The following is a 42,657-nucleotide window of genomic DNA, read 5'->3' as shown; positions in this document are numbered from 1 at the left end:
GCACTGTTGCAGATTGCCGCGGCGCCGCTTGCGGCCGCCTATTACAGGGAGCCGCAAGTCGCGACGCTGCTGCGCGTCCAGGCGATCATCTATCTGACCACGCCGTTCACCGCGCTCGCCTATGCCCGGCTCGGCCGCGCGCTCGAGTTCCGGCGCCAGGCGCAGGTCAATATCCTCTGCTCGCTGATCGGCGCGGGGGTCGCCTTGGGCGGGGCGCTCGCAGGATGGGGTGTCTGGGCGCTCGTCTGGGCGCCGATCGCGATGTTCACGACGCGCGCGCTCGGCTTCACCATCGTCTCGCGGTCATGGATGCTGCCGTCGTTCGATTTCCGCGGCGCCGGCACGATCGCGCGCTATGGCGGACTCGTCGCCATCGGCCAGTTCTTCGGCTTCATCCAGTCGCAGGCCGACATATTGGTCGCCGGGCGCCTCTTCGACGCGCATCTGGTCGGCGTTTACACGACTGCGCTGTTCCTGACGCAGATCTTCAACAACAAGATCATTCCGCCGCTCAACGAAGTCGCCTTCACCGCCTATTCGAGGCTGCGCGACGAGGCCGAAGGATTGGCCGGCCCCTTCGCCCGCGCGGTGCGCGCGATCATGGCGGCGGCGATGCCCTTCTTTCTGGGGCTCGCGGTCGTTGCCGAACCGCTTGTCCTCGTCCTGCTCGGCGACAAATGGGCCGGCGCCATTCCGCTGATTCGTCTGCTCGCGATCGCCATGCCTTTCTGGACCCTCTTCACGCTGCTGCAACCCGCGACCGACGCGATGGGCCGGCCCGAGATCGCGCTGCGCAACGCCGCGATCGGCGCGCTCATCATGCCGGTCGCGTTTCTCGTCGGGGGCCATTGGGGAATCGCCGGGATCGCCGCGGCATGGATCGCCGCCTATCCGGCCCTGTTCGCTTTCGCCGCGTGGCGGTCGCTTCCGGTGATCGGGATGCGCGCGGGTGCCCTGCTCCGCGCCATCCTGCCCTCGGTGCTCGTCGCGATGGCGATGGCGGCCGCCGTGATGGTCGCCGGCCGCCTGCTCGCCCAAGTTTCGATGGCGCCCCGGCTCGCCCTGCTCGTCGGAATCGGCGCGCTGACTTATGTCGGCGGGCTCATGCTCTTCGCGCGCGAGACGATCGGCGATCTGGTCGCGATGGCGCGCGGCAATCCCGCGGCCTGACCCGGCGCCGCTGCGTCAGCGCGGCAGCATCGCGACGGCGCGTCGCGTCGCATCGGCATAGGCGCCGCCGGTAAAGCGGTGCGTCCCGATGAAATGGATGAAGCGCGCATCTTCCGGCACGCCTTCGTTCCAGAAATTGATGTAGCGCTCGTAGGGCAACAACAGCGGGTCGGGCTGATTCGCGATGACGAAGTTCGACGTCACCTGCTCGCTGCCCCATTGCGCCCAGCGCTCGGCGCCGAGCAGCGCCGTCGCCTCGCGCGAAAAGGCTTCGGCGATTCGCCGCCCCTCACCGCTCGGCGCGAAGCCCGCGAACCCCGAGCAGCCACGTACATAGGCCGGCGACGCCAGCTCCGGCAGATCGAGCCGGTCCATCCCCGATTCGATCGCCCCCTGCACATGCGCCGCGGGATTGGTGAAGCGCTGCGATTCGATCGCCTGCGCGGCGATTGTCGCCAGCGGCAGGATCTGCGAGGCGGCCTCGCCCTTCAACGTAAAGCTGCGCCCGGCATCGATCGCCGCGGCGACTTCGGGAAGCGGGCCGACCGTCACCGTGTCCGAATCGACCTGGACGACATAGGCGTCCGCGCGCAGGTCGAGGATGGTCAGCAACCGCTCCCACGTCCCGCCGCGCGGACAATCGCCGGTATCGACCGCCGCGATCGCCCGAATCTCGGGATCGCCGAGATGATGAGCGAGCAGTTTGCGGTCAGCATCAGTGAGCGTGCCGTCGTCCAGAATCACGACACGGCCGCGCGGCACCTGGCGCCACAGCGACTTGATCGACACGAGATAGGGCAGCAGCACGCGCGTACCGATCATCGAGAAATAGATGACGCCGTCGTCGGCGGGCACGATGGGGCGTGCCTTGAGCACGCCGGCGGCCAGCCGCCGATGCGCCCATTGCTTGCGATACCACTGGATCCGGTCGACGACGCGCTTCATAGTCTTCGCGTTACCGCCAACCGATTAATTTTCAATAGGAGCCGAAGCAGCGGGTCAGCCGGCAATATAGTCGCGCATCGCCGCCGCCTCGGCCTCGATCTTGTCTATACGATATTTGACGAGGTCGCCGATCGAGACGAATCCGACCAGGCGGCTGCCATCGACTACCGGCAAATGGCGAATCCGCTTCTGCGTCATCTGCGACAGCGCGCCGATCACCGCCATGTCCGGACCGCAGGTCACCGGCGATCGCGTCATCACCTCGTCGAGCCGGCGGTCGAGCGCCTCGGGACCGTAGGAAGCGACGAGGCGCACGAAATCGCGTTCGGAAAATATGCCAACCAGCGAATCGCCGTCGAGTACCGGCACCGCACCGATCCGATGCTGGGCAAGCAGATCGACGACCGCGCGCACCATATCGTCGGTCCGTGCCGCGACCACTGCACCGCTCCGCCCCTGAAGAATCGCTCCGATCGTCATGCGCTGGCGCTCCTTTCCCGATTGTCCTGTCGTTGCCCACGCAGTCTATCATGATTCGCGGCGGGCGCGAAACGAACGGGGGGTCGCCATTACCGCTTGGCCTTGCCCGCGGCTTGGTTCATGGAAGCGCGCATGGTCAAACCTTCGCCGCTCGACAATCGCGATACCTCGAAAGTCGCCTGGGCGCGCTATCGCCGGCTGATGCGCGGGATGAGCATCGTCTCGCTGCTCGCCGTCGTCGGCGCGCTGAGCTGGCTGCGCTTCACCATGGGCGAGGCGCTGACAATCCACATGATGATCGCGACCGCCGCGGGCGTCGGCCTCTCGGTCATGCTCGGCGCGGCGCTGATGGGACTTGTCTTTCTGTCGAGCGGCAGCGGCCACGACGAATCGATCGACGATCCCTTCAAGGACGACCCGGACCTCAATCCATGACCGACAATCCTCGCGACCCCATATTGCGCGTCGTGCCGCAGCCGGCCGACATCAACAGCAACGGCCATATCTTTGGCGGCTGGGTGTTGGCGCAGATGGATATTGCGGGCGGGATCGTCGCCGCGCGAATCGCGCAGGGGCCGACCGCGACGGTGGCGATCGAGGCGATGGAATTCATCGCGCCGATCCTGCTGCGCGACATCATCTCGGTCTATGCCCATCTCGAACGGCGCGGCCGCACATCGATGGGCATCCGGATCGAGGTGATCGCGACCCGCGGCCGCGGCGAAGAACAGGTGAAGGTCACCGAGGGATTGTTCACTTTCGTCGCGCTCGACGAGAATCACCGGCCGCGCCCGCTGCCGCCGGCCTGATCGCACTCAGCCGCCCTTGCGGTTTTCGCGAAAGCTTTGTTCGATGCGGTCGTTCGCTGGAACGCGGACGCGCCAGACCCAGCTGTTGCCGCGCCGCTCCCAGCCTTCGGGGGCAGGGTCAATGGCAAAGGGAATGAGCAATTCCACCTCGGCGTCGGTCGGGCGCGCGTTGGTCAACGTCACCTGCCACAGCCGGTGGTCGGCATCCGAATCGGGAAGGACGACGGTGCGATACTGGACCGCGGGACTCGCCCCCAGATCATAATCGACGCGCTCGCCCTCGGCCTTGTCGCCGATTTTCGCCTCGCCGACCAGCAACGGCTCGCCCGCGACCGTTTCGAAGACCATCGCCGCCCCCGCGGGAAGCGCGAGGCCAAGCCCGTCCGCCTTGCGATTCTGGACCCGCAGCCGGGTCGTCAGCGGCTGCGGCCGCCCATTGCCATGATTATAAAGCGACCCCGCATAGAGCTGTTCGGCCGCGACACCGCCCTGCGCGAGCAGCGCCACCTGCTTCTGCCCCTTTGCCGCGACATCGACGCGAAAGGGGATGCGATAGAATTTGAGGTCGCCAAGATCCTCGGGAGGCGGCGGCGGGGGAGGCGGTGGCGGGGGAGGCGGGGCGGCCGGAGCGGGCGGGGCGCGCATCGCAGCTCCCCGACGCTGGGCGGTAACGACGACCTCCTGCGCTGCATCGGCGGCGTAATTTTCATACTCGTCGATCGGCGGCAGCTCCCAATAGGGATGCGTGCTCGTGATATCCATCGGCCAGCATTTGAGCACCAGCGGCCCCGCCGTGCTGCGCGGCAGCGGCGGGCTGTACATCTTGTTGAGCCGCCCGGCGATGACATTGAGCTGGGCATTGGGAAAGCTCGTCACGCCGCCATTGGCGACCGTGACCCAGCCCGTGAGGTCGAGCGTCTTGCCGTCGGCGCCGCGGTTCGCGACATAATTGGCGGCCCAGTCGAACCCTTCGGCCAGATAGAGAAGCTGAATGGTGACGGTGCGCGGAGCTGTGCTTTCGACAAGCACCGACAGCGTCGGGCGCGGCGACAGATCCTTGGGGACGCGCGGATAGAGCATGCGTTCGGGCAGTCCCGAACAGCCGAGCGCTTCGATCCCGTTCGCGGTTTCCAGGATGACCCCGCCATTGGGTCCGGCCTGGATCACCGCTTCCTGCTCGATCGCCTTGCCTGTCTTCAAATTGGTGCGGCGAAGCGTGACGCGGCGCTTCAGATAAGCGTCGACGAGCCCGGCGGGGGAAAGCAGGCGGGCATCGCGGTTCTTTTCGATTACCCCGTCGGGAAGCCCGCTCACCACAGCGGTTTCGGGGAGCAGTCCTTCGGCCACGCCTTCGAACCGCACGACCGACACCCCGGCGGGCAGCGTCACGCGGCGGCTTTCGGTGATGAAGGCAAAGCCGCGCGGCCAGCGCGGATCGATTGGCCCGCTACCGCGATTCGGCGCACGATAGACGGTGACCGCGACATCCTGCGCCGCCGCCGAAACGACGATCGGCCGCTCGGTCTGCGCAAGCGCCGGCGGCGGCGCGAGCAGCGCCGCGGCCCAGATCAACAGCGGCCAGCCGCGCGCCACGCCGCGGCTCAGTAGCGGGTGTCGAAAGTGACGGTGACGTCGGCCTTGCCGTTGGCAGGGACCGGCACCTGCCATTCGACGCGGTCGGCGGAGACGCGTTCGCTCTTCAGGCTTTCGTCGACGATCCGTACATCGCCCCACAGCCCGTCCTGCGCCAACTGCACCGTGATCGGACCCGGCCGGGCGTTGCTGAGCGTATATTTCATCTTCGTCACCCAGCGCGAATCGCCCTTGCGCGTGCGCGAGACGATGGTCGGCAGCACCTTGACATCGAACGCGTCGCCGGTGCGCAGCGACATCGCCGAACCCATCGGGGTATGGTCGATGCGATTTTCGCCGATGAATTGCGGATCGCCGCGCGCGTCGCGCATATAGACGCGGATCGTTCCCGCGGGCAGCTGGTCGCCGAGCCCGCCCTGGCGCGAGGTCGAAAAGCGCAGCACGCTCGCCGCGCTGACCGGATCGTTGCTACTGCCGAGCCAGCGATTGGTGAATTCATAGGTCGACTTCGCCGGCGCACTCTTCACGTCAAGGAAGCTGACCTGCTTCTGCTGCGCATTGGCGATCGTGGTGCGTGCGGGCAGCGGATAGAGATAATAGTCACCCAGCCGCTCGCGATCGTTCGATTCGGTGCCCGCGCTGTCCATCGTCCCGGCAAGCCGGGTGAAGCCGCCACCGCCGCCATTGGGATTGCCCGCCACCAAGAGGGTGCGCGCATTGGTGAAGGTCGTACCCGTAGTGTTGGTCAGCGTCACCCAGCCCTGAAGATCCATCGCGCCCTTCGCCGCATCGAACAGCGCGACATAATCGGCGGTCCAGCCCAAATTGGGCGTCAGATAGGAAAGTCGCGCCGGCACCGCGCCCGCCTCGGCAGCATCGACCGTCACCGACAGCGTCGGCCGCGCGCGCAAATTGGGCGGCAGCCGGTCGAACACGGTGCGCACGGGCAGGCCGTCGTCGCGCAATACCTCGATCCGGTCGCCGATCTGCAGAACGATGCCGCCGTTCGCCGCAAGCACCTTGGCCCGCTCGCTCTTCTCCGCGCCAGTCGCGGGATTGGTGCGGACCAGCGTCACCGACTGGCCGACCGCCTTGTCCATGAGCTTGTCGGGGGTGAGCAGGTCGAAATCGAAATTCTGTTCGACGATCGAGAGGCCGGTACCCGAGAGCGTCACCGTTTCGGGCCGGATGCGCGCCGAAACGTCGGGAAATTCGATCCGGTTGCGGCCGCGCGTGACCGAGAGCTGGCGCGCGTCCTGCACCAGCGACTGGCCATTATTATAGATGGTAACCGCAACATCGCCCTGCGCGGTGGCAGGGTCGCCGTCCTGCGCCAAGGCGGGATGTGCAAGTCCGGCAAGCATCACCGGACCCAAAGCCAAGACCAACCGGCGCATCGATATTCTCCCCCAGCCATCGCGAACGATGGCGGGAGGCTAGGTCATGTCGCTGGTGAAAACCAGTGCGAAATCGCGGGCTTATTCGGCCGCTTCGACCCCGGTGTCGCGCGCGGCGAGCGTGCGGCGGGTTCGGCGTGCCTTCGGCGCGGGCGCATCGGCGTCGGCGGTTTCAGCCTCGGCGGCGCGCTCGCTGCGCCCGATCGCGGGGGGGAGCGCGGCGCTGTCGATGCTGCTGCTGTCTTCGGCGGCAGCTTCGGGCCGGGCGCGGCGCGGGCCGCGGCGGCGCGGCGCCGGTGCAGCCTCTTCGCTCGCTTCAGCTTCCGTCGAGCTCTCGCCATCGCCACCGGCATCGTCATCGCTGCGCGCCGCATCGCGATTGTTGCGACGGTTGCCCCGGTCGTTGCCGCGATCAGTGTTGCGGTCATTATTGCGGTCGCGATCGCGGCGGTTGCCGCGATTGTCGTCGCCCTGGCGGTCGCGGCTCTCGCTCTGATCGCGGTCGCCGTCATTGTCGTCGCTATCGAGATCGGTGTCGTCGTGCGCGTCGAAATCCTCGACGCCGCGAATTTCGCGCTGGCGATCGTTGCGATCCGGCGCGCCGCCGTTCCGTTCTTCCTGGCGGGCGCGGAAATCGCTGTGCACGCGGAAATAATGGTCGGCAAACTGAAGATAATATTCGGTCTGGACACGGTCGCCCGAAAGCTGGGCGTCGCGCGCGAGATTCTTGTATTTCTCGATCATCTGCGCCGCGTTGCCGCGCGCCCGGCTGTCGATACGATTGGCCTGGTCGACACCGCCGCGGCCGCCACCCGACTGCGAACGGTTGTTGTTATTGTTGCGGCCGCGACGGCGACCGCTCTGCCGGTTGTTCATGTTCAACTGAGACATCCTGATAAGCTGATAAGCTACGCCAACCCCTTTTGGCCGACCGCGCCATTTGCGCGCCGCGCCCGCGCTTGCCGCGCGGTTTTTGCCCTTACCGCCTGCACCGGGCCAAAGCCCCGCACGAGCATCGCAAGTGGGAAGCAGACCGGCCGGACCAATGAAGGTTCCCGCTCGGGTCTGTAGGCCGCCCCTACAGGGCTTTGCGGCGGAAACCAAGCAAATTCTTGCGCTGCATCATTCGGGCCGGGTCAGCACCAGCGCCCGATCGCGGCCGCCGATGTCGCGGCGACAGGCGACGGCGAAACCCGCCGCCTCGGCCAGCTGCGACACCGATATGCGTTGCTGATGCCCGATTTCAAGGATCGCGGCTCCGCCGGGTGCCAGCAGGCGCGGCAGATCGGGAATGATCCGGCGATAGTCGTCCAACCCGTCGGCGCCCGCGAACAGCGCCTCTGCGGGTTCATGATCGGCAACGTCAGGCATCAGCGCCTCGTCGTCGGCGATATAGGGCGGGTTACATAAAATGAGGTCGAACGCGCCATCGAGCCCCGCCGCCCAGTCGCCCGCGCGGAACGTCGTCCGCGCCGCGAAGCCCAACGCTTCCGCATTGACGCGGGCATAGGCGAGCGCCTGTTCCGACGCATCGACTCCCAGCCCCGTCGCGCCCCGAAAAGCGTCGAGCGCCGCGAGCAGCAGCGTTCCCGGACCGGTGCCCAGATCGAGGATGGTGCGCGGCCAGTCCGCCTCGCGCCCGCGCGCAAGCGCGATGGCGGCCTCGATCAGCGTTTCGCTGTCGGGCCGCGGAATTAGTACGCCGGGGCCCAATTCGAGGCGGATCGTCCAGAAATCGCGATAGCCGACAATATAGGCGATCGGCTCGCTGCCCATGCGCCGCGCGACCAGCTGCACGAAACTCTCGGGCACCTCATAGCGCGAAGAATCGAGCAACAGGGCCTGGCGGTCGATCCCGAGCGCGTGCGCCATCAGCAATTCGGCATCGAGCCGGGGCGTGTCGCTCGTCGCGGACAGGAGATTTGTCGCGGTGCGCAGATTATTATCCGCCTCGCCGCGCCGGTCAGCCATCGGCAAGCCCCGCCAGCCGCTGCGCCTGATCCTCGGCGATCAGCGCGTCGATCAGTTCGTCCATCTGCCCTTCCAATATCTCGGGCAGGCGGTGGAGCGTCAGGTTGATGCGGTGATCGGTGACGCGGCCTTGCGGGAAATTATAGGTGCGGATGCGCTCCGACCGGTCGCCCGACCCGACCATCGACTTGCGCGCCGATGCCTCGGCGCTGTGGATCTTCTCGCGCTCCAGATCATAGAGCCGCGCGCGCAGGACCTGCATCGCCTTGGCGCGATTCTTGTGCTGGCTGCGCTGGTCCTGCTGAATCACGACCAGGCCGGAGGGGATATGCGTGATACGGATCGCCGAATCGGTCGTGTTGACGTGCTGGCCGCCGGCGCCCGACGCGCGGTAGATATCGATCTTGAGGTCATTGTCGTTGATCGCAACGTCGACCTCTTCAGCCTCGGGCAGCACAGCGACGGTCGCAGCGCTGGTGTGGATGCGCCCGCCGCTTTCGGTGACCGGCACGCGCTGGACGCGGTGGACGCCGCTTTCGAATTTCAGTTTCGCAAAGACGCCCTGACCGCTCACCGACGCGACAACTTCCTTGTAGCCGCCAACCTCGGCCTCGTTGGCCGAGATGATCTCGACCTTCCAGCCCTGGCTGTCGGCATAGCGGCTGTACATGCGCAAAAGGTCGCCCGCGAACAGCGCCGCCTCGTCGCCGCCGGTGCCGGCGCGGATTTCGAGCATCGCGGCGCGTTCGTCGGCGACATCCTTGGGCAGCAGCTTGATGGCAAGGTCATGCTCGGCGGCGGGCAGCGCTTCCTCGAGCGCGGCGATTTCCTCGGCGGCCATCGCCTTCATCTCGGGATCGGCGAGCATCTCGGCGAGCGACGCCAGCTCACCGCGCAGCCGCATCACTTCGGCCGCCGCCCTGGCGACCGGTTCGAGCTCGGCAAATTCCTTCGATGCCGCAACGAAATCGGCGGGCGCCATATCGCCCGTCGCCATGCGCGCCTGCAGCGCGGCATGCCGTTCGATGATGGCGTCGATCTGTTTTTCGGAAACGCTGGTCATCACAGTGCGCGGACGAGCGCCTCAACCGCGCGCGCCCGCTCTCCGTCGCCGCGCACGTTGACATGCGGCGAACCGTCGCGCGTTCCGATTGACACCAGCGCTTGCGCCGGAATTTTTGCAGCCTTGTCGAAACGCTTGCGCGGCGACCCGGTCGCCACAATTTCGGTGGCGAAGCCTCCGGTACGAAGCGCTGCAAGAGCCCGCATCGCAAGTGCGAGCTGGCCATCGTCCTCGACCGCAATCACCGCGTCGAGGCGTGTGTCGATCGCATCGTCGCCAAGCAACATCGCCAGCCGCTCAATCCCCGCCGCCCAGCCGACCGCCGCGGTCGGAGGGCCGCCGAGCGCTTCGATAAGGCCGTCGTAGCGCCCGCCGCCGAGCACGGTGCCCTGGGCGCCCAGCCGGTCGGTGACGAACTCAAAGGCAGTGTGGCGGTAATAGTCGAGCCCGCGCACCAGCCGCGCGTTGCGGTCCCACGCGACGCCCGCGGCGTCGAGACCGGACGTGACCGCGCCAAAGAAATCCTGGGCTTCGGCGGTCAGAAACGCGTCGATGTCGGGGGCGCTGTCGGCAACCGGGCGATCCTTGGGATCCTTGCTGTCCAATATCCGCAGCGGATTTTTGTCGAGCCGCGCCAGGCTGTCTTCGGACAGGTCGCCCTTGTGGGCCTCGAAATGCTCGACCAGCGCCGCGCGCCACGCATCGCGGCTTGGCGCATCGCCCAGCGTGTTGAGCGTCAGCGTCACGCCGTCGGCGACGCCCAGTTCCTTCAAAAGCTGGTCGGCGAAGACGAGCAGTTCGGCATCTGCGAGCGGATTGTCGCTGCCGATCACTTCGGCATCGAGCTGGTGAAACTGGCGGTAGCGGCCCTTCTGCGGGCGCTCGTACCGGAACAGCGGACCGTGCGTCGCGACCTTCAGCGGCGCAAACTGCTGCCAGCCGTTGGTGATATAGGCGCGCGCGATGCCGGCCGTGAATTCGGGGCGCAGCGTGATCGATTCGCCGCCGCGATCCTCGAACGAATACATTTCCTTCGACACGACGTCGGTCGTTTCGCCGAGCGAGCGGGCAAACACCGCGGTCGGCTCGATCACCGGCACCTCGACGCGCTTGAAACCATAGAGGCGGCGCACCCGGTCGAACGCGTCGACGACATGCGCGAACCGGTCGGCGAATTCGCCGAGCATGTCCTGGGTGCCGCGCACCGGCTGGGGGACGCTGATCTTCGCGTTTTTGTCCTTGCTCATGCGCCGCGCGTCTAATCTTTTTTCGGCGAAAGGCAAAGCGCGCTTGCGCAAGCCCGCGCTGGACGGCGGCGGCATTTGGCGGCAGAGTCGCTGCCCATGAAAAAAGCACCGTTCGTCGCCGCCGCGCTGATTGCGGCCCCCGCCCTGTTTGTATCCGCCACCGCCGCCCAGGAGGCCAACAGCCGACCGCAACCGGTGGTTCAGCCCCATGTGATCCCGCTGCCCGCCGACAAACCCTATCCCGGCATGATGCTGCTCAAGGTCGATGCGACCGACTTTGCCCGCGGCATCTATCGCGTGCGCCAGACCATTCCGGTGCCGCGCGCGGGCAAATTCACCCTGCTCTATCCGCAATGGCTTCCCGGCAAGCACGCACCGCGCGGCGCAATCGCCGAAATAGCGGGGTTCAAGGCAAGCGCCGGCGGCCAGCCGCTCGGCTGGACGCGGCAACCGACCGACGTCTACGCCTTCGACATCGACGTGCCCGCCGGCACCAAGAACATCGACATCGCCTTCGACTTCCTGTCGCCGACGCGCAGCAGCGAGGGCCGGGTCGTGGTGACGCCGGCGATGATGAACCTGCAATGGGAACAGGTCAGCATGTACCCCGCGGGCTATTTCACGCGCCAGATTCCGGTCCAGCTCGACCTGACGCTGCCCGAAGGCTGGACCGGCGCCGCAGCGCTCGACGGGCTCAAGATTTCCGGCAACCGCTACAGCTATGCGCCGACGAGCTATGAAACGCTGGTCGACAGCCCGATGTTTGCGGGGCGCTATTTCCGCAAATGGGATCTGGGTCAGAATGTCACGCTGAACGTCGTCGCCGATGAGGCGAAATATCTCGACGCGACGCCCGACCAGATCGCGCGGCACGCGGCGCTTGTGTCGGAAACGCTGGCGCTGTTCGGGACGAAGCATTTCGACCGCTACGAATTTCTGCTCGCCCTGACCGACGAGCTGGGCGGCATTGGCCTTGAGCATCATCGCAGCAGCGAGAACAGCCGCGGCACCGACTATTTCACCAAATGGGATGATGGCGATTCGGATCGCGGGCTGCTGCCGCACGAATTCGTGCATAGCTGGAACGGCAAATATCGCCGCCCCGACAAATTATGGACCCCCGACTATCGCACCCCGATGCAGGGCAATCTGCTGTGGGTCTATGAAGGCCAGACGAGCTTTTGGGATCTGGTTCTCGCCGGCCGGTCGGGGATGCAGTCGAAGGACACGATCCTCGGCGAATGGGCGAGCAACGCCGCCTTCTACAGCGTCCAGCCCGGGCGCGCATGGCGATCGGTCGAGGATACGACGCTCGATCCGGTGATCGCGGCGCGCAAGCCGCGCCCCTTCCCCAGCGCGACGCGCACCGAGGATTATTACAACGAAGGCTCGCTTGTCTGGCTCGAGGCCGACATGCTGATTCGAAACGCGACCAACAATGCCAAGAGCCTCGATGATTTCGCGCGCGGCTTCTTCGGCGGCCGCGACGGCGACTGGGGCGAGGTTACCTATAATTTTGCCGATGTCGTCGCGGCGCTCAACGCCGTCTATCCCTATGATTGGGACAAGTTCCTGCGCACGCGGCTTCAGGAACCGGGCCAACCGGCGCCCGTTGGCGGTATCGAAAAGGCGGGCTACCGCCTTGTCTGGCGCGATGCTCCCAACGCCTATGACCGGGCGCGGATGGCACGGGCGAAGAATTTCGACCTCACCCATTCGCTGGGCATGACGGTGGACAAGGACGGCGTCGCCGGCAGCATCCTGTGGGACGGCCCCGCCTTTCGCGCCGACATCATAAACGGCACCAAAATCCTCGCGGTCGATGGCATGGCCTATAACCGCGAGCGGCTCGAGGCGGCGATCCGTGCCGCCGCCGACGGCAAGACACCGGTTCGGCTGCTCGTCGAACGCGGCGGCCGCTACCGGACGGTCGAGATCGACTATCATGGCGGGCTGCGCTGGCCGCACCTTGAAAAGGTCGGCACGGGGCCCGACTGGTTCGACCGGCTGCTCGCGCCCAAACGCGCGCTCTGATCGCGCCGGCCTATCTTTGGTCGTAATGGCCTCGACTTTCGGCGCCCACGGGCGCTAAAGGCGCGCGCAAATCACCAGATAAGGATACTCTCCCATGCGCATCGACCTGATCCCCGCCGGCGACAGTCCGCCCGACAGCCTCAACGTGCTGATCGAGGTGCCGATCGGCGGCGAGCCGGTGAAATATGAATTCGACAAGGCGTCGGGCGCGCTGTTCGTCGATCGCTTCCTGCACACGCCGATGCGCTATCCCGCCAATTATGGCTTCATTCCGCATACGCTGGGCGAAGACGGCGATCCGCTCGATGCCTTGGTGGTTGCGCGGTCGCCGGTGGTTGCCGGTGCGGTCGTCAAATGCCGCCCGATCGGCGTCCTCAAAATGGAAGACGATGGCGGCGGCGACGAAAAGCTTCTGTGCGTGCCGGTCAATTCGACCTTCCCTTATTATGCGAACGTCGCAAGCTACTCCGACATGCCGCCAATCGTGCTGCAGCAGATCGAGCATTTCTTTGCGCACTACAAGGATCTCGAACCCGGCAAATGGGTGAAACTTGGCGGCTGGGGCGACGTCGACGAAGCCAAGGCGATCATTCTTCAGGGAATCGAACGCGCCAAGGCCAAGGGATTCTGACGCGGGCAGCGGTATCGCTCAGCCCGGCTTTCGAGACGCCCGCTTCGGCTTTGCCGCGGCGGGCGTTTTTTCGGGCAGCGAGCGGACATGGACGTCGCGCTGCGGAAAGGGAATCTCGATTCCCGCCGCCTTGAACTTGTCCCAGATGCGGAGAAAAACGTCGCCCTGGATATTGCCGAGCCCACCTTCGGGGTCCGAAATCCACAGCCGCAGTTCATGGTTGACCGCGCTGTCGCCGAAACCGGTGATCCAGCACACCGGGGCGGGCTTTTTGAGAACGCGCGGCGCTTCGTCGGCGGCCTCGAGCATCAATCGCTGCGCCAGCCGCAGATCGCTGTCATAGCTGACGCCGACCGCCATCTTGATTCGCACTTCGCGGCTCGAATAACTCCAATTCTCGACCCGCTCGGTCATCAGCAGTTCGTTCGGAATCAGATGTTCCTTGCCATCGCGCGTGATGACCGACACCGCGCGCACCCCGATCTTGTTCACCCGTCCCACCGCATCGGCGACGACGATGACATCACCCGGCTTGATCGACCGATCCATCAGCAGGATGATTCCGGCGATCAGATTGCCGAACGTCTTTTGCAGGCCGAAACCGACGGCGAGCCCGAGCGCACCCGAAAAGACCGCAAAGGCGGTCAGATCGATGCCGAGCAGGTCGATGCCGACGAAAAAGGCCGCAATCACGATCACAACGCTCGCGATCTTTTCGACCAGCAATTGCTGCGTGGGATCGAGGTCGGGACCGCCGCGCACGACGCGCCGCACGACCCGGTTGGCGATACGCACCAGCAGGAACAGCACCAGCGCCGTCAGGGCGATATTGATGAGCGACAGCAGCGAGACATGCATGCGCCCGGCGCTGAAGCCGATCGCATCGAGCCGGTCCTGCAGGGTCTCCAGTCCGCCGACGACGTGCGACAACAGCGCCACGAACAGCACCGCCGCCAGCATCAGCGCCGGAACGCGGCCCAGCCCGACGCCCAGCACCAGATTGCGCGCCGTCGCCGCGGCCGAGAAAGCGAGCACCAGCCCGAGCAGCAGCGCGGGATAGGGCGTCCAGGCCCAGGCGCTCCAGCCGATTCCGGCGATCAGAAGCGCGACCAGCCAGCCGAGAATCGCGGGTGCTCGTTCGGTCAGCGGCCCGCGCGAATGGCGTTCGCGGCCATGGAGCCAGTTGGCCAGCTGCGGCCCGAGCCGAACCTTCAGCGTCCAGCCGACGATCAAGGCCGCTCCGGCGATCATCGCGGCGACGCCGAGCTCCGCCAGCTGGGCCTCCGCCATGCGCGGCAAGCCCAGCCGGAGGAGCAGCGCGTCCATCAAGATGCGCCGCCGAGCGCCGCGAATCCGCGTTCGAGATCGGCGATCAGGTCGACCGGATCCTCGAGCCCGATCGACAGGCGGATGAGCGCATCGGGATCGGTCCAATCGGTCGCGGTGCGAATCGTCTGCGGATCGCTTGGTACCACCAGGCTTTCGAAGCCGCCCCAGCTGAAACCGATGCCGAACAGAGCGAGCGTGTCGATAAAGCGCGCGCGGGCAGCATCGCCCGCGCCTTTCAGCGTAAAGCCGAACAGGCCGCTCGCCCCCGAAAAATCGCGCGTCCAAAGCGCATGGCCCGGATCGTCCGCGAGCGCCGGATAGAGAACCCGCCCGACCTCGGGCCGCGCCGCAAGCCAACGCGCCACCGCAAGCGCATTGGCGCCGTGGCGCTCCAGCCGCACATCGAGCGTGCGCAGTCCGCGCAGCATCAGCGCGCAATCGTCGGGCGATACCGAATGGCCGAGCTGATAGGTCGCCTGCCGCAGCCGCGGCCAGAGGCTGCGCGTCGCGGTGAGCGATCCCATCATCGCGTCCGAGTGACCGCCGACATATTTGGTCAGGCTCATCATCGTCACGTCGACGCCATGGGCGATCGCCGGAAAGAGCAGCGGGGTCGCCCAGGTATTGTCGAGCATCGTCACGACGCCGCGTTCGCGGGCGATGCGCGTGATCGCTGGCACATCCTGGACCTCGAAGGTCAGGCTGCCCGGCGATTCGAGGAAGATCAGCCGCGTTTCGGGTTCGATCAGATCGGCGATGCGCGCGCCGACGCACGGATCATAATAGCTGGTCCGCACGCCGAACCGCGCGAGCATGCCGTCGCAAAAGCTTCGCGTCGGTTCATAGGCGCTGTCTACCATCAGCAGATGATCGCCCGGCGCGAGCAGCGCAAGCAGCCCCGCCGATATCGCTGCAACGCCCGAAGGATAGAGCAGCGTGCCCTCCGCGCCCGGCTCGAGTTCGGTCAGCGCGTCGGCAAGCGCCCATACCGTCGGCGTACCGCGGCGGCCGTAATAGAGCTTGTCGTGCGTCGCATGGCCGCGCGCCTTCAGATCGGCGATACTGTCATAAAGGATCGTCGAGGCACGCCAGACCGGCGGATTGACGATGCCCCCGCCAAGCCGAGGGTCACCCGTCCATTCGGGCCGCCGTCCGCCCTGCACGAGCTTCGTCGCGGGGCGGCGTCGATCATCCTTGTCCGCCGGGCCGGCCACCGCCCGGTCAGGCCGCGCCGGTCGCTTTCGGGGTGGCCGCGTCGGCGCCCCACTCGCTCCAGCTGCCGTCATAAACGGCGACATCATCCTTGCCGAGCAGATGCGCGCCAAAGGCAAGGACGGTCGCGGTCATGCCGCTGCCGCAGGTCGCGACGAGCGGCTTGTCGAGATCGATCCCGGCGGCATCGAAAGCCGCCTTCAGCGCATCGCCCTGCTTCCACGTGCCATCGTCGTTGAACAGCTGACTGTGCGGCAGGCTGCGCGAACCGGGAATATGTCCCGGTGCCATGCCCGGACGCGGATCGCGTTCCTCGCCCGTGAAGCGCGCCGCCGGGCGCGCATCGACAACCTGTTCGGTGCCGCCATCGACATTGGCGAGCATCTGATCCTTGGTGCGGACGGCCTTCGCGTCGCGCCAAACGGTGAAGTGGCGGTGGCGCAGCGTCTGCTTGCCCATTTCGAGCGGGCGCCCTTCGGCCTTCCACTTGGCGAGGCCGCCGTCGAGCAGCGCGACATCATGCGCGCCGAACAGTTTGAGCAGCCACCAGGCACGCGCCGCGCTCTTGAGCGGGCTGTCGTCATAGATCACGATCCGGCTGCCGTCGCCGAGGCCGAGCGACTGCATGCGGCTCGCGAATTTTTCGGGCGGCGGCGCCATATTTTCGACCGCGCTCGTCGCGTCGGCCAGTTCGGTCAGGTCCATGAACACCGCGCCGGGGATATGGCCGGCTTCATATTCGGCCCGCGCGTCGCGGTCGGTTCCCGCCATGAATTTCGTCGCATCGACAACCCGCAGGTCCGATGCCCCCAGTTCGCGTTCCAGCCATTCGGTAGAAACCAAGGCGTCCATGTCATGCTCCTGTTACGACCGGGCGGTGGACCTTCTATCCATTCCCTCCGCCGGCCATCCTGCTGTGGCTCTTAATCTTTCCGGGGAACATCAGCCTATGCCCCCACCTGCGCTTTTTCAAGCGCAGTGGCGCTCTGCCCCAGTCAATGCTGCGCCGCAACACAAAAGCAGAGGTAAAGCGGAGCATGGCGCCCGCGCGACGCGGGGAATCACTGCATCCGGCGCACGGCGGTCGTGCGTGCACCAGGGCGGTCGATGACCAGCATCGGGCGATCGAAGGGCAGCGGTGCCAGCTTGTCGCTGCCGCTCGTCCCCTGTTCGCGGCCGAGCACGAAACTGCCGGCATTCTGGCCAAAGGCTTCGCCAGGGCCATCCCAATGATAGGTGACGTCGAGCGCTATGACCGGGATCAGCATCGGGCGGCCGGCGATCACCAGCGGCTCGACGATCGCCCGCGGCAACATCACCTCGGTCGTCAGCGCCTCGCCCGCGCCCGCCGCCAATGTCATGTCGTCGCGCAGCACGCTGCCCCCCGCGCCGTCGAAAAAGCGCGCGAGCACCGCTTCGGGCATCGCCGACGCCTGATGCAGCGCAATACGGACGAGGAGGCCAGTGGCGTCGAGCAGCCCCTCGTTCAGCAGGTTGAGCGTGAAGGACACGACCAGATGTTCGGACGTCAGGCGAATGTCGCGCACCTCGAACGCCATCGACACCTGCGCGCGTCGTTCTGCGGCGGGGCGCGTGACGAGCGGGGAGGGAACGGGCGGCGAAGCCACCGGAAGCGGCGTCGGCCGGAATTGCGGCTGGGGCCCACGATCCGGTTGCGGCGCGGGTTGCGGCGCCGGAGGAGCAGGCTGCGGCGCTGGCTGCGGCGCGGCGCGCGGTGCAGGAACGGCGGCACGCGGTGCGGGCGGCGGCGAGGGCTGATCATAATCAGCCGGGGCGTCGGCGGCGGGCGCTGGACGGCGGCGCCAATACCATAGCCCCGCCCCGGCAGCGGCGAGTCCCGCGAGCAGCCACGCCCAGATCGGTACCGCGCCCTTGTCGGTCGGCGCCGCCGCACCGGCTGCCTCGTCCGACGGCTGCACCGGCGCATCGAGGGTGCCCGCTGCGCTCGTCGGATCGCTGGTGAAGCCCGGCAGCGTGGCGGCATCGTCGGTCGGCGAGGTCGCGGCGGGCGCACCCTGCGATGCGGTCGGTGCCGGAGTCGGCGCGGGCGCAGGCGCCGCGGAAGGCGCGCGCGTCGATGCGGCGGCGGGCGTATCGCGGCGCGTCGGCGTGGGCGCGGGGGTCGGCGCCGGCGTGGTCGCGGTCGGACGCTGGGCCGTCGGCGCGGGCGCAGGGCGCGTGGGGACGACCACGGTCGGCGCAGGCGTCGGTGCCGGAGTCCCGCGGCGCTCGCCCGGCGCAAGCGGCGGAATCCCATTGTCCGCGGGACCCTGCATCCCCGTGGTACGGCCATCGTTGGTCGACGGCAGGCGGAAGGTCGACGGACTGGTGGCAGATGGCGCCGGGGTCGGGGCGGGCGTTTCGTCCTGCTGTGCCAGCGCGGGCGTTCCCGCTGCCCCCGCAATCAGCACCGCCGCCAGCGCGGCGGTCGATAGCCGCGCCATCTTCGCTGTCCGCCCGAAACTCCGCTTCGTCATGATGTAATGCGATCCCGAAAACTCTGTATGGCCTGCGCCTTGCGTATCGCACGGGCGCTTCGCGCCGCCATCCCGTCCCGATCGACGGTGACATCGGCTGCGCGCCGCACTAGACGAAAGCCATGAGTGATTCCAGCCATACGCCGCTTCAGCCCAAACATCTCGGCCAATCGAGTGAACTGCCTGCCTCGCCCGAGGCGGCATTGCTCGACTATGTCCCCAATCCGCGCGCCGGAGAGCTGTATCTCGTGCGCTTTGCCGCGCCCGAATTCACCTCGCTCTGCCCCGTTACCGGGCAGCCCGACTTCGCGCATCTGGTGATCGACTATGCGCCGGGAGAGACGATCGTCGAATCGAAAAGCCTCAAGCTGTTCCTCGGCTCCTTCCGCAACCATGCAGGCTTTCACGAAGACTGCACCGTGGGTATCGGCCGCCGCCTGTTCGACGAGATGCAGCCGCAATGGCTGCGCATCGGCGGCTATTGGTATCCGCGCGGCGGCATTCCCATCGACGTGTTCTGGCAATCGGGGCCGCCGCCCCTGGGGCTGTGGCTGCCCGATCAGGGGGTCGCGCCCTATCGCGGCCGCGGCTGAGTGCATTCTTCGCCGACGCAGAAGATGGTCCTTCCCAAGACCGGACCAGAAAAGAATCGGATTTCATCTTTCCGTCACGAATTGTTGACACTAGTGTCAACGATATGAGCAGCGCCGCGCTTCCCCACGACCATGACATCACCGTCGGCCCCGAGGTCATCGACTTCATGGGCCACGTCAACAACGCCCATTATCTAAGCTGGGTGCAGGATGCAGTGCTGTCGCACTGGCGAAAGATCGCGCCGCCCGAGGCGGTGGCCCAGCATCTGTGGGTCGCGCTGAAGCATGAAATCACCTATCGCCGCCCAGCCTTTCTCGACGATGAGGTCATCGCGACGGTGATCCTGGAAAAGGTCCAGGGCGCGCGCGCTTTCTATGAAACGATCATAAAGCGCGGCGAAGAGGTGCTCGCCGAAGTCAAATCGAGCTGGTGCTGCATCGACGCCGAGACGCTGCGCCCTGCGCGCCTCGCCAGCGATGTGATCGCGCGCTTCTTTCCGGGCGAGAAGGTTTAGGGTAGCGTCCTTGCGGCAGTTTGCTGTTCCCTGGCGAAAGCCGGGGTCCGGAGCTTTAAAACTCCAACGTCAGCGTTCGACGCTCTGGGCCCCTGGCTTTCGCCGGGGAACACAATAGCGACTCGGGACGCTCGTTCCTTCGGTCAGCCCGGCAAGCTTCAGTCGCTTACACCCCCCCTACGCCGCTTCGAACCGGATCGGCAGGCGCTTCAAGCCGCCGACGAACACCGATTCGACGCGCGCCGGTTCGCCCGCGAGTTCGAGCTTTTTCAGGCGCGGCAGCAATTCTTCCATCATGATCCGCATTTCCATGCGCGCCAGATGCTGGCCGAGGCACACATGCGCGCCGAAGCCGAAGGCGATCTGCTGATTCTTCGCACGGTCGGGGTCGAAGGCAAAGGGGTCGCCGAACACCGCCTCGTCGCGGTTGGCCGAGACATAGTTGAGCATCAGCCAGTCGCCTTCGCGGATCTGCTGCCCGCCGATCTCGACATCGGCCCGCGCGGTGCGCATGAAATGCTGCACCGGCGTCGTCCAGCGGATCGCCTCTTCGATCAGCCCCGCCTTGTCGCTGTCGGCGGCCCGAAAGCGTTCGAAAAGCGCCGGATTCTTTGCCAGCTCCATGATCGCGCCGGCGGTTGACGCACTCGTCGTGTCGTGCCCCGCCGTTGCGATGATCATATAATAGCCTGCAAGTTCGCGGTCAGGGATCTGACCGCCGTCGATCGTCGCATTGGCGATCACCGTCGCAATATCCTGACGCGGATTGGCGCGGCGGTCAGCGGTCAGTTCGCGGAAATAATTTTCGAAATCAGCGATGACATAGTGGAGCATGGCGATCGCCTGTTCGGCGCTGGTGATCGCCTCGCGGCTGCGGTTGAGGTCGGGGTCGGTCGATCCGAACAATTGCTGGGTCAGCATCAGCATTCGCGGCTCGTCTTCCGGCGGCACCCCCAATATGTCCATCACGACATGCAGCGGGTAATGCGCCGCGACGTCACGCGCGAAATCGCATTCGCCGCCGGTCGCGAGCAATTTGTCTACCGTCTCGCGTGCGATCTGACGGATGCGGTCTTCGACCTGCTTCAGATTCTTGGGCATGAACCAGCTCTGCGTCAGCAGCCGGTATTTCATATGGTCGGGCGCGTCCATCTGGACGAGCGAACGGATCAGATGCCCGTCATTGCCCGGCGTCGCGGCGCGGGCGAGCGCCTCGCCATCGCGATTGGTGAGCACAGTCGGGCGCACTGCATTGGCAAAGCGCTGCGGATCGCGGCCGATCGCCATGACGTCAGCGTGCCGCGTCACCAGCCAGAAGGGATCATAGTCCGGGTTCTCGGCTACCGCGAGCGGCGCATTGGCGCGCGCCCAGGAAAGCTGTTCGTGCAAGCCGTCCCATGCCCCGTAAGCGGCGGGATCGACGACGGCGGCGGCTACCTCTCCAGGCAATATAGGTTTTGTCATGCAACCAAATTGCCTGAAGCCTCGGCGCCTGTCGAGATGGAATAGCGCGCCGCGGGCGCGGGCTCGGATCAGCCGGCCGCCTGGCGGTGCGCCTCGGGAAGCGCCGCCTGCCATTCGGCGAGTGCGCGGTGGATCATCGCCTTGAGCGCCGCGGCCTGACGGCGCCAGGCGGCGTTGCAATCCGCGTCCCATGCGGTGCCCGCCGCCACCGCAAGCGCATCGACCGCCATATCGACGAAGGCGTCATATTCGGCCGCCGTCAGCGCTCCATAGTTGCGATGCGTCACCACCAGTTCGGCAATCTGCGGCCAGACCCAGCCTTCGCCCTGCGCCAGCCCGAACATCGCCTGCAACGTCTCGTTGGTCATGCGCCGCGACGCCGCATCGAGGTTCAGAAAGGCGGCGCGTCGCTGCGGGAAGGCATTGAGGAACCGATCGAACAGCGCATGGCGAATGTCGATGCCCGCGTCGGCGACGGCGAGCAGCGCCGCCTCCATCCGCGCGGCATCGCCGGCGGTCATTTGAACAGGCTGCCCAATATGCCGCGCATCAACTGGCCGCCGAACTTGCCCGCAACCTGCCGGCCGAGGCTCGTCGCGGCGGAGCGCGCCGCCGATTCCATCATCTTTTCGGCCATGCTCGGCTTCGCCGCCTCGCGCGCCGCGGCGCGTTCCTGTTGCAGGCGGACGCGCTCGTCGGCGGCCTTGCGCTTGGCCTCTTCCTTTGCCGCGATTGCCGCCGCCTTGTCGGCTTCCTCCTGCGCCTTGGCTTCAGCGGCGGCCGCCTGCGCCTGCTCGGCCTTGGCGGCGAGCAGTTCTTCGGCGCTTTCACGATTGACGAGTGTGTCATATTTGCCCGCGACCGGCGAGATCGACTGGATGATCGCGCGCTCCTTGGGGTCGAGCGGACCGGCGCGCGAGCAGGGCGGCTTGATCAGCGTGCGCTCGACCGGAGAGGGCGCGCCGTCGGGCATGAGCAGCGAGACCAGCGCTTCGCCGACCTTGAGCTCGGTGATCTCGCGCGCGACATCGACCTTCGGATTGGGCCGAAAGGTGTCGGCCGCCGCCTTCACCGCCTTCTGGTCGCGCGGGGTAAAGGCGCGCAGCGCGTGCTGGACGCGGTTACCGAGCTGCCCTGCGACTTCTTCGGGCACATCGATCGGGTTCTGCGTCACGAAATAGACGCCGACACCCTTCGATCGGATCAGGCGCACGACCTGTTCGATCTTGTCGACCAGCGCGGGCGGCGCGTCGTCGAACAGCAGATGCGCTTCGTCAAAGAAGAAGACGAGCTTCGGCTTGTCGGGATCGCCGATTTCAGGAAGCGTCTCGAACATCTCGGACAGCAGCCAGAGCAGGAAGGTCGCATAAAGCTTCGGGCTGGCCATCAGCTTGTCGGCGGCAAGGATGTTCACATAGCCGCGACCCTTATCGTCGCACTGGATCATGTCCATGATGTCGAGCGCGGGTTCGCCGAAGAAATGGTCGCCGCCCTGGCTTTGCAGCGACAAGAGCTGGCGCTGGATCGTCCCCACCGTCGCCTTGGTCACATTGCCATATTTGGTCGACAGATCGCCGGCATTTTCGGCGCACCAGGCGAGCATCGCCTGCAGATCGCCCATATCGAGCAGCAACAGATTCTGTTCGTCGGCGACGCGGAAGGCGATCGACAAAACCCCTTCCTGCACCTCGTTGAGATCCATCAGCCGCGCGAGGAGCAGCGGCCCCATCTCGGAAATTGTGGTGCGAATGGGATGGCCCTGCTCGCCGAACAGGTCCCAGAAGATCGCCGGATTGTCGTGATAGGCCCAGTCGCTGTCGCCGATTTCGGCCGCGCGCTTGGCAAAGACCTCGTGCAGTTTCGACGTCGGACTTCCCGCCATCGCGAGCCCCGAAAGGTCGCCCTTCACGTCGGCGACGAAAACCGGCACGCCGACCGCCGAGAAGCCCTCGGCCAGTCCCTGCAGCGTCACCGTCTTGCCGGTCCCGGTCGCGCCCGCGATCAGCCCGTGGCGGTTCGCGCGCTTCAGCACCAGCGACTGGCGCGGCCCGTCAGGCGCGCCGCCTCCGCCCAGGCCGATGTAGATTTCGGTCGCTTCGCTGCCGTCGCTCACTGCTGCATTCCTCCGCTCGGGGCACCCGGCCAAGAGCCTAGAACGGCGCAGGAAATCAGGCAATCGGCAAAGCGGCGGCAGCCCCTACCCCGCCGACATGCAAAGGGACCGGAAAGATAGCTTTCCGGTCCCTTGCTTGCGGCTCCGCGTGCCTTACCAGCCCGACGGCTTGCCCTTATTCTGTTCGTCGAGCCACTTCTTGAGCGGGGCGAAATATTCCATCATCGCCTTGCCCGACATGTCGCGGCTGCCGGTGAAAGCCTGGAGCGCGTCGGGCCATGGCTTCGAGGCGCCCATTTCGAGCATCGCGTTCAGATTCTGCCCCACCTGTTTGTTGCCATAGAAAGAGCAACGGTGGAGCGGGCCCTTCCACCCCGCCTGCTTGCACGCCGCCTGATAGAATTGGAACTGCAGCACGCGCGCGAGGAAATAGCGGGTGTAGGGCGTGTTGCCGGGGATATGATATTTGGCGCCCGGGTCAAACGCGTTGTCGGGGCGCGCGGTCGGCGGCGTGATGCCCTGATACTGCAGGCGAAGCTGGGTCCAGGCCTTGTTGTAATCAGCAGGCTTGATCGAGCCGTCGAACACGCCCCAGCGCCAGCGGTCGACGAGCAGGCCGAACGGGAGGAAGGCGACCTTGTCCATCGCCTGACGCAGCAGCAGGCCGATATCCTTGTCGGCGCTCGGCACCTTCGCCTTGTCGAGCAGGCCGATGTCGACCAGATATTGCGGGGTGATCGACAGCGCGATGAAGTCGCCGATCGCTTCGTGGAAGCCATCGTTGGCGCCGTTCAGATAGAGGAACGGCTGCTTGTTATAGGCGCGCTGATAATAGTTGTGGCCAAGCTCGTGGTGGATGGTGACGAAATCGTCGCTGTTCACCTTGATGCACATCTTGATGCGGATGTCGTCCTTGTTGTCGACGTCCCAGGCCGAGGCATGGCACACGACTTCGCGGTCGGCGGGCTTCAGGAACTGGCTGCGCTTCCAGAAGGTGTCGGGCAGCTTAGCGAAGCCGAGCGAGGAGTAGAAATTCTCGCCCGCCTTGACCATGTCGAGCGGCGCCTTGCCCTTTTCCTTGAGCAGATCGCCGATATCGTAACCAAGGTCGCCCGATCCCGGCGGCGCGACGAGCGGGTAGATATTGCCCCATTCCTGCGCCCACATATTGCCAAGCAGGTCGGCGCGGATCGGGCCGGTCTTCGGCTGCACGGCATCGCCATATTTCTCGTTGAGTTTCCAGCGGACATAGGTGTGAAGCGCCATGTAGAGCGGCTTCACTTCCTGCCACAGCCGTTCGGTGGTCTTGGCGAAATCCTCGGGCGACATGTCATAGCCCGACCGCCACATCGCGCCGGTGTCGGCAAAGCCGAGTTCCTTTGCGCCTTCGTTGGCGATCGCGACCATGCGCGCATAATCATCCTTCATAGGCGCGCCGACATTGTCGTGCCAGCTCGTCCACATTTCGGCGAATTCGGCGGGCGTGTGCTTAAGATTGCCCATCTCCGCCTCGATATCCGAGCCCGAGATTTCCTTGCCGTCGAGCGTGCCGCGACCCTTGCCATATTGCGACTGGAGGTCGGTCGCGATCGTGTTGAGCTCGGTCGCGGCGCCGGGCTTGGTCGGCGCGGGAAGGACAAGGCCGGTGCGCAGAATGTCGAGCTTGCGCTTCGTATCGGCGCTGAGCCCCGGCACATCCATATATTTCGCGGCTTCGAGTGCATATTTGACCGACTTTTCGGTCCCCACCGCATTGATCCGCGCCGCCATCGCGTCGGTGTCGTCGGTGATGTAGGTGGCGTTGACCCAGTTCACCTGGCTCGCCTCGACCGTATAGTCGAACAGATCCTTCTCGACGGCGGCGATGAAGGCATCGGCGTCGGCGGCGGTCGGCGTGGCGGCAGGGGCCGCGGTCGCGGCGGCATCGTCCTGCGCATATGCCGGTGCGGCGAGCGCGAGCGACAGGGCAAGCGACATAGTCGAAATCATGGCTTTCATGGGGTGCAATCCTCTGGACTTTGGGGGTGCGCTCTGCGGCGCCGTAAAACCAGCTTGGCGCGTCGGCGCCGGGGGGTCAAGCGGTCAGAAAGGCCGCGATCGCTTCGCCCAGCTCGGGCTCGGTGACGCTCGACATGTGGGTGCCGGGGATCGTCGCGAGTTCGGCATCGGCCAGCGCCGCGACCAGTTCGGGCGCCGAGCCATTGTCCTCATCCTGTTCGCCGCACACAACCAGCGTCGGCATGGTGATCGCCGCCAGCGCTTCGGGCGGCGTGTCGGCGAAGCTGTCGAGCAAAAGCCCCGCCGCGACACGGTCGATCTTCATGGTCTTCATGAACTGGATCGACAGCCACGTGTCGTCGCCGCGCTTCGCGCTGTCATATTCGGCGATCACGCGTTTGAAGAAACGCCCGCGCCGCTGCCACCCCGCGAGCCCAGCGAGCCCCATGCCGCCGAGGATGAGGCGCGCCGGGCGCATCCCCGCAACAACGGCGCGCACGCTCGTTCGCGCACCGAGCGAGAAGCCGCCAAGGTCGAAATCGGCAAGATCGAGATGCGCAACCAGATCCTGCAGGTCATCCACCAATATGTCGGAAGGATAATGCTCCGCTCCATGCGGCGCCGCGCTCGATCCGTGGACGCGCAGGTCGGGCATGATGACATGATATCCCTCACGCGCGATTCGCGCCGCGGTGCCGAATTTGATCCAGTTGACCTCGGCGCTCGAAAACAGGCCATGCAGCAACAGGATCGGCCGGCCTTCGCCCATTGCGCGCCAGGCCAGGCGCACCCCGTCGCGCGCGTAGAAAAATTTCGGTTCGATGCTCATGCCCGTCCTTATGCGGGGAAGACGCGCAAGGGCAAGCGGCCGCGGCCTTCATACGGCGTTCGCATGGACTTGCCGACACCAGCCGCGCCGCGCTCATGGCGGTTTTGAGGTGGAGAGCGGACGTTATCTCCCGCTGAGGCGCGCCTCTTCAATCTCGCCAGCCATCAACTGCGCTATCTCAAGCTGGAATGCGGCCAAATCAGAATAATTTGTTTGGAATGAGGTTTTTACGCAATCGGTCGGATCATCCTGATCCGCTATTTCGACGCGGACCTTCAGGTCTCCACGTGCGTTGGCTGGCGTGATTTGAACGCCTAAAACCTTTTCGTATTGGTCGTCCTGACTGTAGCCCCATTGTTCGGACAAGGGAGCGTTGGGCTCAATCGGATAGGCCGAAAGCTTTTCGCCAAACTCCTTTACATCTTGCCACTGGACCCAAAATCCGCCGACGCCAGAACGGCTTTCTGTAACCACCCGCATCTCCAACCAACCGAAGTCATCACGAACGTTGGTGGGTGTGCCGTCGTATCGGTATCGGAATGCCAAAAAACTCATGAGACGATTGTGGCTCGGAAAAGGAACGCCCGCAATCGGTCGTTTCCAGACCGAAGCCGGCCGCCTGCAGCCGCGCGCTCCGTCTATCGCGGGCGCAACCCCTTTTGCTCCATGCGCCACTTCGCCATTTCGATGCGGTCCTGTCCGAAGAAGGGCTCGCCCTCGAATACCAGTGTCGGCACGCCCCAATGGCCGGCGATTTCGAGCGCGACCTGGTTAGCGGCGATTTCCTGATCGAGCGTTTCGGCGTCGCCTTCCGCCTCGGCATCGAGTTCGGCGAGATCGAGCCCGGCGCGCTTCGCCGCGCCCGCCAGATGATCGCCGAGGTGCCAGTCCTGCGCGCCGCCCCAGATGAGCTGCGCCACCTCGTCGCAAAAGGCCAGGCTCTTGCCGCGCCGCGAGGCCGCCTGCCCCAGCCGGGTGAGGCGATAGATATAGGGCTGATCGGCAGCGATCTCGCGCGTCATTACATTCTGGACGATCGGGTCGGGCCGCGGCGGCCCGAAGGGAATGCCGTGGAACTGCGCGACACGGATCATGTCGCGCATCGTGTAACTGAGCCAATTGGGGTGGTTGCGCTCGAAAAAGTCGGGCTGGCGCACGGCCAGCGGATAGACGGGGCGCAGGTTGATCGTCACATCGTGGCTCGCCATCAGCGCGCGGTAGCGGCCGATCGCCAGATAGCTGTAGGGCGAGCGGAAGGACCAGAAGAGATCGGCAGACAGACTCATGCGCGGCATCCTGCAAAAAAAGCGGCGCCGCGCAAGCGAAACGGCATTTTTTTGCTCCAAATCAGATGCTTCGCACCTGCAGCATAATCGTCGTTGAATATTATAGCAGTTGCTATTATATCGCATGCCATGAGTGAGACGATCGGTTTCCTGCTCAACGACACCGCGCGGCTGTTTCGCCGCGCCTTCAACGCGCGCACGAAACACAGCGGAATCACCGCGCTCCAGTGGCGGCTGATCAGCTATCTGAAGCGGCACGAGGGGATCCGGCAGGGGCCGCTCGCCGAACTGATCGAGGTCGAACCGATCACCCTGTCGCGCATGGTCGACCGGCTGGTAGAGGCGGAGCTGGTCGAACGCCGCGCCGATCCGACCGACCGCCGCGCCTGGCGGCTGTATCTGACGCCGCGCACCGGCGCGATCGTCGGCGGCATGCGCGACATCGCCGACGCGCTGACCGAAGAGGCGACCGAAGGGCTGAGCGCAGCCGAACGCGCGCAGCTCATCGAGCTGGTCGAGCGCGTCCGCGCCAATCTTTCGCGCCGCGAATGCGGCAAGGATACGACAAAAGAGACAATGTGATGGATCAGCTCTCCCCCTCCCGTCCCGCCGCCCCTCCCGCCGCGCCCACCGCTCCCAGGGGCGAAGAGGTTTCGGTGCCGAAGGCAAAACCCAAGGCCGACCCCGTGCCCCCCGCGCCCGAGGCCGAAACCGACGAGGCCCGTAAGCCGAGCTGGCGCACCCGTCTGTTGATGTTCGGCGTGCCGCTGGCGCTGCTCGTCGGCGGCGGCTGGTACTGGCTGACGAGCGGCGGCGCGGTGTCGACAGACAATGCCTATGTCCAGATGGACAAGGTATCGATCGCCGCCGAGGTTGGCGGCCGGATCACTGAAGTTGCGGTGCGCGACGGCCAGATGGTCGACAAGGGACAGCTGCTTTTTCGCATCGACGGCGAACCCTATGCGCTGACGGTGGCGCAGGCGAATGCCGCGATCGACGCGGCTAAGGTCAATGTCGGCAATCTGTCGGCCAGCCTCGCCGCGACCGGCGTCGACATCAAGGCGGCGCAGGAAGCGGTGGGCTTTGCCGAATCCAATTTCGCGCGGCAGGCGGCGCTGATGGAAAAGGGCTTCACCACCAAGGCGGCCTATGACGCATCGAAGCATGCGGTCGAACAGGCGCGCGCAGGCCTCGCGCAGGCCCGCGCCGACGCTGCGGAGGCCCGCGCCAAGCTCGCCACCGGCGGCAGCGGCGTGAATCCCGAGGTCGAATCGGCAAAGGTCCAGCGCGCGCAGGCGCAGGTCAATCTCGGCCGTACCGAAGTGCGCGCGCCGAGCGCCGGGCGCATTGCCCAGTCGGACCGATTGCAACTCGGTCAGATGATGGTCGCGGGGCTCCCCGCGGTGACGCTCGTCGATACGCTGCACCCCTATGTCGAGGCCAATTTCAAGGAAACCGACCTTGCCGACATGCGTGTCGGCCAGCGCGCCGAAATCCGCTTCGACGCCTATCCGGGGCTCAAGGTGCGCGGCCATGTCGAAAACATCGGCGCCGGAACCGGCAGCGAATTTTCGGTACTCCCCGCCCAGAATGCGACCGGCAACTGGGTGAAGGTGACGCAGCGCGTGCCGGTGCGCATCGCGCTCGACGAAAAGCCGTCGCGCGACATGATCGCCGGCCTGTCCGCCGACGTCAAAGTGATCACCGCGAAATAGGGGCGGGCCGATGGCGAGCCGCGCCCTTCCCCGCCGGTCGCCCAGCGCGGGACAACCGGTCGATGCGTCGATCCCGCTCCATCAGCAGGTGCGCTATCGCGGCCTGCTGACGGTGGCCGTGATGGGCGCGTCGGTGATGCAGATTCTCGACACGACCATCGCCAATGTCGCGATACCGCATATGCAAAGCGCGCTCGGCGCGACGAGCGAGACGGTCAACTGGGTTCTCACCAGCTATATCATCGCCTCGGCAGTGGCGATGCCGATCACCGGCTGGCTCGCCGACCGGATCGGACGGCGGCAATTGTTCCTCGCGGCGATCGTCGGCTTCGTCCTGACCTCGATGGCGTGCGGCGCCGCGCAGAATCTCGAGGAGATGGTGGCGTTCCGCTTCCTGCAGGGGATCGCCGCCGCCTTCATCAGCCCGCTTTCGCAATCGGTAATGCTCGATATCAACCCGCCCGAACGGCACGCGCGGGCGATGTCGATCTGGGGGATGGGGATCATGATCGGCCCGATTCTGGGGCCCATCCTGGGCGGCTGGCTCACCGAATCGGCGAACTGGCGCTGGGTGTTCTACGTCAACCTGCCCGTCGGATTGATAACGCTGGTGCTGATGTGGGCGCTGCTGCCGCGGACGCACACCCGCGAGCGCAAGTTCGATCTGTTCGGCTTCTCGATGCTCGCGCTCGGCCTCGCTGCGCTGCAGCTGATGCTCGACCGCGGTGCGCAGCAGGACTGGTTCGAGAGTGCCGAAATCTGGATCGAACTCGGCGTTTCGGTTGCCTGCCTGTGGATGTTCCTCATCCACCTGCTCACCGCGCCGGTGACCTTGTTCAACCGCAAGATGCTCGCCGATCGCAACCTCGTCATGGGCATGGGTTTCATGATCGTGATCGGGGTGGTCATGTTCTCGTCGATGGCGCTGCTGCCGCCGATGCTGCAACGCCTGTTGGGCTGGCCGGTGATCGATACAGGGCTGGTGCTCGCGGTGCGCGGGATCGGCATCCTGATGAGCATGTGGGTCGCCGGGCGCCTGCTCGGCAAGATCGATGCGCGCTGGATGGTCGGTTCGGGACTGCTGATCGCCGCCTATTCGCTGTATCAGATGAGCCAATGGTCGCTGATGATGGGCGCCGGTCCCGTGGTCGTCAGCGGGCTGGTGCAGGGATTAGGGATGGGGCTGATCTTCATCCCGCTCAACACCATGGCCTTTGCCACGATCCCGATGCAGTTCCGGACCGACGGATCGAGCCTCCTCAATCTGTTCCGCAGCATGGGGGCGTCGGTGGGCATTTCGGTGGTCACGACGCTGCTCGGATCGAATACGCAGACCAGCCATCAGGATCTGGTCGCGCATGTCACCAATAGCTCGGTCAGCCTCGTCGATCCCTCGACGGCCGACCGCTTCGGCATCATCGGCGATGTCGCGATGCAGATGGTCAATGGCGAAATCAACCGGCAGGCCGCGATGGTCGCCTATATCGACGATTTCTGGCTGATGATGTGGGTCACGCTCGCGGCGGTGCCGCTCGTCGTCCTGCTGCGCCCGCCCAGACCCGGCGCGGCCAAGGCTTCGGCCGCCGACATGGGGCACTGAGGGGGCCCTGACGGGGCCAGGGCCGCGCCGCGTCAGCAGGCCCAGCGCAAGCCGCGGCGAAGCTCGGCTGCCCCATCCCGCTCATATGGCAGGCCGTGCGCCATCACGACACGCTCGCAATCCCAGCCCAATATCGCAGCGACCGCCCGGCGAACACGGGCACGGCGCGGCCAGAAGGTCAACCGCAGGTCGATCGGCGCCTTGCCGTCGGGATGCGCCGCGCCCGAGAGGCGGACGAGCCCGCGATAAAGGGGACTGCGTATTCGCTGCGGCTCGAAATTCTCGATCAGGTCGGTCAGCACGACGGTGCGCGAGGGCCGGTGGAAAAACACCGCTTCATTGACCAGCGTGCCGGGAACGAAGACCGTCTCCAGCTCATCGGGCAGCACCGCCTCGCCGTCGAGCGTCACGTCGATGCGGAAAGGCCGCTTCGCGCGCATGGCGAGATCGGGCACCGCGAGCGTTCGCGCGCCGGGATAGATCGCCTGCCAGTCAGCGATATGCCAATAATGAAGGCTGTTCGGCGCGATCAGCCAGGCGACCGGGCCGAGGCGGTCGATGGCAGAAAGCAGGTCCTTGTCAGGAGCCACCGGCGAGTGAACCCACAGCGTGCCGTCGGCAAGCCGCGCGACGGTCATCCGGGTTGGAAAGGGGATCGAGGTCGGTCCGTAATCCATCCGGATTTCGGGGCCGTCGACGATCCATAGTCCGGGGCCGAAGGCTTTGGGCGTGTTGAGCGGCGCATAGGGCAGAAAGGCCGACATGGCGGCAGACTAGCGCCACCGTCGCCGCCGATCAAATTGATGAAAATCCGGCGTCGTTAACGGAAGAAGCAATTGGCGCCAGCGAACAGCGCCTCGATCTTCGCATCCTTGCCCGGCTCGGCGAACATGCCGCCGATCGCTGCATCGCCGGTTCCCAGGCTGAACTCCTCGCCCAGCGTGCTGTCCTTGTGATCGACGACGGTGGCCGATGCGGACGCCTTGGCGCGCGTCGTGCCGATACCGATGCCGCTGACCGTCGAATAGAATTCGGCGCCCGCCTCGTCGCCCAGAAACCAGCCGACGAACTTGTCGTCCTGAAAATTGAGCGTCATCGCATCGAAGCGCGAAAATTGCATCGGCCCCGCGCCGCACTCGTCATTGTCGCTGCGGTCGTCGACCACCCCCGCAACGCGCGCCAACGCCTCTTCGGCCTGTCTGCGCGGGGTGCCGAACGCGAGCAGGCTGGCCTTGCCGCTGGTCTTGTCGATGAAGCGCAGCCCCGCACCGTCGAGCGCGACCGCCAGCGACGCCGCGGCCGGACCGTCGAGCTTGGCCTCGGGCACGTCGGGCACGACTGGCGGGCGGTCGTCGGCGGCCGACTTGTCGGCGGCGGGCTTGCACGCCGCAAGCAGTGCGAGGAGGACGAGGGCGGGCAGCTTGCGCATGGAGGAACTCCGAAGGGGACACGCCGCTATACGCCAGAGCGCGGGGCGATTACCAGCGAAGCGACATGCAGCTGAGCCCGGCGTCGATCCGCGCGATCTGATCGGTGGGCAGCACGCGGAACGGGACGCCGCGCGCCGCCAGCAGCGCTTGCGTTGCAAGCCAGTGCGCGCCGATCAGCACCGTGTCGCGGACGCGCAGGATATTCGCCGCGCCTTCTTCGCCCATCGGCGTCAGCACCACCTCCAGCCCCGCAAATTCGGGGCAGTCGCGCATGGCCGGGACGGCGAGCACGGCGCGGTCGTCGATGAGGCCGCAGCCGGTCTTGAAATGCAGCACGCCGGGCGGGGTCTGCGCGATCTGCGCGCGGTAGCCAAGATCGCCGAGCAGCGCAGTCAGCGTTTCGGCCCCCGCCCGGTCGGTGCGGTCGGACAGGCCGATGATCACGCGGTCGGCAAGGCGCAGAACGTCACCGCCGTCGACATGTCCCGGCCCGGCCAGTTCAAGGACGCGGCCGTGCCGTTCTGCGAGCGCGGCGCGTATGTGCGCGACCTCGCCCGCGCGGCTCGGCGCACCGGGGCGGAGCAGGATCGCGCCTTCGGCAAAGGTCAGCGCGACGTCCTCGACGAACAGCGCATCGGGAAAGGCATCGAGCGGCGGCAGAACATCGACCGTCAGGCCCAACTCGCGCAGCGCCGCGACATAGGCGGCATGCTCGGCCATGATTCCCGCCAGCTCGGGATCGGGTCCGCCGCCCGCACGGATGCCGTTGACGGCCGACGGCGCCGGGGTCCGGCAAAGCGCGTGGGTGAAAGCGAAGGGCGCGGTCATGTTATGGGCATAGTCCGAATGCCCCGATCTCGCCAAGGCAATCCTCCCTGCCGCGCAGCGGTGGGGAGGGGGACCGTCCGCAAGGCGGATAGTGGAAGGGCCGCGAGCGCGCCGGCGTCAACGCCCCCCCCCCGTCAGCCCTTCGGGCTGCCACCTCCCCATCGCTGCGCGACAGGGAGGATAACAAGATCAACCCTTCTTCAGATGCCGGCGGCCGAGCAGTTCGGCGATCTGCACCGCATTCAGCGCCGCGCCCTTGCGCAGGTTGTCGCTGACGCACCAGAGGTTCAGGCCATTGTCGACGGTGCTGTCGTCGCGCACCCGGCTGACAAAGGTCGCATAGTCGCCGACGCATTCGACGGGGGTGATATATCCGCCGTCCTCACGCTTATCGACGAGCATGACGCCCGGCGCCTCGCGCAGGATGCGCTGCGCTTCCTCGGCGGGCAGTTCCTGCTCCATCTCGATATTGATGGCTTCCGAGTGGCCGACGAAGACCGGAACGCGGACGCAGGTCGCGGTGACCTTGATCTTCGAATCGAGGATCTTCTTCGTCTCGGCGACCATCTTCCATTCTTCCTTCGTCGATCCGTCGTCGAGGAATTTGTCGATGTGCGGAATGACGTTGAAGGCGATCTGTTTGGTGAACTTCTTGATGTCCTTTTCGTCGCCGACGAAGATCTGGCGCGTCTGGTTCCATAGCTCGTCCATCCCCGCCTTGCCGGCGCCCGACACCGATTGATAGGTCGAAACCACGACGCGCTTGATTTTCGCCGCATCGTGCAGCGGCTTCAGCGCGACGACCATCTGCGCGGTCGAGCAGTTCGGGTTCGCGATGATGTTGCGCTTGGTATAGCCATCGATCGCGTCGGGGTTCACCTCGGGCACGATCAGCGGCACGTCGGGGTCCATGCGATAGAGCGACGAGTTGTCGATCACGACGCAGCCCGCGGCTGCGGCCTTGGGCGCGTGAATCGCGGTCGCGTCGCTGCCGATGGCGAAGATCGCCATGTCCCAGCCCGACCAGTCGAAATTCTCGATATTCTGACATTTCACGGTTTTGCCGGTATCGCCGATCTCGACTTCGTCGCCCTGGCTGCGCGACGACGCGACCGCCGCCAGTTCGGCGATCGGAAATTCGCGTTCGGCGAGGATGGCGAGGACTTCGCGTCCGACATTGCCCGTCGCACCAGCGACGACGATCCGGTAACCCATGAAATATGTCCTTTGTCTTGGCGTGAAATGAAAAACGACCGGTTCTGCGCCTTGGCGGAACCGGTCGTTCTGGAAAGCTGTTTCGGCTTTGTGGGGAGAAACTCTCCTCAGCCTTCGCCGGCTTCCGACCGGTAATCGCGGCGCTCCGCAATACGAGCCGATTTACCGGTGCGGCCCCGCAGATAGTAGAGCTTCGCACGGCGCACGGCGCCCTTGCGGACGACGGTAATCGAATCGATGTTCGGCGAATAAAGCGGGAAGACGCGCTCGACGCCTTCGCCGAACGACATTTTGCGCACGGTGAAGTTCGAGCCCATGCCCTTATTCGCGCGCGCGATGCACACGCCTTCGAAATTCTGGACGCGGGTGCGTTCGCCTTCGACCACCTTCACGCCGACGCGCAGCGTGTCGCCGGGGCGGAACGTCGGAATCTCTTTGCCGGCCTTGGCAATTTCTTCAGCTTCGATCGTCTGGATGAGGTTCATGCCTCTAGTCCTTCTTCTTTTGCCGCGCGCCAGAGGCAGGTCGGGCCCGAGCGTCCTCATGACGCTCCCAAAGGTCCGGCCTGCGTAACCGTGTATGATCCTGCGCCTGTTGTTTCCGCCAGGCGGCGATCTTCGCATGATCCCCCGATCGCAGCACTTCGGGGATCGTGCGCCCTTCCCATGTGACGGGCCGGGTATAGTGCGGATATTCGAGCAAACCGTTCTCGAACGATTCGTCGTCGCCACTTGAAGCCGCGCCCATTACGCCGGGAAGCAGCCGAATGCAAGCGTCGAGCAGCATCAGCGCGCCCATCTCGCCGCCCGAAAGTATGATGTCGCCCATCGACAGCTGTTCGATCGGCCGTGCGTCGAAGATGCGTTCGTCGAAACCCTCGAAGCGGCCGCACAGGATGATCGCTCCCGGACCCGCGGCAAGCTCGCGCACCCGCTTCTGCGTGACCGGCGCGCCGCGCGGGGTCATGGCGAGCAGCGGCAGCCCCGGATGCGCTGCCGTCGCATGATCGATCGCCGCCCCCAGCACGTCGGCCTTCAGCACCATGCCGGCGCCGCCGCCCGCGGGCGTATCGTCGACGGTGCGATGCCGGTCGGTGGCAAAATCGCGGATCTGGACGGGCGCGCACGCCCATGTCCCGCTTTCGAGAGCGCGCCCCGCCATGCTGTGCCCTAGCGGACCGGGGAACATGTCGGGATAGAGCGTGAGCGGGACGGCGGTGAAGGTCATGACGGCGGCTGCCATAGCGCCTCGGGCAGCAGGTGGCGATCCTTCTTCAATTCGTCGTGCAGCCATTCGCGGAAGCGCTCGATCTTGCGCACCCCGACGCGATTTTCGCGGTGCACGAGCCAAAGGCCGGCATCGGCGACATAGAGTGTATCGAAGGGCTGGACCATCCGGCCGCTGGCAAGGTCGGCCTGCCAGAACAGCGGGGTCATCATCGCGGCCCCGAAGCCCGCCTGCACCGCGCTCGCCTCCTGCAACTGGCTGTCGAGCTCGATGCCGAGGCGCGATGGCGCCAGCGGAGTCGCAACCCCCGCGGCGACAAACCAGTCGGCCCACCAGCTGTCGTTCGGGGCGAGCCGCTGGACGCGCAGCAGGTCGGCGGGTTCGCGGATCGCATGCTCGGCGATGAACGATGGTGCGGCGAGCGGAGCAAGCGTCTGGCGCATCAGAAAGTCGCTGCGCAGGCCGGGCCAGGGGCCCATTCCCAGGCGGATCGCCACATCGACGTTCGACGCGTCGAAGTCGACGAGATCGTTGCTCATCGACATGCGCACGGCAAGGTCGGGGTAAGCGAGCTGGAAGCGGCCGATACGTGCGCTCAGCCATGCGCCGCCGAAGCTCGTCACGGAGCTGATCGTCAGCACGTCGGTCTCGTCGCTGCCAAGTGCAGCGAAGGCATCGTGCATTGCGGCAAAGGCGGCGCGGATCGCGGGGAACACGCGTTGGCCGGTCTCCGACAACCGCACGCGCCCTTTCTCACGCACGAACAGCGCGCGGCCTAGCCGGTCTTCCAATTGGCGGACCTGATAGCTGACCGCTGCCTGCGTCATCCCCAGTTCCTCGGCAGCGCGCGAGAAATTTTCCAGCCTTGCAGCCGATTCAAAGGCACGGACGGCAGCAAGGGGCGGCAGTTTCGGCATCACCGGTGCATAAGGCAAACTTATATCTATGTGCAAAGCTTTAATTGGCGAAGGCGCTAGCGAGGGCGCATCTGCACTTCATCGCAACCGATGGAGACAGACGATGATGGATGAAATCTGGATGCGGAGCTGGAACGCCGATCATGCGCGCTTCAGCGCCGACCTCGACCGCGGCTTCGCGCAGCTCGGCGCCGCCTTGAAGCCGCTTTTCGCCCGGCGCCCGCGCGGCGCGGCCAAAGCGGCACCGGCTCGCCCCGCGAGCTAGTCGCGTGCTGGACGAAGGCGCAGGGCCTGAACCGTCAGCGGATGCGTCGGGGCTAGCAGAATCTGACCGTCGAGCTTGCCGCGCTCGCAATTGAGCCGGAACAAGGCCCCCAGCGCGCCGCGCGCGACCGGCGGCTCGGCGGTCGGACATGCGCCCAGCTGATCTTTCAGCGCCGCCAGGTCCTTCGCCCATAACGCCGCCGAGCGATCCATCAGGAAGTTCATCGCCAACCGGTCCTGTATCGGCGCCAGGTCGCCCGCGTCATAGACGGCGCGCGACGCAGCGATCATCGCGGCCATGTCGGGCGTGACCGACGCTGGCCGGGTTTTGAGCAATCCCGCCTTCTCCATCGCTACCGCCGTGTCCCAGGCGGGCGCCGACGGTCCGGCATAGGTGCGGTTCGACAGCGCAAAGACGCCGGCGCCGAAGTCGGGCATCAGCATCACATGGCTGCCATATCCTGGATAGCCACCGCCGTGCGACAGGGTGAGCCCCAGGTCGCAGTCCTGCGCAACGCGCCAACCCATGCCATAGGCCGCGGCCTGCTTGCACGCCGTCTCGCCGCTCGCGCCGGCGCGCGTCGCCAGCGAGACGAAGTTCAGACCCTGCGCGATCTCGCGCACCGTTGCGCGGCGGATTGGCCCAGCATCGGCCTCGTTGCGCTGCGGCCAGGCAGACAGCAGAAAGGCGACCCATTTGGCATAGTCCCGCGCGCTGACCTGCAGCCCGCCCATGCTATTGAAGGCACCGTCGGCCATTTCGGGTTCGGGCACCCACGCCTCACCTTCCCAGCGGTAGCCGCGGGCATAATGCGCGCGCGGCGCGCGCGTCACGTCATAGCCGCTGGCCTCCATCCCCAGCGGGCGGAGGATGGTGATGCGGACATAGTCGGCATAGGGCATACCCGACGCATTGGCGACGATGCGGCCGAGCAGGGCATAGCCGAAGTTCGAATATTCGAAGCGGCTCTGCGGCGCCTGCGTGAAGGGGACGCCGGCGGTCAGCATCTTGGTAAAATCGTCCTGCGACAATATCTGCTGGCGGTCGCCCCACGGATCGTCGGTGACGAACCCCGCGACATGGTGGAGCAGGTCGCGCACACGAATGCGCGGACTGTCCGCGGTCGGATAGATCCAGCGCTTCATTTCTGGGACATAATCTTCGGCCAGATCGTCGAGCCGCAGCTTGCCCCGGTCGCGCAGGTTGAGCACCGCCAGCGCGGTGAAAGCCTTGGTCATCGAGGCGATCCGGAACAGCGTATCGCCGTCGACCGGCGTTCCGGTCGCCACATCCTGAATCCCGCGCCCCTTCAGATAGACGAGCTTGCCATCCTGCACGATGCCATAGACGAGGCCAGGGATATGCTGATCGGCCTGATAGCGGGCAAAGAGCGCGTCGATCTCGGGCGCGATTTCGTCGAGACTCCTTCCCGCACTTTCCTGCGCGAACGCGGGTGAGGCGCAGCCAAGCATCACCGCCGCTACCAAGGCCGATTTCCAACGCATGAAGATCCTTTCGCGAACGGACGAGCGCCGCAGGCTAACAGCGGGCCGGGACGGCGGCAATCCGCCGCGCCCGGCCGTTTTAGGACTGTCTATGGCTGCAACGCCCGTGCGCGCCGCCAACGCGTCGTCACCCCATGACGAAGGCGTTGAGCTTGTTGCCGTCGGGATCGCGAAAATAGCCCGCGTAAAAACCTTCGCCGCGCGGACCGGGGGCGCCTTCGTCGCTGCCGCCATGCGCCAGCGCGATATCATAGAGGCGCTGGACCTGATCGGTATCGCTGGCCTCCAGCGCCACCATCACGCCATTACCGACGGTAGCGACATTGCCGTCGAACGGCTTGGTCAGGCCAATGCCCGCGCCGCCGCCCTCCTTGCCCCAAGCAATGAAATTGTCGAATTCCATCATGCGCGGCACACCCAGTTCGGCGGCGATCGCGTCGTAAAAAACCGCCGCTTTGGTAAGGTCGTTGGTGCCGAGCGTCACATATCCGATCATTGGTCATCTCCCGATTCGTTGAAGCAAGAACATATCAGGAACAATGTATACGACAAGAAAAGAAAAGGGCGCCCGGTCGATGTCCGGGCGCCCCTTTCGAAACGTTGACGATGCTGCGCGATTACGGCTTGATGCGGATCGCGATAAACGCCGACGGACCGCCGCGGCGGAGAATTTCCATCAGCACCGCGTCGCGGCCAGCCTTCTTCGCTTCCGCCACCGCCTTGGCCAGGCCCTCGCTCGTCGTCACCGGGGTGCGGTTGACGCTGAGGATCACGTCGCCGCGGCGCAGGCCCTTGCGGCCAGCATCGCTGTTGCTCGACGCGGCGCCGATGACGAGGCCCTTGGTCGATGCATCGACGCCGACAGCGCGCGCGATGTCGGGGGTCAGCGTCTGCACCGCGAGGCCCAGATTGTCCTGGACCGCCTTGTCCGAAACGCTCCCGCTGTTGTCGTCAGGCGTCGCCTGATCGTCTTCGGGGTCGAAATCATTGCCGGCGAGCTGGTCTTCGGGCGGACGCGTGCCGACGACGGCGTTGAGCGTCATCGTCTTGCCGTCGCGCACGACCTCGATCGGGATACGCGTCCCCGGCTTGGTGTTCGCGACGATGTAGGACAGCGTCTGCTGCGGCGTCACATCCTTGCCGTTGACCTTGGTCACGACGTCGCCGCGCTTGATGCCCGCCTTCGCCGCGGCACCGTCATCCTCGACGCGCTGGACGAATTCGCCGCGATCCTTGGGCAGGCCGAGCGCCGCGGCCATATCCTCGCCGACCGGCGCGATGCCGATGCCCAGATAGCCGCGCTCGACACGCTCGCCGGCGCGCAGCGCGTTGATCACCGGGATCGCTGCATCGGCCGGAATGGCGAAATTGACCCCGATGTTCGCGCCGACGGGCGAGATCAGCATATTGTTGATGCCGACGACATTGCCGTGCAGGTCGAACAGCGGACCGCCCGAGTTGCCGCGATTGATCGCCGTGTCGGTCTGGATGTAGCGGTCATAAGCACCGCCGTTGCCGATATTGCGCTGCACCGCCGAGATAATGCCGGCGGTGACGGTCGAGCCGAGGCCGAGCGGGTTGCCGATCGCAACCACCCAGTCGCCAACGCGCGCCTTGCCGCTGTCGCCGAATTTCACGAACGGCATGCCGGTCGCGTCGATCTTGAGCAGCGCGAGGTCGGAGGCGACGTCGCGGCCGACGATCTTGGCCTGAAATTCCTTGCCGTTGGTCAGCGTCACCGTGACCTGGTTCACCTGTTCGCCGCGCGGACCGCCGGTGACGACATGGTTGTTGGTGACGATATAGCCGTCGTCCGAGATCAGAAAGCCCGAACCGCCGCCCTGCTGCTCCTGCGTGACCGGTTCGCGCGTTCCCGCGAACGGATCGAGCCGGACGCCCAGCGTGACTTCCTGCTTGGTCGAGATGTTGACCACTGCGGGCTGCAGCTGCTCGACCAGGTCGGCGAAGCTTTCGGGCGCGCCGGCGCGCGGAACCGCCTTGGCGATTTCGCTGCGCTCGTTCTGCGCGACCTGCGCGATAACGGGCGACTGGGTGACGAGCGCGAGCGCTGTGCCACCCACCAGCAAAGCCGAAGTGATGCCATAAACATAACGCACGATCGCAAATCCTTCTCTCTTGCGAAAAAACCCAAGGACCCCGGCAGGCTTCATTTGGGGCCGTGCGGCTGAACGGCAATTGAACATGAACGGCGACTGCACGTCCGGTTCATCCGCCGTCCGGCCGCTATCCGCCGCTGAAACGCTTCAGATATTCATTGTCGGGCGACATGATGATCGACGTTCCGCCCTTGTTATTCTCACCCAGGAATGTCTGACGATAACTCTGCATGGCGCGATAGAAATCATAGAATTCGGGATCCTTGCCGAAGCTGGCGGCATAGATGCGCGCGGCTTCGCCATCGGCGTTACCGCGAATGATCTGCGCTTCCTTCTGCCCTTCGGCGCGGATCGCGATCGCTTCCTGCTGGCGCGCGGTGCGCATGCGGTCATAGGCCGCCTGCAGCGTTGCGCCTTCGGGGAGGTCGGCGCGCTTGATCCGCACGTCGATGATTTCGGCGCCATATTTGTGCGCCTCGCGATTGAGCGCGACCTGAATATTGTCCATCACCGCACCGCGTTCGGGCGAGAGCAGGGTCGCGAAGGTCCGCTTGCCGAGTTCGTTGCGCAGCGACGAGCCGAGGATTGTCGCCAGCTGTTGCTGCAATTTATCCTCGGTCCGGATCGCGGTGTACATGCGCACCGGGTTGGTGATGCGGAAGCGTGCGAAGGCATCGACCTGCAGCCGTTGCTGATCGGTGGAGAGCACCTGCTGGCGCTCCATGTTGATGCCCAGAATGCGCTTGTCGATATATTGGATCCCATCGGTGAACGGCACGCGCAGGACAAGGCCCGCACCCGACCGGCCGAATTCCTCGTTCGCCTTGTAGCGATTCACCGTGCGCTCGATTTCGCCGAAGCGCAGGATCAGCGCCTGCTTGTCTTCGGGAACGATCGCCAGCGTCTGCGACAGGATCACGAGAATGGCGACGAGGCCGACGAGCAGCCGCATCGGATGGCGGGTGATCGATTCGAACATCACTGGCCTCCCTTCGCCGCATCGGACGCGGCGTCGGACGCCGCGCGCGAGCGCCGCTGAACTTCGCTCAGCGGCAGATAGGGGGTGACGCCGCGCGCCTCGACAATCGTCTTGTCGACGTTCGACAAAACATTCTCCATCGTTTCATAATATAGCCGCTTGCGGGTCACGCCCGGCGCCAGCTTATATTGTTCGTAAATCTTGTCGAACGCCGCGGTGTCACCGCGTGCGCGTTCGAGCACCTGCTGTTCATAAGCACGCGCCAGGTTGATCGACGACTCGCGTTCCTGCCGCGCCGCGGTCACTTCCTTGAACGCCTCGTCGACCTGCTTCGGCGGATCGGCCTGGCGAATCGCGATGCCCTGGATTGTCACGCCGGCGCGATACTGATCGAGCAGGGCCTGCATGCGCTGCTGAACCTGCGTCTCGATCTCGACCCGGCCGGGACCGATCGCCTGCACCAGGTCGAAATTGGCGACCGTCGCGCGCATCGCGCTTTCGGCGACCTCGCGGATGGTGCCGTCGGGATCGGCGAGCTGGAAGATGTAGAGTTCGGGGTCGCGGATCGACCAGCGCACTTCATAGGCCAGATCGACGATGCTCTGGTCGCGGGTGAGGACGAAATTTTCGTCGCTTGCATTGGGCGAGCCGACCTGCATCGTGCGGATCGCGCGCACGTCTTCCATGCGGATGCGCTCGATCGGCGCCGGCCAGGTGAATTTCACGCCGGGTCCGACGGTACGCGAATAGCTGCCGAGCCGGGTAACGACGCCTTCCTTTTCGGGCGGTATGATGTGGAAGGACGAAAACAGGAACCACACGGCGACAAGCGCGCCAACGCCCCATTTCCACAGCCGCGCCGATTCGGGCATCTGCAGATTGCCGCCGCCGCCACCCGAACCGCCGCCGCCAAAGCCGCCGCGCCCCTTGCGCAGAAGTTCGTCGAGCGCGGAGGGGCCGCGCGGCTTGCGCCCGCGCAGTCCGTCGGCGGGATCGGGCGTCACCCAGGGATTGCGCGGACCCGACCGGTCATCGCCATCGCCGTTATCCTTCGGGCCATTGCCCCACGGACTGTTCGCCATCAGCGCAATCTGATGGAAAAATTGCCGCACTCCCTGCGGGGCGCGGCCTCCCATGCTGCCATCACTTTTGTTGCTCATGAATGCTTTTATAAGGGCGGCGCGCGCGATTAACAGGGGGGCCAGGCGAAAATGGGTGGCAATCGCCCCGCTTATCCCTATCTGCCGCGGACATGACCGATATCGCCATCCTTGCCAGTCTCGCCACCGATCTGACCGGCGGCCGCACGTCGGGGCTTCGCTATCTCGACGATCAGGGCACGCTCGCGATCGTGCTCGATGTCACCGGGCTCGCCGAAGACGAGCGCAAGCCGCTCGAGGAAAAGCTCCGCGCGGGCCTGCTCGCCCGTGCCGGCGTTACCAGCGTCCGCGTTGCCATGACCGCCGAGCGCAAGGCGATGACGATCATCGCGGTGGGCAGCGGCAAGGGCGGGGTCGGCAAATCGACGCTCGCCGCCAATCTTGCCGTCGCGCTGCGCCGCACCGGAGTGAAGGTCGGACTGGTTGATGCCGACATCTACGGTCCGTCGCAGCCGCGCCTGATGGACAGCGAGGGCGTGAAGCCCGAAGCGCGCGGATCCAAGCTCTCGCCGGTGCAGAGCG

Annotated in this window: 43 protein-coding genes (2 of these 43 running past the window's edge); 12 read left to right on the top strand and 31 right to left on the bottom strand. The window is 65.7% G+C overall.

The features are described from left to right. Window positions 1-1,170, top strand: partial view of a lipopolysaccharide biosynthesis protein gene (locus L0963_RS16005; protein ID WP_234180493.1) — the 3' portion only. Its footprint begins 357 nt before the window's first position; the window shows 1,170 of its 1,527 coding nt (coding positions 358-1,527); its start codon lies beyond the left edge, outside the window; it ends in the stop codon at window positions 1,168-1,170. 15 nt (window positions 1,171-1,185) lie between these two features. On the opposite strand, the gene L0963_RS16000 is transcribed toward L0963_RS16005, so the two are convergent. Both L0963_RS16000 and L0963_RS15995 read right to left on the bottom strand, forming a co-directional pair. Then, on the bottom strand, window positions 1,186-2,115 hold the full coding sequence (locus L0963_RS16000) for a hypothetical protein (protein WP_234180491.1): 930 nt from the start codon (window positions 2,113-2,115) through the stop codon (window positions 1,186-1,188). A gap of 54 nt (window positions 2,116-2,169) precedes the next feature. Next, window positions 2,170-2,595 carry a CBS domain-containing protein gene (locus L0963_RS15995; RefSeq protein WP_062901466.1) on the bottom strand — a complete coding sequence of 142 codons (426 nt, stop codon included), beginning with the start codon at window positions 2,593-2,595 and terminating at the stop codon, window positions 2,170-2,172. Window positions 2,596-2,727: 132 nt separating this feature from the next. Here L0963_RS15995 and L0963_RS15990 point away from each other — a divergent pair, with 132 nt between their 5' ends. Further along, a complete protein-coding gene (locus tag L0963_RS15990) occupies window positions 2,728-3,030 on the top strand; it encodes a hypothetical protein (RefSeq protein ID WP_058812393.1) in 303 nt (100 codons plus the stop codon). Further along, window positions 3,027-3,404, top strand: coding sequence for an acyl-CoA thioesterase (locus L0963_RS15985; protein ID WP_003041896.1), 378 nt, complete (start codon window positions 3,027-3,029; stop codon window positions 3,402-3,404). Before L0963_RS15990 ends, L0963_RS15985 begins: the two co-directional genes overlap by 4 nt. A 6-nt stretch (window positions 3,405-3,410) precedes the next feature. Here L0963_RS15985 and L0963_RS15980 read toward each other — a convergent pair whose 3' ends face one another. The 6 genes from L0963_RS15980 to hisS all read right to left on the bottom strand — a co-directional run bounded on the left by L0963_RS15980 (window position 3,411) and on the right by hisS (window position 10,675). Beyond that, the gene (locus L0963_RS15980) at window positions 3,411-4,997 is read right to left on the bottom strand and encodes a DUF4139 domain-containing protein (RefSeq protein ID WP_234180489.1); all 1,587 of its coding nucleotides are present in this window, start codon (window positions 4,995-4,997) and stop codon (window positions 3,411-3,413) included. 8 nt (window positions 4,998-5,005) lie between these two features. Further along, on the bottom strand, window positions 5,006-6,394 hold the full coding sequence (locus L0963_RS15975; protein WP_217372881.1) for a DUF4139 domain-containing protein: 1,389 nt from the start codon (window positions 6,392-6,394) through the stop codon (window positions 5,006-5,008). An 81-nt stretch (window positions 6,395-6,475) separates the two neighbouring features. Continuing rightward, the gene (locus L0963_RS15970; RefSeq protein WP_062901464.1) at window positions 6,476-7,270 is read right to left on the bottom strand and encodes a DUF4167 domain-containing protein; all 795 of its coding nucleotides are present in this window, start codon (window positions 7,268-7,270) and stop codon (window positions 6,476-6,478) included. 246 nt (window positions 7,271-7,516) lie between these two features. After that, complete coding sequence (gene prmC, locus L0963_RS15965; protein ID WP_217372882.1) at window positions 7,517-8,365, bottom strand: peptide chain release factor N(5)-glutamine methyltransferase; 849 nt, start codon at window positions 8,363-8,365, stop codon at window positions 7,517-7,519. Then, window positions 8,358-9,428, bottom strand: a complete 1,071-nt coding sequence (gene prfA, locus L0963_RS15960; protein WP_186401508.1) for a peptide chain release factor 1 — start codon at window positions 9,426-9,428, stop codon at window positions 8,358-8,360. Before prfA ends, prmC begins: the two co-directional genes overlap by 8 nt. Beyond that, window positions 9,428-10,675, bottom strand: a complete 1,248-nt coding sequence (hisS, locus tag L0963_RS15955) for a histidine--tRNA ligase (RefSeq protein ID WP_234180486.1) — start codon at window positions 10,673-10,675, stop codon at window positions 9,428-9,430. Before hisS ends, prfA begins: the two co-directional genes overlap by 1 nt. A 96-nt stretch (window positions 10,676-10,771) precedes the next feature. Here hisS and L0963_RS15950 point away from each other — a divergent pair, with 96 nt between their 5' ends. Both L0963_RS15950 and ppa read left to right on the top strand, forming a co-directional pair. After that, window positions 10,772-12,709, top strand: coding sequence for a M61 family metallopeptidase (locus tag L0963_RS15950; protein WP_234180484.1), 1,938 nt, complete (start codon window positions 10,772-10,774; stop codon window positions 12,707-12,709). Between the two features lie 94 nt (window positions 12,710-12,803). Further along, a complete protein-coding gene (ppa, locus tag L0963_RS15945) occupies window positions 12,804-13,340 on the top strand; it encodes an inorganic diphosphatase (RefSeq protein ID WP_003041938.1) in 537 nt (178 codons plus the stop codon). 18 nt (window positions 13,341-13,358) lie between these two features. Here ppa and L0963_RS15940 read toward each other — a convergent pair whose 3' ends face one another. The 4 genes from L0963_RS15940 to L0963_RS15925 form a co-directional block, all read right to left on the bottom strand. Continuing rightward, a complete protein-coding gene (locus tag L0963_RS15940; RefSeq protein ID WP_186401505.1) occupies window positions 13,359-14,666 on the bottom strand; it encodes a mechanosensitive ion channel family protein in 1,308 nt (435 codons plus the stop codon). After that, window positions 14,666-15,883, bottom strand: a complete 1,218-nt coding sequence (metC, locus tag L0963_RS15935) for a cystathionine beta-lyase (protein WP_186401504.1) — start codon at window positions 15,881-15,883, stop codon at window positions 14,666-14,668. The genes L0963_RS15940 and metC overlap by 1 nt, the downstream gene beginning before the upstream one ends. A gap of 7 nt (window positions 15,884-15,890) precedes the next feature. Next, window positions 15,891-16,733 carry a 3-mercaptopyruvate sulfurtransferase gene (gene sseA, locus L0963_RS15930; RefSeq protein ID WP_062901458.1) on the bottom strand — a complete coding sequence of 281 codons (843 nt, stop codon included), beginning with the start codon at window positions 16,731-16,733 and terminating at the stop codon, window positions 15,891-15,893. Window positions 16,734-16,942: 209 nt separating this feature from the next. Further along, entirely contained in the window at window positions 16,943-18,379 is a 1,437-nt protein-coding gene (locus L0963_RS15925) for a hypothetical protein (RefSeq protein ID WP_186401503.1), read from the bottom strand. Between the two features lie 122 nt (window positions 18,380-18,501). On the opposite strand from L0963_RS15925, the gene queF reads away from it, so the two are divergent. Together queF and L0963_RS15915 are read left to right on the top strand one after the other, a co-directional pair. Beyond that, window positions 18,502-18,972: a preQ(1) synthase gene (gene queF / locus L0963_RS15920; protein ID WP_062901456.1), complete on the top strand. Its 471-nt coding sequence runs from the start codon at window positions 18,502-18,504 to the stop codon at window positions 18,970-18,972. A gap of 104 nt (window positions 18,973-19,076) precedes the next feature. Continuing rightward, a complete protein-coding gene (locus L0963_RS15915; protein ID WP_186401502.1) occupies window positions 19,077-19,487 on the top strand; it encodes an acyl-CoA thioesterase in 411 nt (136 codons plus the stop codon). A gap of 177 nt (window positions 19,488-19,664) precedes the next feature. On the opposite strand, the gene L0963_RS15910 is transcribed toward L0963_RS15915, so the two are convergent. From L0963_RS15910 to L0963_RS15880, 7 genes are all read right to left on the bottom strand, one after another. Continuing rightward, window positions 19,665-20,951 (bottom strand): cytochrome P450, encoded by a 1,287-nt coding sequence (locus L0963_RS15910; RefSeq protein WP_062901455.1) that lies wholly within the window; start codon window positions 20,949-20,951, stop codon window positions 19,665-19,667. Between the two features lie 68 nt (window positions 20,952-21,019). Further along, window positions 21,020-21,472: a hypothetical protein gene (locus L0963_RS15905; protein ID WP_186401501.1), complete on the bottom strand. Its 453-nt coding sequence runs from the start codon at window positions 21,470-21,472 to the stop codon at window positions 21,020-21,022. After that, complete coding sequence (locus L0963_RS15900) at window positions 21,469-23,064, bottom strand: helicase HerA-like domain-containing protein (RefSeq protein ID WP_412072795.1); 1,596 nt, start codon at window positions 23,062-23,064, stop codon at window positions 21,469-21,471. The genes L0963_RS15905 and L0963_RS15900 overlap by 4 nt, the downstream gene beginning before the upstream one ends. A gap of 153 nt (window positions 23,065-23,217) precedes the next feature. Then, window positions 23,218-25,062, bottom strand: a complete 1,845-nt coding sequence (locus tag L0963_RS15895) for a M2 family metallopeptidase (RefSeq protein WP_186401500.1) — start codon at window positions 25,060-25,062, stop codon at window positions 23,218-23,220. A gap of 76 nt (window positions 25,063-25,138) precedes the next feature. Continuing rightward, entirely contained in the window at window positions 25,139-25,891 is a 753-nt protein-coding gene (locus tag L0963_RS15890) for an alpha/beta fold hydrolase (protein WP_186401499.1), read from the bottom strand. Window positions 25,892-26,014: 123 nt separating this feature from the next. After that, entirely contained in the window at window positions 26,015-26,446 is a 432-nt protein-coding gene (locus L0963_RS15885; protein WP_186401498.1) for a hypothetical protein, read from the bottom strand. 83 nt (window positions 26,447-26,529) lie between these two features. After that, the gene (locus L0963_RS15880; RefSeq protein WP_186401497.1) at window positions 26,530-27,177 is read right to left on the bottom strand and encodes a 2-hydroxychromene-2-carboxylate isomerase; all 648 of its coding nucleotides are present in this window, start codon (window positions 27,175-27,177) and stop codon (window positions 26,530-26,532) included. Between the two features lie 129 nt (window positions 27,178-27,306). Here L0963_RS15880 and L0963_RS15875 point away from each other — a divergent pair, with 129 nt between their 5' ends. The 3 genes from L0963_RS15875 to L0963_RS15865 are packed head-to-tail and all read left to right on the top strand — an operon-like array spanning window position 27,307 to window position 30,492. Further along, window positions 27,307-27,759, top strand: a complete 453-nt coding sequence (locus L0963_RS15875; RefSeq protein WP_217372889.1) for a MarR family winged helix-turn-helix transcriptional regulator — start codon at window positions 27,307-27,309, stop codon at window positions 27,757-27,759. Continuing rightward, window positions 27,759-28,892, top strand: coding sequence for an HlyD family secretion protein (locus L0963_RS15870; RefSeq protein WP_186401495.1), 1,134 nt, complete (start codon window positions 27,759-27,761; stop codon window positions 28,890-28,892). Before L0963_RS15875 ends, L0963_RS15870 begins: the two co-directional genes overlap by 1 nt. A gap of 10 nt (window positions 28,893-28,902) precedes the next feature. Next, on the top strand, window positions 28,903-30,492 hold the full coding sequence (locus tag L0963_RS15865; protein ID WP_186401494.1) for an MDR family MFS transporter: 1,590 nt from the start codon (window positions 28,903-28,905) through the stop codon (window positions 30,490-30,492). Window positions 30,493-30,524: 32 nt separating this feature from the next. Here L0963_RS15865 and L0963_RS15860 read toward each other — a convergent pair whose 3' ends face one another. From L0963_RS15860 to L0963_RS15830, 7 genes are all read right to left on the bottom strand, one after another. After that, complete coding sequence (locus L0963_RS15860) at window positions 30,525-31,256, bottom strand: DUF4336 domain-containing protein (protein ID WP_234180482.1); 732 nt, start codon at window positions 31,254-31,256, stop codon at window positions 30,525-30,527. Window positions 31,257-31,312: 56 nt separating this feature from the next. Further along, window positions 31,313-31,921 carry a hypothetical protein gene (locus L0963_RS15855; protein WP_186401492.1) on the bottom strand — a complete coding sequence of 203 codons (609 nt, stop codon included), beginning with the start codon at window positions 31,919-31,921 and terminating at the stop codon, window positions 31,313-31,315. Between the two features lie 49 nt (window positions 31,922-31,970). Next, complete coding sequence (locus tag L0963_RS15850) at window positions 31,971-32,750, bottom strand: dimethylarginine dimethylaminohydrolase family protein (protein ID WP_234180480.1); 780 nt, start codon at window positions 32,748-32,750, stop codon at window positions 31,971-31,973. Window positions 32,751-32,939: 189 nt separating this feature from the next. Further along, entirely contained in the window at window positions 32,940-33,965 is a 1,026-nt protein-coding gene (locus L0963_RS15845) for an aspartate-semialdehyde dehydrogenase (protein ID WP_217372890.1), read from the bottom strand. 107 nt (window positions 33,966-34,072) lie between these two features. Further along, on the bottom strand, window positions 34,073-34,450 hold the full coding sequence (gene rplS / locus L0963_RS15840) for a 50S ribosomal protein L19 (RefSeq protein WP_186401489.1): 378 nt from the start codon (window positions 34,448-34,450) through the stop codon (window positions 34,073-34,075). Window positions 34,451-34,454: 4 nt separating this feature from the next. Beyond that, a complete protein-coding gene (trmD, locus tag L0963_RS15835) occupies window positions 34,455-35,192 on the bottom strand; it encodes a tRNA (guanosine(37)-N1)-methyltransferase TrmD (RefSeq protein WP_186401660.1) in 738 nt (245 codons plus the stop codon). Continuing rightward, a complete protein-coding gene (locus L0963_RS15830; protein ID WP_186401488.1) occupies window positions 35,189-36,109 on the bottom strand; it encodes a LysR substrate-binding domain-containing protein in 921 nt (306 codons plus the stop codon). Before L0963_RS15830 ends, trmD begins: the two co-directional genes overlap by 4 nt. 103 nt (window positions 36,110-36,212) lie before the next feature. Here L0963_RS15830 and L0963_RS15825 point away from each other — a divergent pair, with 103 nt between their 5' ends. After that, window positions 36,213-36,374: a hypothetical protein gene (locus tag L0963_RS15825; RefSeq protein WP_186401487.1), complete on the top strand. Its 162-nt coding sequence runs from the start codon at window positions 36,213-36,215 to the stop codon at window positions 36,372-36,374. Here L0963_RS15825 and L0963_RS15820 read toward each other — a convergent pair. The 5 genes from L0963_RS15820 to hflK form a co-directional block, all read right to left on the bottom strand. Next, a complete protein-coding gene (locus L0963_RS15820; RefSeq protein WP_234180478.1) occupies window positions 36,371-37,879 on the bottom strand; it encodes a serine hydrolase domain-containing protein in 1,509 nt (502 codons plus the stop codon). The two genes, L0963_RS15825 and L0963_RS15820, sit on opposite strands and share 4 nt — an antisense overlap. Window positions 37,880-38,006: 127 nt before the next feature. Next, on the bottom strand, window positions 38,007-38,375 hold the full coding sequence (locus tag L0963_RS15815; RefSeq protein WP_062901443.1) for a VOC family protein: 369 nt from the start codon (window positions 38,373-38,375) through the stop codon (window positions 38,007-38,009). 121 nt (window positions 38,376-38,496) lie between these two features. Beyond that, entirely contained in the window at window positions 38,497-39,996 is a 1,500-nt protein-coding gene (locus L0963_RS15810; RefSeq protein WP_058811252.1) for a Do family serine endopeptidase, read from the bottom strand. Between the two features lie 127 nt (window positions 39,997-40,123). Continuing rightward, window positions 40,124-40,975 carry a protease modulator HflC gene (hflC, locus tag L0963_RS15805; RefSeq protein ID WP_062901442.1) on the bottom strand — a complete coding sequence of 284 codons (852 nt, stop codon included), beginning with the start codon at window positions 40,973-40,975 and terminating at the stop codon, window positions 40,124-40,126. Then, window positions 40,975-42,135, bottom strand: a complete 1,161-nt coding sequence (gene hflK, locus L0963_RS15800; RefSeq protein WP_082819862.1) for a protease modulator HflK — start codon at window positions 42,133-42,135, stop codon at window positions 40,975-40,977. The genes hflC and hflK overlap by 1 nt, the downstream gene beginning before the upstream one ends. 92 nt (window positions 42,136-42,227) lie before the next feature. On the opposite strand from hflK, the gene L0963_RS15795 reads away from it, so the two are divergent. Further along, on the top strand, window positions 42,228-42,657 hold the beginning of the coding sequence (locus L0963_RS15795) for an Mrp/NBP35 family ATP-binding protein (RefSeq protein WP_062901441.1). It continues 548 nt past the right edge of the window; the window shows 430 of its 978 coding nt (coding positions 1-430); the start codon lies at window positions 42,228-42,230; its stop codon lies off the right edge, out of view.

Source organism: Sphingopyxis sp. NFH-91 (assembly GCF_021401285.1).
GTDB lineage: Bacteria > Pseudomonadota > Alphaproteobacteria > Sphingomonadales > Sphingomonadaceae > Sphingopyxis > Sphingopyxis terrae_A.
This window is presented reverse-complemented; position numbering and strand designations above follow the sequence as displayed.

What these genes read in the sequence shown, in the direction of transcription:
- L0963_RS16000 (WP_234180491.1), bottom strand. Translation starts at nt 2,115, where the DNA reads ATGAAGCGCGTCGTCGACCGGATCCAGTGGTATCGCAAGCAATGGGCG.
- L0963_RS15995 (WP_062901466.1), bottom strand. Translation starts at nt 2,595, where the DNA reads ATGACGATCGGAGCGATTCTTCAGGGGCGGAGCGGTGCAGTGGTCGCG.
- L0963_RS15990 (WP_058812393.1), top strand. Translation starts at nt 2,728, where the DNA reads ATGGTCAAACCTTCGCCGCTCGACAATCGCGATACCTCGAAAGTCGCC.
- L0963_RS15985 (WP_003041896.1), top strand. Translation starts at nt 3,027, where the DNA reads ATGACCGACAATCCTCGCGACCCCATATTGCGCGTCGTGCCGCAGCCG.
- L0963_RS15975 (WP_217372881.1), bottom strand. Translation starts at nt 6,394, where the DNA reads ATGCGCCGGTTGGTCTTGGCTTTGGGTCCGGTGATGCTTGCCGGACTT.
- L0963_RS15970 (WP_062901464.1), bottom strand. Translation starts at nt 7,270, where the DNA reads ATGAACAACCGGCAGAGCGGTCGCCGTCGCGGCCGCAACAATAACAAC.
- prmC (WP_217372882.1), bottom strand. Translation starts at nt 8,365, where the DNA reads ATGGCTGACCGGCGCGGCGAGGCGGATAATAATCTGCGCACCGCGACA.
- prfA (WP_186401508.1), bottom strand. Translation starts at nt 9,428, where the DNA reads ATGACCAGCGTTTCCGAAAAACAGATCGACGCCATCATCGAACGGCAT.
- hisS (WP_234180486.1), bottom strand. Translation starts at nt 10,675, where the DNA reads ATGAGCAAGGACAAAAACGCGAAGATCAGCGTCCCCCAGCCGGTGCGC.
- L0963_RS15950 (WP_234180484.1), top strand. Translation starts at nt 10,772, where the DNA reads ATGAAAAAAGCACCGTTCGTCGCCGCCGCGCTGATTGCGGCCCCCGCC.
- ppa (WP_003041938.1), top strand. Translation starts at nt 12,804, where the DNA reads ATGCGCATCGACCTGATCCCCGCCGGCGACAGTCCGCCCGACAGCCTC.
- L0963_RS15940 (WP_186401505.1), bottom strand. Translation starts at nt 14,666, where the DNA reads ATGGACGCGCTGCTCCTCCGGCTGGGCTTGCCGCGCATGGCGGAGGCC.
- sseA (WP_062901458.1), bottom strand. Translation starts at nt 16,733, where the DNA reads ATGGACGCCTTGGTTTCTACCGAATGGCTGGAACGCGAACTGGGGGCA.
- L0963_RS15925 (WP_186401503.1), bottom strand. Translation starts at nt 18,379, where the DNA reads ATGACGAAGCGGAGTTTCGGGCGGACAGCGAAGATGGCGCGGCTATCG.
- queF (WP_062901456.1), top strand. Translation starts at nt 18,502, where the DNA reads ATGAGTGATTCCAGCCATACGCCGCTTCAGCCCAAACATCTCGGCCAA.
- L0963_RS15915 (WP_186401502.1), top strand. Translation starts at nt 19,077, where the DNA reads ATGAGCAGCGCCGCGCTTCCCCACGACCATGACATCACCGTCGGCCCC.
- L0963_RS15910 (WP_062901455.1), bottom strand. Translation starts at nt 20,951, where the DNA reads ATGACAAAACCTATATTGCCTGGAGAGGTAGCCGCCGCCGTCGTCGAT.
- L0963_RS15905 (WP_186401501.1), bottom strand. Translation starts at nt 21,472, where the DNA reads ATGACCGCCGGCGATGCCGCGCGGATGGAGGCGGCGCTGCTCGCCGTC.
- L0963_RS15895 (WP_186401500.1), bottom strand. Translation starts at nt 25,062, where the DNA reads ATGAAAGCCATGATTTCGACTATGTCGCTTGCCCTGTCGCTCGCGCTC.
- L0963_RS15890 (WP_186401499.1), bottom strand. Translation starts at nt 25,891, where the DNA reads ATGAGCATCGAACCGAAATTTTTCTACGCGCGCGACGGGGTGCGCCTG.
- L0963_RS15885 (WP_186401498.1), bottom strand. Translation starts at nt 26,446, where the DNA reads ATGAGTTTTTTGGCATTCCGATACCGATACGACGGCACACCCACCAAC.
- L0963_RS15880 (WP_186401497.1), bottom strand. Translation starts at nt 27,177, where the DNA reads ATGAGTCTGTCTGCCGATCTCTTCTGGTCCTTCCGCTCGCCCTACAGC.
- L0963_RS15875 (WP_217372889.1), top strand. Translation starts at nt 27,307, where the DNA reads ATGAGTGAGACGATCGGTTTCCTGCTCAACGACACCGCGCGGCTGTTT.
- L0963_RS15870 (WP_186401495.1), top strand. Translation starts at nt 27,759, where the DNA reads ATGGATCAGCTCTCCCCCTCCCGTCCCGCCGCCCCTCCCGCCGCGCCC.
- L0963_RS15865 (WP_186401494.1), top strand. Translation starts at nt 28,903, where the DNA reads ATGGCGAGCCGCGCCCTTCCCCGCCGGTCGCCCAGCGCGGGACAACCG.
- L0963_RS15860 (WP_234180482.1), bottom strand. Translation starts at nt 31,256, where the DNA reads ATGTCGGCCTTTCTGCCCTATGCGCCGCTCAACACGCCCAAAGCCTTC.
- L0963_RS15855 (WP_186401492.1), bottom strand. Translation starts at nt 31,921, where the DNA reads ATGCGCAAGCTGCCCGCCCTCGTCCTCCTCGCACTGCTTGCGGCGTGC.
- L0963_RS15850 (WP_234180480.1), bottom strand. Translation starts at nt 32,750, where the DNA reads ATGACCGCGCCCTTCGCTTTCACCCACGCGCTTTGCCGGACCCCGGCG.
- L0963_RS15845 (WP_217372890.1), bottom strand. Translation starts at nt 33,965, where the DNA reads ATGGGTTACCGGATCGTCGTCGCTGGTGCGACGGGCAATGTCGGACGC.
- rplS (WP_186401489.1), bottom strand. Translation starts at nt 34,450, where the DNA reads ATGAACCTCATCCAGACGATCGAAGCTGAAGAAATTGCCAAGGCCGGC.
- trmD (WP_186401660.1), bottom strand. Translation starts at nt 35,192, where the DNA reads ATGACCTTCACCGCCGTCCCGCTCACGCTCTATCCCGACATGTTCCCC.
- L0963_RS15830 (WP_186401488.1), bottom strand. Translation starts at nt 36,109, where the DNA reads ATGCCGAAACTGCCGCCCCTTGCTGCCGTCCGTGCCTTTGAATCGGCT.
- L0963_RS15825 (WP_186401487.1), top strand. Translation starts at nt 36,213, where the DNA reads ATGATGGATGAAATCTGGATGCGGAGCTGGAACGCCGATCATGCGCGC.
- L0963_RS15820 (WP_234180478.1), bottom strand. Translation starts at nt 37,879, where the DNA reads ATGCGTTGGAAATCGGCCTTGGTAGCGGCGGTGATGCTTGGCTGCGCC.
- L0963_RS15815 (WP_062901443.1), bottom strand. Translation starts at nt 38,375, where the DNA reads ATGATCGGATATGTGACGCTCGGCACCAACGACCTTACCAAAGCGGCG.
- hflC (WP_062901442.1), bottom strand. Translation starts at nt 40,975, where the DNA reads ATGTTCGAATCGATCACCCGCCATCCGATGCGGCTGCTCGTCGGCCTC.
- hflK (WP_082819862.1), bottom strand. Translation starts at nt 42,135, where the DNA reads ATGAGCAACAAAAGTGATGGCAGCATGGGAGGCCGCGCCCCGCAGGGA.